This is a genomic window from Paenibacillus ihbetae, from assembly GCF_002741055.1.
Lineage (GTDB): Bacteria > Bacillota > Bacilli > Paenibacillales > Paenibacillaceae > Paenibacillus_AQ > Paenibacillus_AQ ihbetae.
In genome coordinates this window covers 2,437,573-2,495,243 of the sequence record NZ_CP016809.1, presented here as the reverse complement: position 1 = coordinate 2,495,243, position 57,671 = coordinate 2,437,573, and the positions used below count along the sequence as shown (strand labels likewise).

The window sequence follows — 57,671 nt, the reverse complement described above, 5'->3', positions numbered from 1 at the left end:
AGCCGGCAAGGTCGGCGGTGCTGCTGCCGAAGACGAAGCTTCCGAGGTTATGAACTACATCGTGGTTTATGCACTGGTTATCCTGTTCTTCTTCACGCTCATGGGGACCGGGAATATGATCGCTTCAGAGGTTACAACCGAGAAGAGCTCCCGTATTATGGAGATCCTCATTACCAGCGTGTCGCCGCTTAGCCAAATGTTTGGCAAAGTCATCGGAATGTTCCTGCTGGGATTGTCGCAAATCGCTGTGTTCGCTGTCGTGATTGCCGTGAACGTGATGCTGCCGCATAATATCGGCGCACTGCAGGATATGAACCTTGATGTCTCGGCCATTGATCCAATGCTGATCGTGTTCGGTCTGATCTTCTATATTTTCGGGTATTTCCTCTATGCGGTGCTGTATGCAGCAATCGGCTCCATCGTCAGCCGTACCGAGGATTTGGGCCAGGCCGTTATGCCGATCACGATGCTGTCGCTCGTCGCTTTCTACATCGCAATCTTTAGTCTAAGCACGCCGAACTCGATGCTGCTGAAGGTATCCAGCTACATTCCGTTCATCTCGCCGACAACGATCCTGATCCGAATCGGCCTTGGAGATATCCCGTTCTGGGAGATCCTGCTGTCGCTGGCGATTCTGTTCGTCGCAATCCTGATCTTTGGCTGGCTGGCCGCGAAAATCTACCGCACCGGCGTGCTGATGTACGGCAAGCGTCCGACCTTTAAAGAGCTTCGCAAAGCAATGAAGGCTTATAAGATGTAATGAAGCGAGACCAGACGACGTCGTCCATTCTTTTATAGCTTATTACTACTCTAGTATTAATGATCATAATCCCACTACTATACTAAGGAGAACCACACATGAAAAATTGGAAACGAATGCTCTTATCGCTTATCGTCTCAGCGGGAATTATCACTACAGCAGCTGCACCTGCAATGGCTGCTCCCAAGCAGCCGGCCGTTAAGGTGAATGATCAGACCGTAGCATATGCCGGAGGCACTCCGGTCATCGATCACGGAACAACGTATGTTCCGCTGAAAACGACGCTCCAGGCAATGGATGCGAAGCTTAAGAATGCCGCAGATGATACGATTCACGCGGTAGTGGACGGCAAGACGATAACGCTGAAAAGCAAGCTCAAGCGCATCAATGGCGTAACCTATGCCCCGATTCGGGTGGTCGGCGATGCGGCTGGATATGAGGTCCGTTGGGATGCCAAAACGCGCACGGTAGTGCTGGTTTCCAAAGCGACCGAAACCGCACAGACCGGCGGCCGTGGGTTTATGTGGGAAGTAGAAAGCAATGGCAACACGGTGTATCTGGTGGGCTCCATGCATATCGCGGATGACAGCTTCTACCCGCTGCGTCCGGAATTTGAGGAAGCTTTTGCCGAAGCGGACTATCTCGGTGTCGAGGTGGATGTCAGCAAGGCAGCCGACGAGGCTCAGCAGCAGCTGATCATGGATATGGGCATGTATAAGGATGGGACGACGCTCAAGGATCATGTATCCAGCGAGACGTACGCCAAGCTCGACAAAATCCTGACGGAGAGCGGCATGAAGCCGAATGCCTTGGATGCTTTCAAGCCTTGGGTCGTGGAATCCACGATCAGCAGCTTGAAAGCGGTGAAGGCTGGATACGAAGCCGCTCAAGGAATCGATCTGTATTTCGTCCAGAAAGCGATCGAACGCAAAATTCCGGTAATCGAGCTGGAATCCTATGAATTGCAGCTGAGCATGTTTAACGGCTTCTCCAAAGAGCTGCAGGAGAAAAATCTCAACCTTGTGTTGGACAATTTCGATGTACTGGATGACAGTGTTGAGCAATTGGGTAAAATGTGGAAGACGGGCAATGATGAGGCGCTGCTGGAGTTCACCAACAGCATGGCCGTTGATGAGGAATACAACAAAGCGATGCTGGTTGACCGAAACATCGGAATGGCCGAGAAAATCGACGGATATCTGAAAAACGGCAAAAACGAAGAGTACTTCATCGTGGTTGGCGCAGCCCACTATCTGGGTGAGCATGGGATCGTCAAGCTGCTGGAGGACAAAGGATACACTGTCGTTCGGAAGTAAGACCTGCATACGTTGAGGGCGAGACATCGGGTTTGGCAAGAATTTAGTAACTGAATGAACCATACTTTCGTAATAATTTGGATTATATTAGCCTAGTACGAGGGCGAACAAGAAGCCAAGAGCAGGGATATGCTCTTGGCTTCTTAGCAGTTCGCATGATGGAACCCACGAAAGAGGAAACAGGGTAGAAGCTGCACCGCTATCATATAAATTCTGTTTTTTTTGTTGAATATTTTCTTTAAATTTCTAATTTCAGGGACAAGGCTAGGATAAGCGAAACGGTGGAGGTATAATATAAGTAAATAAGTCTTATAAGGAGTGCGGGGGATGCCGAAAAAAATAGCACCTTCCTTTTATTTTATTGGGAACAACCTTGCATTGGATTTTATTAATACGAAGGTTGTAGCCGACCGAAAGCCCGTGGAGCTGCTTCGAGCGTCGGAAGACGTATGGAATTGGCTTCTTCTAACCGGATCCTTCACCGCTCAACAGGTTGATCCCGTGACCCAATGGAGAGAAGAGCCTACGTTAGTCAAGGAAGCCATCGAACTGCGCACAAGCCTGCATTCGATAGTCAGACAGAGGATGTTAAAGGCAGAAGTGTCAATGGAAGATCTTGAACGAATAAACTTGTTTCTTAAGAGTAAAGCCATAACCACTAGAATGTTCTCAAAGGAAGGGCAAATTGCTTCCGTGCGTCACATTGAACTTCAACAGCCGAGTGACCTGCTTTTTCCTGTCGCGGAAGCTGCGGTTGATTTGTTTACGAATTTCGATTTCGGACTGGTAAAAAAGTGCGGAAATCCAGATTGCGTATTGTATTTTTATGATAACAGCAAGAATAGTACGAGACGGTGGTGCAGTCAGAAGACATGCGGCAATCGAATGAAGGTAGCGGCCTTCATGGAACGACGAAAAAAAGAAGAAGCGGAAAAGTCAAAGAACCCTGGATGATGTTCCGGGTTTTTTTAATTCTAAATTTATTAATACTCTAAAAACATATTTACAGGTTAAAAACAGTAATATATAATACCTATAGATTCATTTAAACGGTTATAAAAAAAGGGGGGGTAACTATCGGTGGCGTTTATCATGCAGGAGAAATAGCGATTCAAGAGCTGGCCGGTGAACAGATTGTCGCGGAGAGGAACGGGGCAAGTATTAAGTCCGTCATAATGAAAGGTGCAACTAACTTTCTACGAACCCAATCGCTTATCATATGTTCCACGATCGATAATGATGGGAAGGCTTGGTGCTCGTTTCTGACTGGCGAACCTGGGTTTATCAATGTGATCTCCGAGAAAGAGTTGTCCGTGACCTCTCAACCCCCAACAAGTGATCCCATCTTTCGTCACTTACAAGATAAGCCCGATATCGGGCTTCTAGCGATCGACTTCTTCCGACGGATTCGCATGAGAATTAATGGAAAAGGCAGATTGGATGGGGAGAGGCTCTATGTAAACACCGAACAGGTATACGGAAATTGCCCTAAATATATACAGAAACGATCATTGCAACCAAGCGGCGGCTACTACCGAAAGGAACGAATATCGACCCAAGGTCATCATCTTAGTTCCAAACAACAAGAATGGATACGAAAGGCAGATACTTTCTTTATCGGAAGTGGCAATGAGGAAGGAAAAATGGACGCTTCCCATCGGGGAGGGCTTCCGGGATTTGTGGCAGTCGAGGATAACCGTACGCTGCTCTTCCCTGATTATTTCGGTAACTCCATGTATAACACACTTGGTAATATATACAGCAATCCGGCTACCGGGCTGTTGTTTATCGATTTTGACGGCGGACATTCGCTGCAGTTGAGCGGACGATCCGAAATTATCTGGGATAAAATGCAGATTTCCCGATTTCCGGGGGCGGAAAGGCTTGTCAGATACTATATTGAGGATGTGGTCTACATACAGAACGCCACGCCGATCATGTGGGAGTTTCTCGAATATTCCCCCACAAGCCCATCGTTTTCACAGGAAACTTAATCATAATATCTATCAGGAGGCTGATTTCAATGACAGTAGCTAGTAAATTTGTGATCATTATTCAAGCAAATCAACAGGATGTAGGGAAAGCGGTTCACGGTTTGCTGTACGGATACGAGCTTCACGAGGAAGGCTTTAAAGTGGAAATCCTCTTCGATGGAGCGGGGACAGCATGGCCTAATGAGCTTAGCAAGGCAGAGCATCCGTTCAACACATTGTATAAGCAAGTGATGAAGGCGGGCATCGTCAAGGGCGGCTGCCAAGCATGCTCGGGATTTTTCGATACAGCAGATGATATCCAGGATGCGGGCGTGCGGCTTGTCGGAAATGAAAACACGGGGGGACATATTCCATTCGCCCAATATATAAAAGACGGGTATTTTCCAATTGTGGTTTAATCAGAGAGTTCGATAGATCAATCAAATAAAAACGCATTGTTATGACAGTGCGTTTTTTCTTATTTGCTATGATCCTTGAGAAAAGTCACTTTCACTTATTTTTCGAATTAACGATTGAGATTTTTTCTAATATAAGCGAGTACATAAATTACAACATGTATCTGCCCGCCAGCCGTAATAAAAAAGGCTGCCTTCCAATCCATGATGTTGGGGCAGCCGGTCACTGTATATATTTATTCCGGTTTCACCTGGGCTGGCATTGGGACATTAGGCGCAGGGATCCTCGGAATATTCTTATATAATGAACCCGCATCGCCGGATTCGCATCACGGCCATGGTGGGTATCATCGCAACAAGCGTTGCGCTACGTTTGCCGCTAGATTGATGAGAATCCTTTTTGATTCCAACTAAAGAATTCCTCTCGTTTAATGGAACCTCATGATTTAAGTACTCGTCCATTTCTTTCGATATTGATGCGGCGTGATTCCCATTTGCGATTTGAACAATTTGCAAAAATATGAGCTATTCGTTAAACCGATCTCCTCCGCAATGAGCGAGATCGGTTTTTTCGTAGTCGCTAACAGCTGGATGGATTGATGAATCCTTCGGGCTGCAATGTATTCCGTGATACTGATCCCTGTCGCTTCTTTGAAGAGATGTGACAAATGGTAGGGAGACAGATGCAACGACTTGGCCATATCGTCCAATCGGAAAGGAACCTTATAGTTCGTTTCGATCCAGTTCAAAATGTGCTCCACCCGATGATTTTTACGGCGGGCTGGGTACGTTGTGCCTCGTTCTTTCCGCTTATCCCATATCTGTTTCAGGGAGCGAAACAGTGCGACAAGAAACAGCGAAATTTCTTCATATTTTTCCGTGCCGGTCAGTGTCGGGAATCGATCGTGCATGCTCTTGTATGCACTGTCCAGGTAAGGGGCATCGACTTCATAGAGACAAGGGAAGGGGAGATTGCCTAAGTATATAAAATTGTAAAATTCGTGGAGTGCGGGCCATTGTTTAAAATAGGATTCGTACACCGTCGGTTCGAAGATCGCAATCGATCGTTCGAAACACTGGTGATCGTCATATTCAAGCTTAAGGTGATGGAGCTGGCAAGGCTGAAAAATACAAAGCATGCCCGGCTTAATCTCATAGCTGATGTTATTTACGATCATGGTTCCTTTTCCTTGATGAATGAACAATACTTCAACGCCAAGGTGGGAATGGAAGGTCTCCTTATGCGCGTAGTTTTCGCTTTTACGTTTATACGCGAAGTACAAGGGAGAAATACTGTAATTCCCTGCAAACGACAAGTTGTTCGCCTCCTTCTTCCTCGTCTACGTGCTTGCATTGAATATACCATACAATCCGCAACGCAGCGTTATTTTTCCCCCATAACAAAATACATTTGCCAGGCTGAACCGGATACAATCATGAAATAAAAAGCAAAGTTGGGAGGCAAAAAACGTATGTTAAAGGTTGCAATTATAGGTACGGGGGCAATTTCACCAAGTCATATCGAAGCATATCTGCAGTTCGAGGAACGCTGTAAAATTGTTGCCTTATGCGATCTTTACCCCGAGAAGGCGGAAGCGAGGCGGGAACAGTACGGACTAGATGCCAAAATCGTACAAGATTATAAGGAACTGCTCCAAGACGGAATCGATCTCGTGTCCATCTGTATGCCTCCGTATGTTCATGCGCAGGTTACGGTCGATTTCTTGAACGCAGGAAGCCATGTCCTTGTAGAGAAGCCTATGGCAGCGTCGCTTAAGGAATGTGACGATATGATCGAAGCGGCACAGAATAGCGGTAAGCTGTTGTCCGTTATCGCCCAGAATCGATTCAGAAACCCGATTATGAAGCTGAAGCGCGTATTGGACAGCGGCGTGGCTGGCAGGATTTTGCATGCCCAAGTGGATTCTTTCTGGTGGCGGGGCCATTGTTATTACGACTTATGGTGGCGCGGCACTTGGGAGAAGGAGGGGGGAGGCCCCACGCTGAATCATGCCGTTCATCATATTGACGGGTTGCTGTGGATGCTTGGACGTCCAATCCAAGTACAAGCTTATATGAGCAACGTTGCTCATGACAACGCCGAGGTGGAGGATTTGTCCATAGCAATGATGAAATATCCGAATGGAGCCTTGGGGCAGCTTACCAGCTCGGTCGTCCACCACGGGGAAGAGCAGCAGTACGTTTTCCAGGGGCAGTTTGCCCGGATTTCCGCCCCTTGGCGGGTAACGGCCTCCACTTCCTTGCCGAACGGATTCCCGGAGCGCGATCTGGAACTGGAAGCGGAAATTCAGAAATACTATGACGAATTGCCGGATTTGCCGTACGAAGGCCATACCGGTCAGATCGACAATGTGCTGAGCGCGATCGAGCATGGAACGCCGGTGCTCATCGACGGAGAAAGCGGGCGCAGCACATTGGAGTTGATCATGAGCATCTATAAATCCGCAAGCACGGGTGAGAACGTGCAGCTCCCGCTGAGTACGGAGGATCCTTTCTATACACATAAGGGTGCTCAACAGAAAGTCCCCTATTTCCATCAAAAGGGCAAAAGCGTAGAAAATTTTACGGACGTGAAGATCACGACAGGAAGCAGTTACGGTGAAAAAAAATGATGATTGTGGGGCTTATGATTATGCAGAAAGCGACGGAATGAGCTACGCTCCAAAGGGGAAGCCCACTCCGGTGGTGAAGCCGGGTAATTTATCATCACCGCTATGCGCTCGATCACGGACAATCGAAGCAAAACTATTGATCTGATGCTGAGCGACCAAGGACACGATGACGAACCGCTCGAGCTGGAGATTCCGGTTGAAGGCTGGAGTCACTCGTGACTCTGGCTCATCGAATAGAAAGTAAACAAAGGGAACAGGCGGAAATCACTCCGCCTGTTTTTTTTGAATATGACCCAATAAGGGGAAATATCTGAATTCGACCGATCCAAGCTTCAAGGATGCTTGCGGATAATCGAATCATCCTCTTCCATGAACGGCCATGCCGGGTATTCGACCGGGAGCCTGCTCACCTCGTCGAGCCGGGCAAGCTCATCTTCTGTCAGCACGATGCCGCTGGCCTCCAAGTTGTCCTGCAGCTGATCCGGTCGCTTGGCGCCGACGATTACGCTGGTCACCGCAGGCTGGTTCAGCACCCAGGCGAGGGCGATGCGGGCCACCGTGGACCCGCGCTCCTTCGCGATGTCCTCCAGCACATCGATGATCCGGTAAGATTTGTCTACATCCACTGGCGGAAAAGCAAACTTGGTGTGCCGGTCATCCGCTTTTCCTGCGTTGCTCCGGGTGTATTTTCCCGATAGAAATCCGCCGGCCAGCGGGCTCCATACGAGTAGACCCATGTTCTGGTCCTTCAGGACGGGAATGATCTCTCTTTCAATTTCGCGACCGGCCAGCGAATAATACGACTGACTGCTTTTAAAGGCGTGCAAACCGAGTTCTCTGGAAATGCCCCGCGCTTTCATCAGCTCCCAGCCGGTCATATTGGAGGAGCCGATGTAGCGGACCTTGCCGCTGCGGACCAGGTCGTCCAGCGCGCGCAGCGTTTCCTCCCAATCGGTCAGCTGATCCGGATTGTGGATCTGGTACAGGTCGATATAATCCGTTCCGAGCCGTTTCAGGCTTTCTTCCACCTGACGCATGATATGCAGCCTTGACAATCCCAGATCGTTGGGACCGCTACCGGTTCGTCCCCGCACCTTCGTGGCGATAATAACGTCTTGCCGCTTCGTCCCAAGCGCTTTACCGAGAATTTCCTCCGAACGGCCGCCGGCGTAAATGTTGGACGTATCGAAGAAGTTGACGCCCGCTTCTAGCGCCTGCCCGACGAGTCTTGCAGCTTCCTGATCTCCCAGGCCGCCGAAGACTTCCCACTGGCCGCCGCCGCCAAACGACATCGCACCCAGTCCGATTTCTGACACCAGTACCCCTGTATTTCCAAGCAAATTGTATTTCATCTTTTATCCCTCCGAATTTTGTTTTATATTGATGGAGACGGAGAAGCTCAATCAAAGACGCAAAAACACGAAAATTTTTTTGAAAAAAAATTTTTCGAATAAACCCTGGAAGAATCAGAAGAAAGGAGACGATAGCGTGCAGGAAGAAAGACGGATCAAAAACTTGCCGGAACGGAAAACGAGAAGCGAAGCCGAACATTCCATACAGCCAACCGACTTGGCGGAAAGTATGGATAAGGCAGGATGGGGTCAAGCGGGAATTACGCCGGAAATGCTGTGGGATCAATACTATGAGTCGATTGCCGGTTTTGTCTTACGAAGGACGAATCGCCATCCCGATGCGGAAGATATCGTGCAGACGGTATTCATGAAGGCTTACCGGCATCTGCCGGAGCTGCAGGATCCGAGCCGTCTTCGAGCCTGGTTGTACCAGATTGCCCGGAATGCCGTGGCGGATCATTTCCGCAAGGAGAAGCGGCTGGATGAGCTGCCGGAGCAGATTCCAAGTGTAATGGAAGAGGAAGCCGATGATAACTTGCAGGAGGCGATATCCGGGATGAAAGGCGTCATGCCCTACCTGCCGGATAAGTATCGGGAGGCGGTTGAGCTCTCCGACCTGAAGGGGATGTCCCAGAAGGAGCTGAGCGAGCGGCTCGGCATCTCTTATTCGGGTGCCAAATCCCGGGTACAGCGGGGGCGGGAAATGGTGCGGGATTTGATGAACAGCTGCTGTACGATCCGAACAGACGGGTACGGCAACATTATCGATTACCGCGTGAACCTGGCGAAGCCGATCGTCTATGGTCGGGTCACCAAGAAGCCTTTGCGGCGAAGGTCGGCATCCTCAATGGAACGATGAGGAATAAGGGGAGTCGCCATCGAGCCCTCAATAACAGGGTAAGGCAATGACGATCGGTCATCGAAAAAGATGAATGCAAGCAAAAGAACAAGCGGGTAATGGATCCGCTTGTTCTTTTTTACCAAACTAGGAGAAACAGGGCCGGGATTGAGTCCGCGCCGGAAGCGACCTGAGGAATATCCGGTCCGATATGATTTGCTCAGCGCGATGGAATATAATGGATCCGAGAAGGATTGGATGATGTGATCAGCAGCATGGGCATGATAACTTGTTCATAGAAATAGCCCAAACAAATTTTTTTTAAAAAATAACGAATTCAGGAGTTGACACCAAAAGATTCATCGGATATATTTGTTACATACCAACCGAATGTATGAAAGGAGAGGGCAAGTGGCACGAAATAAATATCCCGAAGAAACAATCAACCAAATTCTAACCGTGGCGCTTAATCTGTTCATGCAAAAAGGATATGAGCAAACCTCCATTCAGGATATCATCAATGAACTGGGCGGGCTGACAAAAGGAGCGATTTATCATCACTTCAAGTCGAAGGAAGAGATCTGGCAGGCCGTCATCGATCATGCGTTCAAAGGCGTTGACGAGATGCTGTCCGGTATCCGGGATGATAAAGAGCTGAACGGACTGGAGAAGCTCCGCAAGATTTCCCAAGCCTCTCTCGACAATGCTGCCCGCAACGAACTGGCATCGGTGGGGCCGAACCTCTTGCGCAATCCGAAGCTGCTGGCGGCCCAGATCGAGAACATCCTCGACAAAGCCGTACCCGTCTATATCCAGCCCATTATCGAACAGGGAATGCGAGACGGCTCGATCCGAACCGAGTATCCAAGGGAGCTTAGCGAAGTCCTGGTGATTCTCACCAACATTTGGTTAAACCCGGAGGTCATTGAGGCTTCGCCCGAGATGATGCTGCATAAGGTAAGATTTTTCGATGAAATATTGAAGGGCCTGGGGCTTGATCTGTTCGATGAGCAAATGTATCAACGGTACGAAGAATTGTTCCGAGTGTCAGCGAGAGAAGTCAGCAAAGAAAACTAAACTGCCGAGAGGCAGCTTATTTTTACACCTATACATACCATCGGTTGGTATGAATAGGGTGATCCAGATTGAAAGTGATCGTTAAAAAACTAATTTATAAGGGAGATGTGAATATTTATGACTCAAATCAAAACCTCTAACTCGCAGGAACGGCAAGTAGTGACAAACTTTAACGCAAGCAATCTGGCGAAAAGCGACTTTGCAGGCGTTACGGCCCATAATGGACAGTTTAAAAGCAGCTCGCTCTCCGGTTCCGACTTTTCGGGCGCTGATTTGACCGGCAGTTCGTTTAAGAGCAGCGACGTACACGATGCCCATTTTGACGGCACGAATCTGACGGACTGCAACCTGTCCACCCTCGACCTGGCCCATGCAAGCTTCAATAAAACGGTCCTTGTGCGCACCGACTTCAGCAAGTCGAGGTTGGCCGGAGCAAAGTTCCTGAACGCCAAGCTGACCGACATCAATCTGACGATGACCGATCTTAGAAACACCGTCTTTGAAAATTGTATGTTCGACGGGGTAGACTTCACAAATAGCGATCTGACAGGGCTGGTGCTTGACGGCCAAACCTTCATCGGCGTCAAGTTTGACAAAGCAGGGTTGAACGGCGTTTCGTTCAAGGGCGCGGTAATCAAGAATTCGTCTTTCCAAGGATCTTTGTTGTCCAAGAAGTATTACCGTGCCATCAAAACCATCTGCTTTGACGGCGCCACGATGGATAAGCTGACCTATGCGGCGCTTAAAGGCCTGGAGGCCGATTTGTCCAAGGTTACGGTTATTTAAGACAAGGAAAACGCAAAGACGAGTGAAAGTGTGGTTTGAATTAATGGGATTTACAAAAAAACATTAAAGTGAGGGATATCTAATGAATAAGATTGCAATGGGACATAGCAACAAAGGATTCACTGAAAAAGGGCTGCGCAGAATGCGCGACGTGCTGGCAAGACATGTGGATTCCGGGAAGATACCAGGGCTTGTCGCCCTCGTCAGCCGGAACGGGGAGACGCACGTTGAAGCGATCGGCGCGATGCGCCATGATGGCGGCGCGCCGATGCGCCGGGACACGATCTTCCGGATGGCGTCCACCTCCAAGATGGTCGGGGCCGCGGCGGTGATGATCCTGCTCGACGATTGCAAGCTGCATCTGGATGACCCGGTAGATAAGTGGCTGCCCGAGCTCGCTAACCGGCAGGTGCTGAAACGGCCTGACGGCCCGCTGGACGAAACCGTGCCGGCACGGCGGCCGATCACCGTACGGGACCTGTTGACCTCTACGTTCGGACTCGGAATGGATATGACGCTGATGGGCTCCCCGATCATGAACGCGATCTTTGAAGCGGGGATATACGACACACCTGGTCTGGAGATGCCGGAGCCGGATGAATGGATGCGCCGCCTGGGCACACTCCCGCTATGCTACCAGCCCGGAGAACGGTGGCAGTACCACATGAGCAACGAAGTGCTCGGCGTACTCGTGGCCAGGGTTACCGGTCAGACATTCGAGACGTTCCTGCGCGAACGCATCTTTGATCCGCTGGGGATGAAGGATACCGGCTTCTACGTGCCTGAAAGCAAGATTGACCGGCTTCCGCCCGCCTACGTCCCCGATCCGCAGACCGGCGAGTTCATCGTGTGGGATGAGGCCGCAGGCGGGCGCTATAGTAAGCCTCCAGTATTCCAAGCAGGCGGCGGCGGACTGCTCTCAACTGTCGACGACTATGACGCATTTTTACGGATGCTGCTGAACCAAGGGATGCACGGGAACGAACGGATTCTTTCCCGGCCCGCCGTCGAGCTGATGACCACGAACCGCCTCACGCCCGAGCAGCAAGCATTCCGGGACGACTTGGCCAAAAACAACGTCCATTTGTCGCATGGCCAAGGACAGCACGGCGGCTGGGGCTTCGGGATGGCGGTACGCACCTACCGCGGCGACTATGCTTCCATCGGTCAGTTCGGCTGGGATGGCGGAAGCGGCACCACGGCGTACGCTGATCCGGCCAAACAGCTCACCGGAATCCTGCTCACCCAGGTCGGGATGTCGACCCCGGATTCGGCACATCTTATCCACGACTTCTGGACCATGGTCTATCAGGCAATCGAAGACTAACACCGAGCCCCCGGGCTGGTCAGTCCGCCGATAACTCACGGTGCCAACCGATAACGGCTTTTTGGAGAAAGTAGCTCTCTAACCTTGATTCTATACGAATGAATTCATATGTTTAGGACCTTTTTGACAGCACCTGTGTTAAAATTGAGGCAGCAGAATATGGTTGGATCGCAAGAAGATCGCCCTCCCTGATCTTGGAGTCAGGAGCCCGGCGATCTTTTTTTGCTCGAAATATAACCTTTCGCAAGACAAGCCCATCTAATCTTATAGAGGGCCCTCAAAAGGAGATGAATAAAATCGTGCAGAGCATGGAATCGGAGGTCAAGCGGGCACAGCGGGGAGATCGGGAAGCGTTTATTCGACTCCTCCGCCAGCTGGAACCCGAGCTGTACTGCTTGGCAAAGACCATTGTAAGACGCGATGAAGATTGTGCGGACGTCTTTCAGGAAACGACCCTGAAGGCATATAAAGCTTTGTCGACATTGCAGCAGCCGAAATATTTTAAAACCTGGGTGATCCGGATTTTGATCAATGAGTGCAACCAGCTGCTTCGCAGCCGGGAACGGACGGTTGCCATGGCGGAGGTTCCGGAAACGGCAAGCTCCGCGGATTATTACGGGGACAGCCACAAGCTGGACCTTCGTGAAGCCGTCGATCACCTGGATGAATCATTGCGAATCGTCATTCATTTGTTTTATTTTCAGGATTTACCCATTAAGCAGATCTCAAGCATACTGGAGATTTCGGAGGGGGCTGTCCGGGCACGCCTGCACCGGGCGCGAGGGATTCTAGCGGAACGGGTAAAGCAATCACGGGAAGGGAGGCTGGCGTATGAAGCCTTTTGACTTAGACCAGGAACTCCGGAAGACAGGAAAAGAAAAGCTGGCGGCCGGGGTGCCGGATATGATTCGGCAGCGTCAGGATGAAGTTTATGCATCGCTGGCCGACCTGCCGATGCAGACCAGAACCGGCCGGAAGCAGCGCCCGGGCAGGATCCGTACCTTCGCCATTGGCGCAGCGGCCGCAGCCTTTATCGGGGTGATGAGCAGCGCTTATGTATCGCCGATTATGGCGGAATCGCTCAAAAAGATCCCGCTGATCGGGAGCATCTTTCAGATGGTTAACGACCTGGGGCTGCAAACGGCGGAAGAACGCGGGCTGGTTACTCCGCTGAGCGTCAGCGCCGAGCAGGAAGGCATAACGCTCAGCATACCGGAGGTCGTCTATGACGGAACCCGTCTGTCGATGGCCGTTAAACGGGAGGGTGAAGGCTTGGAGGGCGGTATCCTGGAGCATACGGCCATTCAGGAAGGCAATAGGTCGAAAGACATTTATCCGAGAGGCGCGATTACCCGGGTCGAAATGCAAATCGACGGCACCTCGATTGATGACTATGACCTTGGAGCAAGACCAGGGCTATCGGGCAAGCCGACTTCGGACCCGAACGGCGCATTATTTGAATTGCTGAACATGTCCTTGGACGAGACCGGGATCCGTATGCCTGATGAGTTTCAATTGACGGTGAACATCACGCTGGAAGGGATTGCGAAGCCGTTCGTGATGGAAATTCCTGTCCGTAAAAGCACGGATCAGATCATCCTGCCTCTCAAAGAAACCAGGGAGTGGAACGGCATTCAATTAACGCTCGAGCAGCTTAAATTCACGCCAATCACGACCGGCATTCTGATGAACATTGAGCAGACGAATCCGGACAAAGCGCTCAGCGATGAGACCCTGCTATTCGAGGTGTGGGATGAGAAGGGCAGCGTTCTGGAAACGGTGGGCGGATTGGGGATATATTCGGAGGACAACCACCGGCAGGAACGGGAGGAGCTGCTGTTTGACCGCTTTGCGGAGGCTCCCCGAACGATCACCCTCAAAGTGTTTAAGCCCGAGCTTGTGGATCCTTCCCAAAAGAGCGGATCATTTAAAACCGACGAAAACGGGGACGTATTAAAGACGTACTTGGACGAGCTTGAAATCACGATTCCGGTCGATCAGGCCGGCTTGAAGCAGCTATATGAGGATACTCGGAAATAAAGATGATCCGGACGATAACAAACTTAATCAGGAGGAATCAATATGAAAAAGGTATATAAAGTGATGAGTTCCGTGGCTTTGGCCGGGATGATTATAAGCGGTGCGGCATGGGGGACGGCGCAGGCAGCCACCCAACCTTCCGCGAAAGCACAGTCTGCGGTATCCGAACGTGTAACCCAAGAGGGGGTAACCCTGAGCGTTGCCAAAGCGTTGTATGACGGGAACCATGTCCGTATTGAGCTTAAGCGCAGCGGGAAAGGATTTGACGGGAAGCTTGTCGGAGGGGAAATTGACGAGAAGACAGGCGATTACATGCGCGACAAGGGATCGATCAGCAATATCAAGATGGCCATCAACGGCAAATCGATTAACGAGTATGGCGGCGGCGACCACGCAAAAAGACCAACCCTCGTATGGGGACCAAAAGGAAATGATACGGCCGTCATCTACTTGACGGATGCCTCCCAGCTCGGAGGCAATCTCGAAGCATTCCCGGATAAGTTCCAGCTTACCGCCGAGGTTGATCTGGAAGGCTACAAAAAGCCGTTTAAGCTGAAGATTCCTGTCCAAAAAACAGCCGAGAAGCCGGTTGTTGTAAAGCCTAACGTGACCAAAACATCAGGCAACGTAACCCTCAAGCTGAACAAGGCTGCGCTCACGTCGACCTCGTCTAGATTGCAATTGATTATGGAGGGGTACAAGCAGCATCCGGAAGCAAATCAGGACATTCTCTTTGATTTTGTGGATGATCAAGGCCATATCATTGAACGTATCTCCGGATCCGGCACAGACGAAAACAACGCGAAAGGGGATATGTACTACGATTTCGTGTTAGAGGCTGTCGGAAAATCCGCCAAGTCCATTACGGTGAAGCCGTTTAAACCGGTAGTGATAGATGACGGCTCCGGTCGATTCAAGGTGGACGCGAACGGCGAGATTGTCAAACAGTATATCCAAGAGCTTGAAATGACCGTTTCCGTAAAGAAGTAAACGCCTTTGCAGGATCGCCGGGGACAAACCCGTTTATGAGTCAAGGCTCAAAACCTTACGATTACAAACAGCCAGTCGCCGGATGTTCGGCGACTGGCTGTTTCGTTAGTTATTTTAACTTGAGAGAATAGATTTGCCCTTTCGAGTTATAAATACCTTCTACGCTTTGTTTATTTTTCATAGTAAAATGGACGGTTCCCGGATGATCTTTATCCTTGGCAGCTTTGTACCCGGTCAAATCCAGATTCATGCTGCTCTTAGCCAACGGAATGGCAGCTTGAAGGAGCTTGTCCTCGCTCATATTCATTAGATTCTTGTACCCTTTGGTATATTCGGCTGCGGAATCCTGAAGACTTGATACTTCAAACATCGTAACTCCCTGTGACGCTTCGTCAATGTTTATAAAGATCGGCATATTAGGGGAAGTTCCCTGGAATGTCAGCTCGAGATGAGATTTGCCATTTTCGGTACCATAGGACGCCTTTGTCAGTTTGCCGAGGCTTATGCCTTGGAATCCTTTGATAGCATCGCTCGCTGCATCCCGTATGTCCTGAGATACCGATTCTACCGGTATGGTGGACATCACACGCTTCACTTTGCCGTCAAGCAGTGTAATGTAATGATTGTCTACGTGCGCAAACACTCCAACCTTGCCTGAATCGGCTTGCTTGCCGGAATAGTTGATAGTAAGGGTGGCTGATTCGGGCAGCGATGCCACCTCCAGATCCCTGAGCACCGATTGGATAGTCTCTTTGCTGGAGCTTTGCAGATCCGCCCATTTTTGTTCAAGCTGGATGGAGTCTATTTTATTGTTGGTAATGCTCACATAACTGTAGCGGGCACCCTTAATCGTAAGCGTCCAGCCGCTATCATTTCCAGTTTTCCAGCTTTCCACTTTGCTGAATGAATAGCTTTTACCGGTTGCATCTTTAAGCTTTTTCTGTGCCTCGGATATTAATTTGGGATCGATTTTTTTGAGGGTAGAGGCCGCGGCAGCAGAAGTATTCGCTTTGGCTGCGGCATGCGTAGTCAACAGCGGTGCGGAAGTCATTAAAAGGCCTGCAGCTGTCAGGATGGTCATTGCTTTTATCGATTTTTTCATGTTGGTCTCCTCCAGTAATTCGAAAATTTTTTTTAGTCTTTTCCCTCAATCGGTACAGTCAATTCCAGATCCCTGATGTATTCTTTCCTCCAGGCGTTAGGGGAGTCTCCATACACATAACGGAACGGTTTAATCGTGAATGACTGATGATCGGCAGGAAGGGGTTCGTACAGCATGTCCAAGCGACGGTAACCTTGTTTCACATCGTATGCGTAGAGGTCAATGATTTTTATCTCTGTGCCGTCTTGACCAACGACTTCAAAGTAAATGGTCCGTTCATCCGATGAAGTCTCTTCTAATACCAGTTCCATGCGAGTGGAGACTGGGGAACGCTCCATTTCTTCCAGCCTCCAGCTGATATCCCTCGATGATTTCTCCGCGTCCGGATATAAGATACGATTATCTGTATTTTGACGCATCGGAATTTGTAGGACGAACGGCTCCGGGATCATCTCGAGTCTAACCTCAAGCGTCAAATTAAACGTCTCCGGCAGCACAGGCCTGCGGGCAGCTTGGTCCGAAGGCGCTCCGGTAATCGTGACAATGGCGGATTCCGCATCGATGCCGGGGCCGATATCCCAAGTAATGCTTTCTTCTGTTCCATTGATGAAGGCCCTCATCACTTGAAAGGAACCCTTGCTTTTTAGTGATGAAGCTTCAGACTGGCTGCGAGCGAAAGGATCGAACAGGGAGGCGGGACGTCCTGCCTCGTCCAGTTGAAGCGCTATAGCTCCGCGCATGCCGTCGAACATAACCTGCGATGCCGTCAAAGTGTAGCCCTCATGGGTGTCATAGTAATCCGTCTCCGTGGCCAACCCTTTCTGCTCAGCTGCCTTTAATCCTAAATCGCCTGCTAGTTTAAACACATTATGCATCATTGGAATGCGGCTTAAGGTTTCGGCCATCACGGGGGAAATGAAGGCAGAGGAAACGATGACAATGACAATGAAAACAGCTGCCGTGCCGATCACAAAGGCATTCCGAATGATGCTGCGATTACGTGATTTTCGGGTTAACCGTTCTCTGTCGGAAATGCGCTCCTCGGTCGATTGTAATATGCTGTCATACAGATCCTGAGGGATATTCAGATGATCGGCCGCCTGATGCATGTGATCCTTCAAACGTTCTTCAATGGACAAAGCAATCACCTCCCTCTTCTAAATCCAGCTCTACAGAATGTTTGCGAAGCTCTTTCAAGGCTTGATGGTGCCTCGACTTCACGGTCCCGAGCGGAACCGCGAGCAGCTCGGAAATCTCGGTAAGGCTGTATTCGTGATAGTACCGGAGAACAACGACAATCCGAAGCTTGTAGGATAAATGATTTAGAAGCTCGAGCAACTCGCGGGTTGTCTCGTTCCATACAATGACCCGGTCCGTCCGTGGATGCTCGGGCTGGATTTCAAGCATTTTCTGGCGTTCGAACAGGCGAAATTTACGCCATTTTCTGCGCCTCCAGTCCTGAACCTGCCGGATCGCGATTCCGTGCAGCCAATTCCGAAAGGGACGATTGGGGTCATAATTGGGTAACGAGAGCCAAAGCTTAAAATAAATTTCATTCATGATATCCTCTATATCCTGCCGGCCGGATACAAGAAGAGCCACTGTTCGGTACACATTATCGACGGTTCGGTCATAAACATACCGGAATGCTTCCTTGTCCCCCTCCTTTAGTCGCTGCAGCCACGGCGTTAAGTCTGAACCTTGCAAGCTTGCTCCTCCTTTAATGTGACCTCACCTATATATTCGCTCCGAGTCGCCAAGAGGTTCGGTGAAAAATAATTACTCGTTCCAATTCCAAAGCCGTACTTCCCCGACACGCAGATCTTGCACCCAGGAAACCTCGCGCAGCGTCAGCAGCTCCTTGACAGGACCGGTAATGACGGCACCGTAGAGATGAATGCCATTCTCCTCTACGTAAGCCAATGAAGCGTCGACGTCAATGAACGGAGCCACCCGCTCGCTAATGAGTTTATACTCCTGCATAAGCCGCAGTGATTTGATGAAGTGTGCATTCCGCAGATCCCCGTCCCCGTAGGTGTCTAATGATGGATAATGTCCGCCGCTGGACACGATTTTGCCGAACCAGCCGCGCTTTTCTTCCTTATAAGAGGTTACTGTTAAATCATCATGATGCCAGACGGGGGATGCCGGAAAGCCGATAGGATCGGAAATCACATTGTCACTGCCGCCAAACCGGGCATCCGGTCCGGTATCCACGGCAAACCAGACGGGCTCCATGTTCCGTTTCTCGAATTGCTTCAGCAGCTCATCCGTAGTGAAGAAACGGTTAAACGATAAATATGCTTCGGCCACGGTGCCTTCGGGAAGCTTTTCGAGCCGGGACCAGTCACCGCTAGGGGGAGTTTCCTTTTCCTGTTCCTTTGGCTGCCCATTCGGATCATCATCTTGAGTTGCAGAAGAGGACTCCGAAGGGTCATCCGGCCGATAGAAAATCTGTGTTGAACCCGAACTGCGATCTTTCCAATCCACGTCAACGGACGGGAGCCCAAACAGGAAATTAACACTGTATTCGCCGATGATCACTCGTTCGCTCCCTACTTGCTTTTCCATATCTCCGTATATCTCTTGCATGAAATAGGTTTTGCCCTGGCTGTTCAGTGAAACGTTAATGTTAGGCATGGTGATCGAGATGGCCGAAGCAATGGCATCCCGATATTTATCATTTCGGCTCGGATCGCCGACACCGTAGAACAGTGCGGTACCGATCGAGCTAAGAAGGGTGATCACCAGGAATGCCGATATCACCGTCAACGTATTTGAGAGTCGGGCCTTCCATTTGGCCCTGCGAACAATTCGTTTTTCCTTCTTGGGTGAGAAATTGTTCTGAACGTCGGCCGGGCGCTTAGATCCAGCGTTGTCCGGTTCGTTATCCATCCATTCGTTTAAATAGGCCTGATATTCCTCCAGCTTCTCCATTTCCCGTTCGATTTCGTTTTTCTCCTCGTCAGTCAGCTTGCCGTCAGCATAATCTCTCAATCGTTGCTTGAAATCCTCGCTCATAACATTCCGTCCTTTCGTTTCATTTCCCGCAGCCGCTGCCTGGCTCGGAATAAGGTGATCTTGATATGGGATAAGGCGATGCCCATAATATCCGCAGCTTCCTAGTAGGTGAATTGGTGAACATCCACCAGGAGCACCGCCTGCCGCTGCTTCTCCGGAATAACGGCCAACATTCGTCCAATTTCCCGTTGGACTTCTTGCTGGAGCAGGGTGATCTCCGGCGTATCCCGGTCGACCATCCAAGCGAAAAAAACGGCATCCTTGACGATGCTGCGGCTTGCCTTGCGCTGATAATCCACGTAAGCGTTATGGGCAACGCGGAATAGCCATGGCTTGATTCGTTCATTCTTCCAATCCTCGAGGTACAGGTACGCCCGGTAAAAGGTTTCCTGCACCAGGTCTTCCGCCGTATGGTGATCATAAGAGAGGGAGTACAAGTAACGGTAAACGTCTTTGACGTAATATTGATAAATCGATTCCAGACTGTTCAGGTTCCTGCCCTCCTCTCTATGTAATTCACGTATAAGTGGCGCATAAAGTTACAGTTTTCGTCGCGAAAAAATGAAACAGGGCTTTGTTGCAATTCGAAAAGCTAAATATACCTGGAGAGCCGGTCTTCGAATATCTCCTTCACCACAGCTGCCCATAAATAAGCATTCAAAAATAAAAGCCCGCTCCCGGCGGGCTTTTATTAGCAGATGGCCATGATGCTTAAGGTGGGGAGCAGGCGGATACTCCGGGTTTAATCCGTTTCTTTTTTTCGATAATGATCCAGGCATAGCCCTGCAGCAAAGCAGAATACGAGAATGAAGCGAGCGCCGTAGGCTATGGTGAAAGGACTGCCGGGAGCTTCGTCCTGCATCATATGGATAGTCCAATCGAACGCATAACTGAGGCAGGAAAATAACAGGGCACATAACGACCCGATCAGTATGGATTTTACAAGAAGATGTTTCATCCGCATGGTTCCTCCTATTCAAACGTCGGGGGATGGATGGCTCGAAGCTTATCCGAGTCCCGCCCTCTTTGACTAGATCACAGCAGACCTCCGAGCGGCAGGTTTGATTATTTTTGCTAAATCCGTTCCTTAATTTCGTGACTGGAATATGAGGTAGCAGTTAAGCAATTTCTACTTCTTTTGAAATCTCCACAAGCGTTCCATCCTCTTGAATCAAGCGCAGTTTGGGGGGACGTCCGGAGCGCAGGGAAGAATTACAAATTCAATGAAAATGAGACATTTCTCGAACCGTTCGCTTGTTTTTATAATAACCAGCAAGAACGGAGCGAGGCTCTGTTTAAACTGTTCTAAGCCCAAATTCAATAAGAAAGGAGGCTAAAGAGGTAAGCTTGTAAACAAAGTGTACCTAAAAGCCGAGTGCGAGTCAGGAACGATATGAAGGAAAGGGGAACTTTAATGACTTTGGGAATCAAGCGATTGAAAAGACAGCTGCTTCTAATTACGGTCATGCTAGTAGGATTAGCGCTGCAGGGATCTCCTGCGCAAGCGAGTTCGCCAATTAACAAACAATTCGGTGAGCCGGTCTCCATGGGGGCTCCGATCCAGCAAATCGCGATTTTTGAAAGCGCTTATGGACAAGAGGACGGCCGGGACGTGATGTATACCACGGTCAACGGTAAGCCGGCGATGCTAAATGTCATCGATCTCGCAGACAATAAACTGCTTCGCACGTTCCCGCTTCCGGATGCAGACAGCTCTTGGGCAAAAGCCGTAGCCGAAGACGGAACGTTGTATATTGCAGGTCAATCCAAGGTTTACCGCTATTCCCCTCAAACGAAAGAGCTTGATGATCTTGGGGTCGCGATTCCGGGTGAAACTTCCATTTGGGGATTGATTACGGACGAGCAGGGAAATCTGTACGGCGGTACGTATCCAAACGCCAAAGTGTTTAAATTCGATCCTCGAACGGAGACGTTTACGGATTACGGCACGATGGTGGAGGGCCAAGGATATGTTCGTTCCATCGCTTATGCCGATGGCATCGTATATGCAGGAATCGGGACGGTTGGACATATCGTCAAGCTGAATCCGGTTACCGGCGAGAAGGAGGAGCTGCCGATTCGGGATATTCCGGGCGTTAGCAGTCTTCCGTTCGTATACGGTCTGGATGCAAGAGGTGATTATCTCTTCGCTTACTTAAACGGCAACGGAACAACCGCGTTGATTATATACGATATGGCACGGGGCGTGTGGCTGGATGAGGTTTACAACGGATACGGCGGCCTCGATGTATCGCCTGAACATGAAGGAAAAGTATATTTCGTTCAAAATCGGAAGGTCCAGGCTTTTGACATGACGACGCAGCAGGTAACGGATACGGGACTTGCCTACGGAACCGGCTTCCGCTCCAGCGGATGGGTTCGTTTTCCGAATGATCCGGAGCTTCCGGGGGAGACCTTGGTAACAATCCAATTCGGTGGGAAGGCGGCCTTGTTCAATTTTGAGTCGGGCATACAGAAGATGCTGCCTGCCGTCGCCGAAGGGCAGCCTACGCTGATCCAGGCTCTGGAGAAAGGGCCGGACGGCAAAATTTATACAAGCGGCATGACCTCCGCACTGGGAGGAGCATTCGATCCGATTACGCGCACCCATTCGACGTATCCGATGGGTCAAGCCGAAAGCATTGGCTCGCTCGGCAATGATCTGTACTTCGGCATATATCCGAAGGCGGAGATCCGCAAATTGGATACGACGAAGCCGATCCAGGCGGATCCGAGCAAGCCGAACCCGAATCCGGTATCCCTGTTCTACATGGGTGAAGATCAAGATCGCCCTTATGTCCAGACGTCCGGAGACGGCAAGGTATACTTCGGGACGATACCGTACTACGGGGAATTGGGCGGAGCCCTCGTTGCGTATGATCCGGCATTGAATACATTCGATGTACATCGCCAAGTCGTGCATAACCAGAGCATTGTGGGCTTGGCCTACAGGGACGGCAAGGTCTACGGTTCGACCAGCATCCGGGGAGGTCTCGGAATCGATCCGACCGAATCGGAAGCAAAGATGTTTGTATGGGATGCCGTAAGCGGGGTGAAGCTTAGCGAGTTTACGCCGGATATCCCGGGAGCGGTGAAGGCACCGATCATGATCAGCGGGCTGACCTTCGATCAAGACGGCCTCCTCTGGGCTGCCGCGGACGGCATACTGTTTGCGGTTGACCCCGAGACGCAGGAGGTCGTGAAGAGCAAGGTTATCTATCCGGGCGTCACGGATTACGGGATGTGGCGGCCGATCCATCTGAGATGGGGACAGGACGGTTTGCTCTACACCGATCTCTATGGCAAGCTGACGGTTCTGGATCCGGAGACGATGGAGCATGAGGCATTAGGGATTAATACGGCGCTCTTTACCCTAGGGAATGACGGAAACATATACTACGCGCAAGAAACACGGATGTACATGATCCCCGTTTCCGATGTTGGGGAAGAGGAGGATACCCAGCTTCCAACGACAGAGGCCACGGTCAGCCCGGAGCAGCCGGATGGACAGGAGGGGTGGCATGTCAGCCCTGTAACGGTAACGCTGTCGGCTTACGATGAAGGAAGCGGGATCGCTTCCACCGAATATTCGTGGGATGGCGGGCAAACCTGGATGTCCTATGCAGGTTCGCCTTTGCAAGTGAACGAGAGCGGACGCTATGAGCTCACCTATCGTTCCATCGACAAAGCCGGAAATGAAGAAGCGGCGAAATCGATCCAATGGCTGTTGGATCGCGAGGGGCCTATCATCGATTGGAAATCGGCGGTGCCTGAGGTGATCAGCAGCTCGGACGATCTTGAGATCGGCTTCGAGCTTCGGGATGAATGGTCAGGGGTTGCTTCGAACACCGCGTCGCTTACGCTGGACGGCGAGCCAATAAATTCGGATTCTTCCTCCCTTCCGTTGTTCCGTCTCCCGCTCGGCCAGCATACGCTGACGATCCGGGCAAGCGATGTGGCGGGAAATGAATCGGTGCATGATATTACGTTTACGATTGAAAACAGCTTCGAGAGTCTGGAGAAGCTGGTGCAACGCTTTGCGGAGCAGGGCTGGATCGATAATCACGGGATTGCGAACAGCCTGGCAACAAAGGCCGCTAAAGGCAGCGTTTCTGCATTCATTAATCAAGTCGAAGCGCAGGCAGGCAAGCATATTTCCACGGAAGCCGCAGCTTATTTGATTCAGGCGGCCTCGGCACTCCAATAAACGTATTTTAAGCTTCTTAAGGGCATCTGGAATGGACTTCGTAGACCAGATGCCCTTCCTTTTAAGGACTCATGAATTACAAGGGACCGGCGATCATCATGACACGCAGCAGTTTTTCTGTTTCCGACGATTTTATTATGCAGTGGAAGGAAGGTGCTGATTTTGATGAAGATGAGTGTAAAGATGGGACTTATGGTTATGCTTTCATGCGCTTGCGTGGCTTCCATTCACCTGGTTAACGTGACTTACGCCCAGGATTACGTTCAGGGCGGTGCCGTTCGCTTGGAGGATAAGGTATACGGGGAGCCGGAGCGTCTGGCGCAGCCGATTCGGGGGATCAGCATCTATGACGGCGCGGTTGGCGAACAGGACGGAAGAAAGGTGATGTTTACGACGGTTAAAGGTTCTCCCGCCCAGTTCAACGTGGTGGACATGACAACCAATACGGTGATCCATAAGACGATTATGCACGGAGGGGGCGGGGATGCTTGGCATCATGAAGTGACTCCGGACGGCAAGCATGTGTATGTAACCTCCCATAGAACATTGTGGATCTATTCGACGGAAACCCAGGAAATGAAGCTGGTGCATGACTTTGGTGAGGAGGGCCCGTGGTCCCTCGTAACCGACAGCCAAGGAAATGCATATATCGGCACATACCCGGGAGGAAAGGTGTTCAAGTACGATTTAGGAGCGGGGACCGTAACGAAGGATTATGGCAGAATGCTGGGCAACCAGGCTCAAGAATATGTCCGTTCGATTGCGCTGGATGAGGAAGGCGGGCATATTTACGCAGGGACCGCCCACGGCCAGATCATTCGGTTGGATTTGGAATCGGGAGCTAAAGTCAATATTGCCGAGCCGCTGATGAACAAACAAGAAACCGGCTTTGTCTACGATATGAACCTGGTGGATGACCGGTATATATTTGCAAGATATTCCGAGTCCAAAAATATGTACATTTATGACGTGAAAGCCTCTCGTTGGCTCGATGTCATATTGTCCAACGTAACGGGACTGCATGTAACCGACTCCTATCAAGACAAGGTGTACTTCGTGGCAGACAACACGCTGAAGTATTATAACCTGGCGACCGGCGAAATCGGAACCACCGGCATGAAGTATGGAAGCGGGCTCCGGGGAGCGGATTGGGTGGAGATTGCCAGCCATGACAATCCCGATTTGATCGGGATGAACCTTGTGACCATGCAGTTTGGAGGAGGGATTGTTTATTTCAACGTCACGCAGAACAAGCTGACGGCGACGCCTCCCGTCGTAGAGGGGACTCCCCTGAACATTCATGTCATTGAACAGGGCAAGGACAATCAATTGTTTATGAGTACGCTCGGTGCAGGTACAGGCGCTATTTACGATCCGGAGCAACAGCAAGTATCGCCGATCTCGCTCGGTCAGGCCGACAGCATGGTTTATCATGAGGATGCCATGTATATGGGGGTATATCCTAAGGCTAACGTTCACAAATATGATCAAAATAGGGAGCCGGGAAGCGGTAATCCCTCCCTGTTCCTCCAGATTGACCCGGAGGCTCATCAGGATCGCCTAATTGAAGCGACATCCGGAGGGGGACGCATTTATTTTGGCAGCGTATCCGCATACGGCGTGAACGGCGGTGCCGTGACGATTATTGATCCCAAGGCTTATGCCGAGAATAAGACCGGCGTTAAGGTGATCCGAAATGTAGTCCAAGATCAAAGCGTCGTCGGGCTGACGTATAAGGATGGGATTCTGTTCGGCTCAACCAATATCCATAACGGCCTCGGAAGCAACCCGACTGCTAATGAAGCTAAGCTGTTCACCATGGATGCCGTGACCGGACAGAAGCTCGACGAATGGTCCATTCAGCTTGAAGGTATTGATAAGCCTGAATTTATCGGTCGTTTAACGGTCGGACCACATGACGGACTTATTTGGGGAGCTGTTAACGGAACGATATTCGCGTTGGATCCGGCGACCAAGGAAATCGTTAAGCACAAGCAGGTTCACAGCGGTCCGTTCAACTACGGGGCATGGTCGTCCGTTCCTTTGAAGTGGGATGCCGACGGCATTCTGTATGCCCTCTTCGGCTCGAAACTGGTGGCAGTGGATCCGGTTACCATGGACTTCCGAACCGTAACAAATGCCTACGGCTTTACGATCGGCGATGACGGGTATCTGTATTATTCGGACGGCGAGGACCGTACGTTCTTATCGCGGATTCAGATTGGAACGCAGTCCGCAATGCCTGAAGACGTTGATGGCAGCGGGATCGTGGATCACCGGGATGTCAGACTGGTGGCCAGACATATCGGTAAAGAACCGGTGGGCGATTTGCGAAAGCTGGACGTGAACCGGGATGGTGTCATCAACGCGCTGGATGTCAGAAGCGTTACGGCGAAAATGAATGAGGAATCAAAGCAACCATAATTGATGGAGCGGCCGCCCGATTCGGGCGGCTGTTTATTAGGTTGGACTTCTTAAAAGGTAAGCAGGGCATGCACATCATTTCATGGAGTTATTTGGCCTGCTGCAAGGGTTTCGTACTATCCATCTCGAATATGAAATTCTAAAAGGTCTAAAATCTATGGAACTCTTTCTCTTATTCAGCTAGGTTCATTCATATGGAGGATGTAATGATAAACCCTAAAAAATTAGAAATGGCTTATAAAAGATATAGTAATAATTTTGTGGATGGGATCAAATTTGAAGATGTTAAAGATAAATATGATGCCAGCAAAAGCAAGATTGAGAAACTCGTAGAGCAAAATGACATCAAGAAAGATCACATCCTATTAATAAATCTAAATAAAATTTTCTCATATTACTTGTCACTATGGAAACAAGATGTATTGATCAGCGGTGAGAACAACCCAGAAGGATTAAAGAACATGCAAAAGGTCGTGTTTTATCAATGTATGGGGCAGGACCTTTATACAATCAGGTATCCGGAGATGATCTTGGGATATTCGTTTAGAGAAGTCGTCATTACCTTGGTACATTTCACTATGTATGGATGGGAGAAAGAAGAAAATATACTATATGATTTTGTAGTTCATCACTTCGGTGGACATTTAATATATGCCAATGAAGAGAACAGACATATTTGGTTTTTGCTTGAGCTGTACCTGCAGTATAGAAATAAAACCATCATGGGAACGAATAAACAATTGCATCTAGCCGTGAAAAATAGCTTTAAGGAAGCTGGACAGCGATGCGCATCCATCCCTGATGATCTAGACGTTTACGATGAAGTGCTTGAACGATGGTTCACAGGTGATTTGCAGGAAATAGAATCTCTGATTTCGACAATGTCCCTGTATCATTCTGCATTAGCTTCTGAAATTGGACAGCTGGGTGAGTTTGGTGACTTTCGGTATGGATTTTATCCATTTGAAATCCTATTCTTGCTCCATGTAAGAAGAAAACTGGGGTTGCCGGTTCCAACCCAGCCAGATGGATTGCTGATGAATAATCCGGAAGCGAAAATGGTGTTTGGAGACCCTGAGCCATACCCTAAATGGGACCCGGTGCTTCAAAAGATCGACCAATTCTATCGTGAAAACTATTCCGAATACATTCCTAACCGGCATGGGGAGCTATTTTAATAAAGGGGAGAAGAAGTATGCAGGATCAAGAGATAGCACAGCTCATATTCCCTGATAACAAGGATCTCGAACCGTTTTTGAGAGATGAAGGAAGTGATGACATCCATGAAGACCTATTAAAATTTGGACTAAAAACGAAACAATTTTTATACGTAGACTATAAAGGTGAGCAGGATCAAGAGATCGTCAATTTTATTATGGACTATGAATTTGCCCATCATGTTGAATTAGCAGCAAAAGAAGACCTTGAGCATTTAGAAGCGTATAACTATGAATTTTTACCTGATAAGATCAGGGAGGTTAACAAAATACTGTTACCAAAGGGGTATGGGCTATTTTCATATCCCACATCGGGCGATTTTTACGCACTATTCATTGCAAAATTAGAGAATATAACAACATTACTGCAAGAAGAATTGCTGCTTGATGAAAGAATCCCTTTTCAAGAAAGGTGTATCCAGTATTACAGGTAGCGCTATAGCGATTTATTAACTCAAAGTTTTGGTGGGGACTAATGGAGCTTGTTTTTTAAGGATAGAGATTAGGATGTGATTGTGTGGAAAAAATGAATTACAGTGATCTCTTTGTTGAGGACGATATACATACGGGTGAACATATCTTTTATTCTGACAAGAATAAAACAGTACCTTTTAATGGAACAGTAGTAGATTATAACAATGGGGTGCTTGTTTGGGAATTTGAGGTACATGATGGATTTAAAACCGGTATTGAGAGAATATACTATCCCACAGGTGAGTTGAAGGAAATAAATGAGACTGATCATAATACGACTAACGGCATAGCAAAAGAGTTTTATAGGAACGGTCAGTTAAGATCACAAAGTATTGTGATCAGAAATGTTCATATAAATACGATATTTTATGATGAAACAGGGAATATTGCGGAAATATGGGAAATAAGCGGGGAAGGTCCCAGCTATTATGTTGTTCGTGATCGATTAGCTGAGTACAGAAGCCGTTATAAGCTAGAACATTAAATGTAAGCAGAGCATTTTAGAAGAAAAGAGCCAACCCATTAAAAAATTTTAATCCGAGAGAATGGACACCGCCGAAGCAAGAGTCGTTTGGTACAACAAATCACGTATACTACACATCTCGGTTTACCCGTGAAAAGTAATACCATACATAACAAGGATGGGAACAATCCCATCCTTTGCTATTGGGTAAGCTTTAATCCCTTTCTGACGATCTGATCTGCTTGACGGGTGGTTTCCGGCAGGCGGAATGTGGGGGAGAGCTTTAAAATCCATTCGCATGCTGTCGCCAGGGAAATACGGTGGCCGATAGACACAAACACAGGCTTAACGCCGTCCTGGGTGCGCAATACATTCCCTATTACTTCATGTTGATCCATGAGCGGTGAATATGAGCCTCTCTGGATATCGGGTTCAACGTAACTTCCCGAGAGCTTTGTTTTTCCGCAGCCGATCGTTGGCATATCATAAAGAACCCCTAGATGGCAGGCCAGCCCGAAACGTCTCGGGTGTGCGAGCCCTTGACCGTCGCAAACGATTAACTGAGGCAAGATACTGATTTGCTCAAAAGCTTTCATGATCGGCGGAAGCTCCCGAAAGGAAAATAACCCCGGAATATACGGGAACGACACGCTCTCTTCAACCATAACGGTGTCAACGAGGGTTAAGGAGTCGGCCTCTAAAATCGCAACCGCAGCGATAAGCTTATCATTCTGCTCACTATAGGCGACGTCCACTCCTGCGACATAACGAACAGGCTCCAGCGCATCTTCCTTCATTACTTGCAAAGCCAATTGATGCTGTAACTCCATGGCTTCCTGCTCGTCTAAATCCCACCTGTGCGTAGTTTTTAATTCCATTACACGTGATCCTCCAATGGTTGATCGTAATATTTTATCAAATATCCTTATTCACATAAATACGCACCTGTTTGGTATTGACTGTGCAAGACGGTTGAGCGGGTATCTTGTGATCCAAGCAGGGATCCTTGTCATGCTATAATATGGAAGATCCGCTGATAGAATCAAGGATAGGGATCATGGAAGAAGGAACATGCGGTTTCGAACAAGAGACGAAGCAGGTTCTCTTCCCACTCCGTACAAACTAGCAGCGCTGAGCGGATTGTATTTTCTGCATAAGGAGATTTGGAACATGGACATACGCGACTATATCCAACGAGGCTTTGAGGCCTATTACGCAAAATACAGCCAGGTTACGGAGGACGGCTTCTGCAGGTGGATGCGCCCGCACGTTCCTGCAGAGATGAAGGCTACCGATACCGACGAGGAGTGGTCCATCTGGAAGCTGGTCCCTTCCGTTGTAAGTGAAGCTGATATTAGGGAACTGGAAGACGGGTACGGATTGACATTTCCCGAGTGGTATAAAGCATTTATCTCTACATATCATCATTACTTTGACGTCATCCCTGAGCAACCGGTGGACGAGCCGCTGGATAACGTCAGGGATATGTACAATCCCTTGTTGTGCCGGCTGGGCTATCTGCCTTTCACATGGGATTCCGAATACGGCAAGATATGGTGCATCGACGTAAATGAAGACGCTGGCGAAGGCTTCGGTGCCATCTATGAGATCGAGCATGAAATCTTATTTGATCTGGATGAGGAGCAAACGGACCGGACCGAGCTTAAACAATCGCTGGATTACCTATATCCGGACTTCAAGACGTATTTTGACCATACGTTCCTCAGAGGGTGATATAGTCAATAATTAGGAAGGGTAGGGAGAAGCCCAAATGCAACATGAACAGCTGCAGGATATTTTGATTCAATACGGCATCCGGGAACCGGAGATTACGTTTATCAGGCATAATGAGAATCGAACCTATAAAGTAAAAGGCCACGACGGAAGCCCATATCTGCTGCGCATTCATCAACCGGTCAAAGACGGGATGGCCGGTCTGCAGCATACCTATGACGGTCTGCTGGGTGAACTGCAGATGCTGGAGGCGATGTCAGACCGGGATCATCTTCTCGTCCAGAGGCCGCTGCGTAATCGAAAAGGTGACCTGATTACGATCATTGAGCTCGAGGGGAAGAGATGGAACAGCTCTGTGCTATCTTGGCTGGAGGGAAGGGATCTGCAGAAAGAAGACGTAAGCGACCCGATATTGGTCGAGAGGCTGGGGACTCGCATTGCAGAGCTGCACCAATTTTATAGCCAGTACGAGCAGGAGGGCTTGGACAAGCGTCCGAGTCAGGGGATTGGCTACAATCAATATATGATCGAGGTTATAAAGAAAGGGTTAGCGAGAGGAATATTCGCTTCCTCCGATGTTTCCCTTATTGAACAAACAGTATCGCTGGTAAATGCCCGGCTTGAAGCTGGCGGACAGCAAGATGCCTGGGGACTCATCCATGGCGATTTAAGCTTGGGGAACATCATCATGACCCCGGAAGGGGAGCTGGGTTTTATCGATTTTGGTTTTTTCGGGCCAGGGTATTATTACACGGATGTTGCTATGGGTGCCATGATGGTTCCATCGGAGCTTCGGGATCGTTTCTTGAAAGGCTATTATGGCAATGATTCTACGGGAACAGACGAACTCGTTCTGCTGGAAGGCTTCATGCTGCTGGCCATTATCGGATACTATGTCTTCCAGATGGAGAATGAATCCGTCCATGCATGGATGCGCGAGCGGATGCCGAAGCTGTGTGCCGAGTACTGTACACCTTATTTGTCGGGTGAACGTATATTTTATTCCGTTTAATTGCCCCCGCAGGAGCCCAACTATTTTACACTGATCGTTCCGTCCTGGCTGACTAGCTCTAAGGTATTCGATGCATCTCCAATCGTGCCCTCTGCGGATTGCTCCGTGCGCCGTGTTTCCTTAAAGCCGTCTAATCGGGCGCGGATATCCGATGAGCCGCTGTTCGCGGTAAGCTTTAATGATGCCGGGGGCGTTTTATAGGAGACAGCGATATCACCGGATTCTGTCTCAACGCGCAGCAGCCTTCCTTCTTCGGCCGCTTTGATCGATACTTCCCAATCATTTGAGGCTATTATCATCTCAGGGCGACGGACTCTTCCTCTGAGGGGACGGGGCTAGGAATGGCGATTGTCTACAAGCTGGTTCAGGCCCATAACGGTACCATTACAGTGGAGAGCGAGCTTTCGAAGGGGACAACGTTTGCGGTTCTGCTGCCGAAAAAGGGCTTGTCCTCTCCGGGCAGTGAGCATTAAGCGAATAATCATATGATCCGCCCGTCAAATCGTCCAGAGATTTGACGGGCTTTTTCATGGCATGGCTGATGGCTCCCTTGCGGTAAAACCGTATAGTTTCGCCGAAATAACGCATCCTACCCATATCTGCGCTTCTTGGGAAAACGAGGATAGGGCGAGGGCGGCTGCCCGGTTGCTGTTTGTTTAATGATTCGATTGCAGGTTTAAGAAACGTTTAATTACAAAGTTGAACTAAAGAATGTGGTAAAGAGGCAAGAGTGAGAAATGAGCGGCCGGAAGAACATTTCTCACGGCTGCCCTAACGCAAAGCATCGTTCAACTTAACTACATGAATGAGGTGATACCATGTCGAAGGATGCAGTAATCAACCAAGAAGCGGTCGAGACTGTTAAGGATATTATCAAAGACGTTGAAACCGCCATGCTGTCGACCATATCGGAGGGCGGCATCAATTCCCGGCCGATGCAGACGCAGGATATCGAATTTGACGGAGACCTGTGGTTCTTGACCAAGAAGGATACGAGCAAATACAAGGAAATCATGGAGAATCCGAACGTGAACGTCGCCTATGTCGGCAAGTCGTATGTGTCCATTCGCGGCACCGCGGAAATCGTGGATGATCTGAACAGGAAGAAAGAGCTTTGGAATAAGATGTACGAAAAATTTCTGGATACGACCTACGATGATCCGAACATCATCTTGATCAAAATCCGGACCGAGACGGCCGAATACTGGGAAACGGGAGACCGAATGAAGACCGTAAAAGCGTTCTTCCGGAAAATGACCGGCCAGCGCCAGGAAGAGGATTCCGAATTGAATAAAACCGTCGACCTACACAAGTAGGCAAGGTGATTGCAGCGGGTCACCATGGGAAAAGCACGGAACTTACGGATTCCGTGCTTTTTGTCGTTTATTTAGTTGACTATGTCAAATTATTAATTGACTTAGTCAAATTAAAATGTTAATTTTTTGCTATCCGAATAAGAAGAAAGGGGCTTACTGAACATGACAGATGCTACCATCATTCAGACGATCCGGCGCTTTAACCGTTTTTATACGAATGTGCTCGGACTTCTCGATCAACATTTGTTGAACAGCGATTTTTCTCTCTCCGAGGCGAGGGTGCTGTACGAAATTCAGAATACGGAGCATTGCACGGCCAAAATGCTGATCGACAAGCTGAGCATTGACGCCGGTTATTTAAGCCGCATTTTAAAGCGATTCGATAAGCTCGGGCTGACCTACCGCGTTCAATCCGATAAAGACGGCAGGTCCTACTACCATTACTTGTCCGATCAAGGCCGTGAGATGCTGCACAAGCTTGATGCGTTATCCGACGAGCAGATCCGCCGGTTGATTGAGGGACTGCCGGAGCACAGAAAGGGCCTGATTGCCAAGAGCATGACGGCCATTGAAAGCTCCCTCTCCGGCGAAGAGGATCGCGGCCCGGGCGTGGTCATCCGCACCGAGCTGCGCCCGGGGGACGTTGGCGTCCTGATCCACCTCCACGGGTGGCTGTACGCGGAGGAATGCGGTTATAACCATGGATTTGAGGGGTATGTTTGCAAGACCTTTCATGAATTCTTCCAACGTTATGACCGGGAGAAGGACCGCTTCTGGCTGGCGGAGGCAGACGGCCACATCGTCGGCGCTATCGCCATTGTCGGGCATACGCCGGACAAAGCGCAGCTCAGATGGTTCATCCTGCACCCCGATTTCAGAGGAAGGGGACTCGGCAAGACGTTATTGAACGAAGCCGTCAAGTTTTGCCGGGAAAAGGGCTATCGGAACGTGTTCCTGGAAACGACCGAGGATCAGAAAAATGCGATTCGGATGTACGAGAACGTCGGCTTCCGCAAGACCGGCGAGCGTCCGAACGAAGCTTGGGGCGTGAGCCATGTCGAGCAGGTCTTCGAGCTTCACTTGCCATAGCCTCCCTTCATTGACACCCCAAATCCGGGTTGCTACAATTTCTATATTGCTACCGGAATACACGGTATTGAAAAGGAGGGGGCGAGCTTGAACCGATCTTATGCCGCAGATCCATTCATACGGAATGAACGCGAGGCGAACATCGCGGAGCGGGCCGACCGGCTGGCCGCCATATTCGCAGAGAGAGCTCCCAAGCATGATCGGGAAGGATCGTTTCCGTACGAGAACTTTGAAGATCTCAAGGCGTCAGGCTATTTAAAATTAACCGTTCCCAAGCGATTTGGCGGAGAGGAGGCCTCCGTCTATGAAATGGTGCTGGCCCAGGAACGGCTGGCGCGCGGAGACGGCTCCACCGCACTGGCTGTCGGCTGGCATATCAGCCTCCTGCTTAAGCAGCGTCTGACCCGGGCTTGGCCCGAGGCATTGTTTGAGAGTCTGTGCGAGTCGATTGTCAAGGAAGGCATCGTGATCAATGAGCTGGCCAGCGAGCCGGCTACCGGAAGCCCGAGCCGGGGAGGGCGGCCGGAGACGACGGCGGTAAAGGTCGATGGAGGCTGGAGCATCACGGGGCGCAAAACCTTCAGCACGTTAAGCCCGATTCTGAAGGTGTTTGTCGTTACAGCGGGAATCGAAGGCAGCGACCGTAAGGGGGCGTTTCTCGTTCGGAGCGGTCCCGGCGTGATGGTAGAGGAGACATGGGATACGATGGGCATGCGTGCGACAGGAAGTCATGACGTCGTCCTGAAGGATGTATTCGTACCGGATTCGGAAGTGATTCGGGACGAGAATTACGAGACGCCGTCCTCTCCCATACCGACCGAAGGAATCTTGCTTCATATTCCGGCTTGTTATCTGGGGATCGCTTATGCGGCCCGGAATTTTGCGATAGATTTTGCGGCGCGGTACCGGCCCAATTCGCTGACGGTTCCGATTGCGGAGCTGCCGCATATCCAAAGGCAGATTGCTCTGATCGAGGCCGATTTGATTACGGCCAGGACGTATCTGTATCAGGTGGCCGACCGCTGGGACCGGGAGCCGGACAACCGGACCTCACTTAAGGCGGAGCTGGGGCTGGCTAAATATACGGCGACCAATGCGGCTGTCCGTATTGTGGATCAGGCGATGCGGATCGTCGGCGGAAGCAGCTTGTCCCGGAAGCTCCCGCTCGAACGGATGTACCGGGACGTGCGGGCAGGGCTTCATAATCCGCCGATGGACGATATGGTTCTGACGAATCTGGCCAAGCAGGCGATTCACGAGCGGGAGGAACGGCCGGATCAAGGATGATCCGGCCGACAATGGTCTTCTGAAGCCTATGGCGAAGCACATTTGGCACCACCGTACGAAGCTCCGGAGCGCGGCGCTTGGCGTGACATAACGCTATATAACCCTGAGGCCGAACGTGATACGACATTAGGATAAGATACAGCGCTAGAGGGGGATATCTCCTTCGGGCGCTTTTTTTGTAATGACATGCATGAGGGTATTGTTTGGGCATTATGATTGATAAAGCCGTTATTTCTCAGAGCCCGATTTCCGCTCAACCGATAAGGAACCCGAGGATGCGGTTAACGGGCCGGATTACAGGGTATAAATGGTAACGGATTTCGATAGGCTGAAGCGAAAAGATAAATGGACGGGAAGGGAGCTGACACAAGGATGGATGCTGTGCTCTACTTGATATTGGCCGCTCTGTATATGGCGCTGTTCGTGTATGGTCTGGTGCTGTTCAAGCGGGATCCATCGCCCGGGCTGCGTTACCTTCTGCTCGTGGTGACGGCGGGGCTGATTTGGGACAACGGGGTTATCGGACTTGGCAGGTGGATCGGAGAAGGGAGGCTGCTTGAGCAGCTGAATCTATCGCGCTACTGGTTGCATGCTTTGGCAACGCCTTTATTGGCGCTGGTATCATTCGATCTGATCCGGCGGTCGGGAAGCGCCTGGGCCCGGAAGCCGAGGGCCGCTTGGTGGGCTTGGCTCGTGACCGTCCTTCTCATCGTGCTGGAGATTGTCACGGTAACGCTAGATCTGTCGCTTGCCCCTTCGCATCAATACGGTGCGCTTCGATACGTATCCACCGAATCGCCCGGCCCCCCGCTGATGGTCATGATCATCCTTGTGCCGCTGCTGCTAGCAGGCGTGACCGTATGGCGTAGAGAACGGTCGCCCCTTCTATTTATCGGCACCATATTGATGGCGGCCGGATGCGCCGTTCCAATCCCGGTGGAAAGCTCTGCCGTAACGAACGTGTTCGAATTGCTATTGCTTCTTACCTTGTGGCTGACGGTTCGCAAAGTCATGAATGCTCGCACATGGTCCTTTCGTTAGGCTGGCAGATCCTGATCCCGCGGGATCAGGCTCTTTGCAATAGAGATCGGCTCCGTGATATGGAGATGGCGTACCCCATTGCTGCATTCAGCAAACCTTCAGCTTAGCCTAAGCCAGGCATAAGGCTGCTCTAAGCCCTGTTTCAGCTTCGCCCTCTATACTTCGGATTGTAAGCAAATCTAATCACCCAAAAGGAGAGATTGCAATGAATCCGATAAGCAAAAAAGTGCTGGTAAGCAGTGTGGCGGCAGTTCTAGTATTGGGAGGAGCGGGATACCTGCAAAGCAAGGTTTTCGCCGCAGCAAGCACGGATGCAGCGGCTTCCGCAGCAGATACTGGACAGGCAGGCACAAACGCCGGGACGGACACGGATGCCTTGAAGAGCAGCGATGGGAAGCGTTTAGGAATTCGGGGCGGCGGTCCGTTTGGCGGCCATCTGATTACAGAGGCGGCTGAGGTGCTTGGCATGACGGAAAGCAATATCCGGACAGCGCTCGAGGCTGGCAGTACACTAGCAGAAATTGCTGAAAATAACGGCATGTCCACATCCGATTTCGTACAGAAGCTGGTCGCGCTGGAATCCGCGAAGCTGGATGAGCGTGTAAGCGAGGACGGCATATCGGACACAAAGGCGGCGGAGCTGAAGGAAGGGCTGAACGAACGATTGACGCAAGCGGTTGAGGGGAGCGCGCAAGAGCTTCTGATGAAGGGGCATGGCAAAGGTGGCCGCGGTTTTGGAAAGTTCGGCAAGCCTGAGGAAATCGCAGCATTGCTCGGGATGACGGAGGACGAATTGAAGGCGGGCCTCGAGGGCGGACAATCGCTGGCCGAGCTGGCGGCCGCTAAAGGCATGACGGAGGAAGAGCTGCTTCAGAAGCTGAAGGAGCAATTGACGGAGCCTTTAAAGCAGTGGATCCATGAGAAGAGCACGGATTCGGATCCATCCGGAGCTTCGAAGGCGGATTCGAAAAGTTGAGTCGGCCGAGTAGTTAGGATGATTTAAGAAATGTACAAGCCGGGGGGACCGGATATACTGGAGACTGCAGGGGCGATGGGTCCCGCAGTCTTCTTTTTATGAATCGGGCGAATGTTTTGCAATGAGTCTGTTGACCTTAACGTTACGTTAAGGTGTAAGTTTAAGATGTCAGGAGGTGAAACCATGGAATATACCGTACAGAAGCTTGGACGGCTGGCTGGAATCAGCAACCGGACGCTTCGATATTATGATGAGATTGGCATTCTGAAGCCGGCCAGAATCAGCTCGTCAGGATATCGAATATACGGGGAGGAGGAAGTGAACCGGCTGCAGCAGATTTTGTTCTACCGGGAGCTTGGGCTTCAGCTGGAAGACATTAACACGATCATGGCCTCGCCGTCCTTTGACCGGGTCCGGGCGCTGAAGGAGCACCATGTGCAGCTTCTTGACAAGAGACGGCAGCTCGATCTGCTGATTGCGAATGTGGAGAAGTCGATTGCCTCCACTGAAGGGAGAATGACCATGAGCGATCAAGAGAAATTCGAAGGCTTTAAGCAGAAGATGATTGACGACAATGAGAACCAATACGGCAAGGAAATCCGTGAAAAATATGGTGACGAAACGGTAGACCGGTCCAACGCGAAATTGAAGGGCATGACGCAGGAGCAGTACGAGGAATTGACCCGTCTGGCTGACGATCTGTATGCAACGCTTGCCGAAGCGTTCACGCAGGGGGATCCGGCCGGGGAGCTGGCACAGCGTGCGGCGGATTTGCATAAGCAGTGGCTCACGTATTATTGGAGCGATTACAGCAAGGAGGCCCATGCGGGGCTTGCCCAGATGTATGTGGATGATGAGCGGTTTACGGCACATTATGATGCGAAGCAGCCGGGAACGGCGGCGTTTCTGCGCGACGCGATATTGATTTACACCGGCATGAAATCTTAAGGACCCATCGCCATGACACGAGGCTGATGTCATCAGCTTCAAGAGAAGCTCCCCTCTGCTTGCGGTTAACCCGCGGTTGAGGGGCTTTTTGTTATGTCCGGATATGCAGTCCCATAGGCTCCCATTCCCCGGATCCCCCGGCCCCCAAAGGTCCGGTCAATTTCCACAATCTGTTCCTTGTCACCCCCAGGCTAAAAATGGTTAGATGATCTTTGGACTATTTTTCACAAATCCTGCACCATCGGTGTTTATCTCATATATAACGGGGGGAATTATGGAGCTGTTTATTCAACATGCGGTGGACATCATCAATGATTTTCTGTGGTCCAAGCTGCTCATTGTGCTGCTTATTGCCGGGGGGCTGTATTTCACGTTCGGCACCAAGTTTTTGCAGTTCCGTTTGCTGGGTGAAATGCTCCGGGTAATCCGGGAATCCAAACCGAAAGCCAAAGGAAGCATCTCTCCCTTCCAAGCATTTGCCATCAGCATGGCGGCGCGGGTCGGAACCGGAAATATTACGGGGGTAGCGATCGCGATATCGCTTGGAGGGCCGGGCGCCGTGTTCTGGATGTGGATCATCGCCATTATCGGAGCGGCTTCCAGCTTTATTGAAAGCACTTTGGCGCAGATTTATAAGGTAAGGGACGGCGCAGGGGGCTTCCGCGGCGGTCCGGCGTACTACATTCAGCAAGGCCTGAAGAAGCGCTGGATGGGCGCATTGTTTGCCGTGCTGATCACATTATCCTTCGGACTGGTGTTCAATGCCGTTCAGTCGAATACGATCACGATCGCCTTTGAAAATTCATTCGGCTCGAGCCGTTTAACGGTGGGCCTTGTGATGGCTGCCATCTTCGCCGTTATTATTTTTGGCGGTGTGAAGAGAATTGCGAAAATGTCGGAGCTGATCGTCGTCGTGCTGGCCGTTCTGTATGTCGGTGCCGCACTGTATATCATTCTGGCCAACATTACGAAGCTGCCGGAGGTGCTCACATTGATTGTAAAAGGCGCGCTGGGATATGAGCAGATTGCCGGCGGAACCCTCGGTGCCGCCCTAATGAACGGCATCAAGAGAGGATTGTTCTCCAATGAAGCGGGGATGGGGAGCGCCCCGAACGCTGCCGCAACCGCAACGACGAGCCATCCTGCGAAGCAGGGACTCGTGCAATCACTTGGCGTGCTGATCGATACGCTTGTTATTTGCACAAGCACGGCATTCATCATTTTGTTTACCGGCGCATACCAACAGACCGGACTGGATGGCGTTGCACTGACGCAGGCGGCACTCGAGATGGAGATGGGGGCATGGGCGTCGGATTTTCTGGCGATCATGATTTTCCTGTTTGCGTTCAGCACGCTTCTGGGCAATTATTATTATGGCGAAACCAATATCGAATTTTTGAAATCGAATCGGGCCTGGATATGGCTTTATCGTGCCTGTGTGCTGGCCATGGTGATCTTTGGCTCCGTCACCAGCGTCAAGCTGGTGTGGGATCTTGCCGATTTGTTCATGGGACTCATGGCTATTGTGAACCTGATTGCGATAACGCTGCTTTCCAAGGTGGCTTTTGCCGCCTTGAAGGATTACTTGAAGCAGCGGCGGGAAGGGCTGGACCCGGTCTTTACCAAAGCGAGCATCAAGGGATTGGAAGATGTGGAGTGCTGGGATGGACAGCCCGGTTCGCCCTGAACGGATGTACTCATTTATATAAATACAGGATTAAATCGTTACGGTTTGCAGCGGGAAGCTGCAGCCGTAGCGATTTTTTTATGTTTTTTTGTAACATTAAGCGAGTATTCCCGTTGTCTATATGAGAAGAAGGAGGGAGGTCTAGCGCTTTATGAGCGATCATAGGGGAACCGACGGGGAAGAGCAGATGCTCTTTGTTGACGAGCAAGGACAGTCAAAGCCCGGAAAACGGATCGAGGGAATTCCGGCTGGGCCGCATCGAGGTATGGAACTGGGATTAACGAGCAACGGCAATATGAAGAAGAAGATAGCATGTTAATAAGAGAATCGAAGGGTCTGCCGCAAGAGCGTCTAATAGGACAGCGACAGCCCCTTTTTTCTGTCCCAGCATTCAGCGGAAGCATGAATCAGGAACTATTATGTCTTTGATATTACTTTGACACACATAGTAATGTGTGTTATATTAATCCCATTCTTTCCGTCAGAGGAGGCTTCGGAAACGTTGCTTGAATCATTACATAACAGCGATTTGATACGGGGAAACATCGACACGTTTATTCTTCGCGTGCTCATGGACGGAGATAATTACGGGTATCAAATCATTAAAGAAATTGCAAGGCGAAGCGGCCAACGATTTGAGCTTAAGGAGCCGACGCTGTACTCCAGTCTGCGAAGGCTAGAGAAGCAGGAGCTTATACGCTCGTATTGGGGGGAGGAGACCCAAGGAGGACGACGGAAATATTACCATCTTACACCGCAAGGGCGTGAGCGTTTTTTAAGAAACAGGAGTGAATGGAAGGCTGCGCGGGTCGTTATCGATGACTTGATCGGATATGGAGAGGAGCTGGATCATGATGTCGAATGAACATGAATTGGAGGTTTACGTTAATCGGTTATTTGCGAATCATCGGAAGACAAGGGAGACGCTGGAGCTGAAGCAGGAGATTCTTAGTAATCTGGAGGCAAAGGTTGCCGATGAAATGGCTCATGGAATGGACCGTCAAGCGGCAATCCGTTTAGCGATCGATGGCATCGAGGGAATCGATGACCTGCTCGATGACAACCCGAGAATGTATGTTACCCGTTATCGTTATGAGCTTCTGCAAAGTGCCTTGATCTATATTCTGCTGGCATGGATACTGACTCTGCCTGCACGGATTATGCCTAGCGGGGTGATGATTAATTCCCTGCTTCTGTGCTTGGCCGTCCTTGCCGGCATCATGTATTTGGTCGTGTCCTCGCATCTAAAACGAGATGACACGCAAACGGCTGTCGTCCATTCGGCCGGACGGTCGCACCGGCCCAAGACGGCGTGGGCGATCTGGGGGATATTCATGGTTGTCGTTACCGCGTATACGTTTATTTTGCAATTCGGCAGTGATATTTGGTTTGGCCGTCCCCTTAAGGTAGATGGACCCTATTCGCTGTATGTCATCGCAATGCAGCTCGCCCTTCCCTTGACATCGGTAGTCGTCCCGATGCTGGTTCATCGGGCCTCCAGATTAACCGACAAACATGAGGTAAAGGAAGCATGAGCAGAAAAAATAAATGGATCGTTGTACTGTTGATTATCGGCATCAGCGGCCTGATCGCGCTGGAAGGCTTCATCAAGCCCAGGGCGAATGCGCAGGCCGTTCGATACGAGGCTGAGCAAAACGATCCGTTAACGCATGACATCCGTCAATCGATACCGTATTCGAACAAGTATATGGGGAATGCGGGGAATTTCGCCAATCTGAACGCATCCCTGCCTTTTCGCAGCATCGGAAGAACCTTTCAGATGTACCCTGACCGGCTGACAGCCGAGATTCTGTATCAGGCAAGAGCAGGGGAGCTTGCCCCTGACAAGCTGAATGCATTTTTCATGTATAATTCAACGGCGAATTTTGCATTGATCGATAACCTCGAGGAGCTGATATTCACTTTTGAAGATCAAAGCTTTACGATTCGGCGGGATGAGGTTGAGACATGGTACCGGGAAGTAGGAAGCGTTGCGCTTCTGCGCGATGTCGATTTGTGGAGGACCCACGTCCAATCCCGCATAGCTGATGAAGACAAAGTTACCGACTTTGTCACAAGTGTTGTGAGACCAAGTTCGCAAAAGAAGGATAGATCATCGATATAGAAGTGTGTAAGACCTCAATTCACAGTGTCTGAACGTATGGAGGAATAACGATGAGTCAACAGGAGAGACGATTGAGTCTCGGTGCTTTTCTGATGAATTACGGTCATCATATCGCGGCATGGCGTCATCCGGAGTCGTCGAAAGTCCGGCCGATCGATTTAGCCTTTTACAAAGATTGCGCTCTTGTCGCTGAGCGCGGAAAATTCGATATGATATTCCTTGCGGACAACAACTCGATTCCTTTAATAGGGGATTTAAGAACCAATGTCAGCTTTCTTCAGCCTGAAGCCTTGACGATGCTGAGCGCTTTGGCGGGCGTGACCTCACATATCGGCCTGGCGGGGACCGCTTCAACCACCTTCAACGAGCCCTATAGCTTGGCCAGAAGGCTCTCAACGCTGGACCATATTAGCGGTGGCAGGGCAGCATGGAATGTTGTCACCTCCACCAAGGATGCGGAAGCGCGGAATTTCGGATCAGCTGCATTGCTGGAGCATGGGAAGCGGTATGAACGGGCGGAAGAATTTATGCGGGCGGTTACCGGCCTGTGGGACAGCTGGGAGGAAGATGCTGTAGTTGTGGATCGGGAAGGAGTCGTGTTTGCCGATACGGATAAAATCCACCGGGTTCATCACCAAGGGGAATATTTTCGCATCGAAGGGCCGTTGAACATGCCAAGGTCGCCGCAAGGCAGCCCCGTGATTATCGAGGCAGGCACCTCGGCCGCCGGACAACGGCTGGCTGCGCGAACGGCGGATGTTGTATTTACGGCATGCGAGGATAAGGCGGAGGCCATCAGGTACTATCAACGGTTTAAGAGGCTGCTGACTGAATATGGGCGTGAACCGGATGATGTAAAAGTAATGCCGGGCCTGCTCGTATTCCTCGGGGAGAGCGAGGAGGAAGCCTGCGAATCCAGGCAGATGTGGAGCGAGCTTATTTTGCCGGAGGCTGCGGTTAAATATCTGTCACAGCTATTGAATACGGATCTGAGCGGATACCCGGCCGAAGGGTTGTTACCGGATCTTCCCAAGGAAGGGAACAGCAGCCGGGCGGTCATGATTATAGAGACGGCTAAGCGAAGCGGAATGAGCATTCAGGAGCTGGGACGGCATTATGCTGTGGCACGAGGCCATATGACCGTTACCGGAAGTCCTGATCAGATCGCGGATATGATCGAGGACTGGTTCAGGAGCGGAGCCTGCGACGGCTTTAATGTTATGGCGCCTTTATTGCCAAGCGGGCTGGAGCGATTCGTGGATGCGGTGGTGCCTTTGCTGCAGCAAAGGGGAATATTTCGTTCAGAATATTCGGGGCGCACATTGAGAGAGCACCTAGGGATCGGACTTAGATAACCGGAAGACCGATCGGGTCGATCTGTATATCCTTATAAAAAAAGGGCATCCAGTACCGGAATGTTGGCGATTCCGGTGCCGATGCCCTTTTTCATTTATGACCTTAAATATTTATCGCGAATCAAATTCATATGGTGAATTTCGTGGCCGGCAATGATATAAGCGGCTGCTCTGGCGGAGAGTGGATAGTTGTTAAAGCTGCCTTGCGCAAGCATCCCTTTCTCCGTCAGACTTCCTACGAGCGTCAAGGTCGACATCCTGACTGCGGAGTAATCCCGCAGCACTTCCTTCAGCGGCAGGCTGGCAAAGGGAGAGTTCTGAACGAATGCCTCACGGTCATAACCGCAAAATTCCCGGGCATCCCCGCGGGCTATATGAAGAAGACGATAGCTCCATAGACGCTCCCCATCCGCAATATGGCCGACCACCTGCTTCAAGCTCCATTTTCCCTCTGCATACCGGTAAGCTGCTTGCTCCTCCGTTAGATCGCCCAGCGTCTTTAATGTATCGTCATGCAGCTCCTGCAGCACATCCACAATATTTCCGTCAGGCACCAAACGGATGTACTTCTCAGCCAAAGGCAAATATTCGGTTGGATCCGGTCTTGTATTCATAACGATTCCTCCGATTTAGAATGTAATGTCGCATCCTTAGACTCATATGCAGACAGAGCCGCCAGCATGATTCGTTAGGAAGGCTCAGATGTTGTGCTGAATCAGGCTCCTGCATATCAGGCTCCAGTATATTAGACAGACTCCTGCATATCAGGCTCCTGCAATCAGCTCGGCATTAGGTTGCTTGCGCCCAGATCAAGTGGACGATGCCGTTCCAGTAGCGCTCGGATTGTAGCACCTTCAGCGGTGAGTCCTTCACGATGCGAAGAATATCCCGGTTGAAGTGACAGCCGGATATCCGCCGGGCTGCAGGGTTGGCCAGATGCTGGGCGAAGCCGACCAGCCGGTTGGTGCTAACCCCATGCTCCAGCAGATAGATGCGGCCGCCGGGTTTGGCCCAGCTGTTCATGCGGCGCAATACCTTCAGGGGATCCTCGTAGCCGCATAGCGATAGCGTGGACACCACGCAGTCAAATGACCGCTCAGGAAGCTCAAGCGTCTCGATATCGCGTTCCAGAAATGTTGCCCGAATGCCAAGCTCTGCCGCAAATTGCCGCGCACGGCTCAGCATCTCCGGCGAGAAGTCGACCGCAGTTAGCTCGACCTTGTCCGGACGATAGAACGGAAGATTGGCACCGGCACCGACGGCGACCTCCAGCACCTGTCCCGAGACGTCCTGAAGCAGCCGCTGCCGCCATTTCCCGATATAGCGCTGCCGGGAGTTTCGCTCGTACATGGCGGCTTGCTTGTTGAACTTCCGGATCAGTGAGCCTTTATTCACGCGGAATTCTCCGTGCTACGCCGGTTTTGATCGCAGCCTTTACGACAAGCTCGCGAATGGCCTTCACGACGTTTTGGTTGAATACGCTCGGGATAATGTAGGAAGGGTTCCGTTCATCATCGGGCACAGCCGAAGCGATGGCCTCAGCCGCTGCAAGCTTCATTTCCTCGTTGATCGTGGTCGCTCTGCAGTCGAGGGCCGCGCGGAAAATTCCCGGAAAGCAGAGCACGTTGTTGATTTGGTTCGGATAATCCGAGCGTCCGGTCGCGATGACGCCAACGATGTCTTCCACCTCTTCCGGCCGGATCTCCGGCGTTGGGTTGGCCATGGCAAAGACGATCGGGTCGTTGGCCATCGCCAGTACGTCCTCGCGGCGGAGCAGGCCGCCTGCGGACAGCCCGATGAATACATCGGCGCCGCGAATGACTTCTTGCAGCGAGCCTTGCACCTTGTCCGGATTCGTATGCTCCGCGTACCACTGCCACATCGAATTGCTGTAGCTGCCGCCGGCAACCAATGCCCCTTCGCGGTCGACGCCAATGAGATTTTTGACTCCGGCCGAGAGGAGAATTTTACTGCAGGCAACCCCGGCGGCGCCGATTCCGCATACGACCACCTTGATCTGATCGATGGATTTTCCGACGATTTTCAAGGCATTGATGAGAGCTGCGTATAATACGACGGCTGTGCCGTGCTGATCGTCGTGGAAGACGGGGATATCCAGCTCATCCCGCAGCCGCTGCTCGATTTCAAAGCAGCGCGGAGACGAAATATCCTCCAGGTTGATCCCGCCGAAAGCGGGTGCCAATGCTTTGATGCAGGCAATGATCTCCTCGGTATCCTGGGTGTCCAGACAGATCGGGAACGAATCCACGCCTGCCAGCTGCTTGAACAGCATGGATTTGCCCTCCATGACCGGCATCGCCGCATACGGACCGATATTGCCGAGTCCCAGTACAGCGCTTCCATCGGAGATGACGGCGACCGTGTTTCTTTTGATCGTCAGGGTATAGGCCTTCTTGGGGTCTTCCTGTATGGCTGCGCAGACACGGGCGACATCAGGCGTATAGACTCGGGAGAGATCATCGCGGTTCTGGATTGGAACTTTGGGCTGTGTTTCGATCTTGCCGCCGAGATGCATAAGGAACGTGCGGTCGGATACATTGACGAGTTTAACGCCCTTCAAATTTTTCACGGTATGCGTGATCTTGCCGATGTCGACGCTGTCAGTAACCGTAATCGTAATATCGCGGACGGTGATATGGCCGCTGGACTGGATGACGTCGATGGCCACCATATCTCCCCCGGCTTCGAAAATCGCGGATGCAACCTGGCCGAATTTGATGTCCTGCGTGTTCATTTCCAGTCTGAGAATAATGCTCTTTCCTCCGAGTCCGTTTTTTTCCATTGCTACCTCCATGTGTGTTTAATCATTGACATGATTGTTAGTGGGTGTAACGGTGTATAATGTTAACAATAAGATCTTTCGCTAAACGCTGGTCAATTTCCTGTCTCCCGGATCGAACATTCCCGGATCCGTATCAAGAAATTAATGGCAGGGGCGGCGTTATACGGATTGGATCCACTCATTACACGGTGAAGGAGAGAAGACGATGAATGCCCGAATCGAGGAACTCGAGAAACGCCTGGAGAGCAAGCACCATAAAGACCTGTTTCTTCAGATGAAGCATACGCTTCAGGCCGTGGACGATCTGGCTGAAGAGCATCGAAGGTACCAAGCGGTTCAAGCGCTCAGCGGGGTGCGGATCGTCGGCGCCGAAGAGAGTGTCTATTTTGATACCCTTAACCAGGTGAAGGAGCTGATCGTGCACACGCTGGAGATGACGATCGAGGACCTGGAGCACAAGGGAGATAAGCGGTACGAGAAGCACTTCAAGGATGGCGTCGAGTGATCTCCTGAAGATGGCCGGCTCGTTTCCGGTACGGCAAGCTTTCAAGAGAACTGTTCCATAAGTAGATATTTCTACTGTGGGCAGTTCTTTTTTTGATTTATAACGCGAACAACGGCAGCCGGGATCGGGCGCTCTTGCTTGCCAACCTGTCAGCTATTGTCGTGGACGAGCTAAGATTGTCCGACGATTGATACAATATTATCCAATTCCCATTGGAATGTGTAAAAAATCGTTGTTTTCTATTATGGGATACCACGAGTCGATCCATTAAAATGATGATAGGGATGGTAAAGCTTGGACATTATAATGATTCTTCCAAGCTTGACAGAACTTAGGGAACGGCTCTGCGCTCGGAGCTACGGACAAAGGAGGGGTGCAAGAAAGAGGGGATCGACAATCGCTTGCGGCAGTTGATTGAATTTTACAATTAAAAGGAGGAACATTGTATGACATTAAGTTTACCGAACAAATCTTGGCTCAAGCATGTAATCATTGCAGGCTCCACGATGCTGTTGATGGCTTTATTCATGGTTTTATTTGCGGATAAGGCGTTTGCCCACGGATATGTTGAATCCCCGGCGAGCCGCGCGCTTCTGTGCAAGCAAGGGGTTAACTCCGATTGCGGCGCGATCGTTTATGAGCCGCAGAGCTTGGAAGCACCTAAAGGCTGGCCGGCAGCAGGTCCTGCTGACGGTAAGATTGCAAGTGCAGGCGGAGCATTCCCTAAGCTTGACGAGCAGTCCGCTACACGCTGGAGCAAAGTCAGCATTTCTCCAGGAACGACGACGTTCAAATGGCATTTGACAGCTCCGCATGTGTCGGCAAGCTGGAAGTACTACATTACGAAGGACGGCTGGGATCAGAATGCTCCGCTGAGCAGAGCTTCCTTCGACCTGACGCCGTTCTGCTCGATTAACTACGGAGGCGCAAAGCCGCCAACAGATTACACATCAACCTGTAACGTTCCGGCAAAATCCGGATACCATGTCATTCTGGCTGTATGGGAAGTAGCTGATACGGCAAATGCATTCTATAACGTCATTGATGTTGACTTTGGCGGCGGTAACGGTACTCCGAACCCGGGTGTGCCTGCCCCGACAGGTCTGACGTCTCCATCCCAAACCAGCAGCAGCGTTTCCCTGGCATGGGCAGCTTCCACTGGGGCTTCCAGCTACGAGGTTTATCGTAATGGAACCCTTGTGGGTACATCCGCAACAACCTCTTACAATGATACGGGGCTGACGGCTGGAACGTCTTACACGTACACCGTGGTTGCTGTCAGCAGCAACGGCAGCAAATCCGCCGCTTCTGCGCCGCTGGCGGTATCGACGTCCGGCAGCTCCGCGACCTACCCTGCTTGGAGCGCAAGCACCGTGTATCTGGGCGGCGACAAGGTTTCGTACAACGGCAAGAACTATGAAGCAAGATGGTGGACGCTTGGTGAAACACCGGGATCTGCCGATGTATGGAAGCTCCTCCCGTAAGCATCACCCTTCCATTTTCAAGGATTCTCGAATGTGAATGAATAGGAGCTGTCCCTAAGTAGATTTTTTCTACTGCGGGACAGTCTTTTTTTATGTATGGCGATGGATAGCGAAAGCGCGGACTCCAGGCGTACCATCTTCGATGGGAAGAACGATTCGATATGGTTGCGCAAGACATCGTCGCGGAGTTCCAGGCGGGTTATAACAAAACAAGAAGGGACCTCCGCAGGGAGCCCTTCTTGTTTTTTCATGGAGCGGTCAAGATAACTGTTGCCTTAAGTCTAACAGCCTTACGCCCGGTACACCGTGATGCCCCGTTCCTGGAACGGCCGAATATCGGCATCGGAAGCTTCGGTTCCGGTGACGAGGGTGTGGATCGCGCTGTTCGGCGCTACGGTATGCAGGGACAGCTTGCCGATCTTGGAATGGTCGGTAACCACGACGATTTCGCCTGCGGCGCGGATCATGCCCTGTTTGGCGGGGACAAGCAGCGCTTCCGGGTGCATCAGCCCGTGCTGCGGATGCAGGGCAGGCGTTCCGATGAAGGCCTTTTCCACATGCAGCGAACCAAGCACGTGATCGGTAAACATCCCGTTCAGCATATAACTGGAGGGGTACAGCTCCCCGCCGGTCAGAATGACCTTAATGCCGGGAGCATCCCGCAGCTCAACGGCTACGTTCATATCGTTGGTTATAACGGTAATGTCGGACCGGTGAATCAAATGGGTGGCGATATGCAGGGTGGTTGTACCCGAATCGATAATGATATTCTCCCCGTCTTCGACGAGGGAGGCCGCCAGTTGGCCAATTCGGATTTTCTCCTCACGGTGAACGTTGGCACGTTCATTAAAGGACGGCTCGTTCCGCGTCCACTGCTCCATGATGACCCCGCCATGAGTGCGCTTCAGGGCGCCTTCCTGTTCAATCTCCGCCAGATCCCGGCGGATGGTTGCAGTATGAACGCCGAATTCCTGCGCAAGCTGGGCGACCGTAGCCGTTCGATATTGCCTTACATAATCAATGATTCTTCGTTTTCTCTCATGTGCCAGCAACCGATCATATCTCCCTTCCTGACTCGAGCATAGGCTCATACGGCATTTTTATATTCAATGCGCATTGTTGCACTTTTATGCTCACCGTTCAGTTCCCTCTCATTGTACCCTTCTAACGTTAAGCGAATGTTAAAACTGCAGGCACGGCGCGAATTTACATAAACCGAACCCCAAGCTAACACTCTCCTAATAAAGCCGATCTACAATCGATTTGAGTAAAAATGAACAAAAATGATCATTATCTGCTCATTTGGTGCGTACAAATAAGCAGGGATTGAAAGGGATTTCATGAATGATGCTTTGTTCATTACGCTGTACAGCATGATCAGATTATTACACAGGTGAGGGGGATCGCATTTGGCATCCATTGAATTCGTGAAGGTTAGCAAACACTTCGACCGTCAGCCCGTCATACAGGATCTGGATCTCAAAATCGAAGACGGCACGTTCACCGTCCTCGTCGGCCCGTCCGGCTGCGGAAAGACTACGCTCCTGCGCATGATTGCAGGGATTGATCCGCAAACCTCGGGCACCGTGCTCATCGATGGCAAGGACGTAACGCGCATCGCTCCGGGCAAACGCGGCGTGGCGATGGTATTCCAGAATTATGCCATTTATCCGACGATGTCGGTTCGGGAGAACATTGAGTTCGGGTTGGTGAACAACAAGGTTCCGAAGGCGGAACGGACCCGGCTTGTCGAGACGATCGGAGAAACGGTCGGCCTCGCCGATTACCTGGACCGAAAGCCCTCCACGCTGTCCGGGGGACAGCGCCAGCGGGTCGCGCTTGCACGGGCGATGGTGAAAAATCCGTCCGTCTTTCTCATGGACGAACCGCTGTCGAATCTGGATGCGAAGCTGAGAGTGCAGATGCGCATTGAGCTGATCGAGCTGCACAAGAAGCTGGGCACCACCTTTGTCTATGTGACGCATGATCAGGTAGAAGCGATGTCCATGGCGGATACGATCGTGCTGATGAACAAGGGAGTCATTCAGCAGGAGGCGCCGCCGGAGGTGGTGTACCGGAAGCCGAGCAATCTGTTCGCCGCCCAGTTCATCGGCGTGCCGCCGATGAACATCGCTCCGCTTGGCGAAGACCGGAGCACATTCGGCTTCCGTCCGGAGAACGCCGTCCTTGCCGCCGAGCAGGGCTCGTTCCATTTTTCCGCCAAAGGGGAGATTGCCACGCGCGAAATGCTTGGCTCCGAGACCATCTACCAGGTGAAGACGGGGGATGGGCGGTCCTTTATGGTGAAGTGCCCGGACGATGTATTCCATGTCGATCAGGAGGTATACCTTGGCGTGCCGGCCGATAAGCTGTTCTTCTTCGGGGCGGATGGCAACCGCATCGAGGAGCGGGACGCGCGCTACCCGGATTTCCTGGAGCGGCTGCGGGGGCAAAGTCATGGATAAGAAGCGGATATGGGAAGGATTTCGTCCTTACGTTCTAATCGCGCCGGCGATGGCGGGCATCGGCCTGTTCGTTATGTATCCGGTGGGCTACCTGATCTATTTGAGCCTTTTCAAATACAACCTGCTTAACAAAGACAAGAGCCGATTCGTTGGACTGGATAATTTCACGCAGATCCTCGGCCGGGGCGATTTCTATAAGGCGCTGTGGAATACCACGATTTACACCGCCGGCGTCGTGGTGCTGACCATGCTGCTGTCGCTGCTGTTCGCCGTATGGCTGAATAAGAAGGGCCGCTTTAATTCCATCGTGCAGGCCGGAATTTTTACGCCCCATGTGGTCTCGATCGTTTCGATCTCGCTTGTGTGGCTGTGGCTAATGGAGCCGAATCAAGGGCTGCTCAATTATGTCCTCAAACTGGTCGGGCTCCCGCCTTCGGATTGGCTGCAAAGCTCCAAGACCGCCCTGATGTCGATCATCATCGTGTCCGTATGGCAGGCCATCGGTTACTATACGCTCATTATCGTGGCTGCTCTGCAGAGCATATCGCCCAGCATCTATGAAGCGGCTGCGCTGGATAACGCAAGCAAGTTCAAGGTGTTCTACAAAATCACGCTGCCCATGATTTCGCCGCAGCTGTTCTTCATCCTGATTATTATGACCATCGGCTCGTTCAAGGTGTTCGATACCGTTCAGGTCATGACGGGCGGGGGGCCCAACAATGCCACTACGACGCTGGTGTACTACATCTACGGCTTCCGTACGACCAATATCGGGTATGCGTCTGCCACGGGCGTGCTGTTGATGGCAGTTATCGGGCTTCTTACCTTCGTTTATTTCCGGCTGCTGGCCAAGAAGGTCCATTATCAATAATCTCCGCCGCGTTAAGGCAGAAAGGAGGAAGAGCTTGAAGACCCTGAAGACCCTGGAATGGAAGAGCATCGGGCAAGCACTGAGCATCTTGCTGAAGGCCGCCGTACTGATCCTGTTCATTTTTCCGTTTCTGTGGATGATCTCCACGTCGCTGCAGACGCTTCGCGAGACGATGGCGTTTCCCCCGACATGGATCCCTGCTTCGCCGCAGTGGGGCAACTTCGTCGAGGCGATGAATGCCGGGCCGTTTCTGACGTATTTCAAAAACTCCGTCGTCGTGACAGGCTCCATCCTTATTTTGCAGTTCCTTGTCATGATCCCGGCGGCTTATGCATTCGCCAAGTATAAATTCCCGGGGAAAACGGTCCTGTTCGGCATGATTCTGCTGGCGTTCATGATTCCCGGCCAGGTCACGTTCATTCCCGTCTACCTCATGATGGCGGAATGGGGACTCGTGAAGACGCTGCTGCCGCAGGTCATCCCGTTCGTTTCGAATGCCTTCGGCATTTTCCTGCTGCGGCAGTATTTCATGCAGATTCCGGAGGAAATCATCGAGGCGGCCCGGCTGGATAATGCCAGCGAGTTCAACATTATGCGGAAAATCATGATCCCGATGTCGGGGCCCGCGCTCGCAACCATTGCGCTGTTCAGCTTCGTCAGTCATTGGAACGATTATTTCTGGCCGCTCGTCATGACCGATTCGGCCGAGGTCCGGCCGCTGACGCTCGGAATTGCGATGCTGCGGGAAACCGAGGGCATCAGCAACTGGCATATCATCATGGCCGGCAACGTGATGCTGGTCGTACCGATCCTGCTGGTGTATCTATTCTGCTCGAAGCATATCGTGAAGGCGTTTGTGTATTCAGGAATTAAGTAAAACACTTCGTGATCAGAAGGCGACTTTTTGAACAATCTCTTAAATTTGACAGGAAACTACATGCAATTATCGAAACATAATGGAGGAATGAAAAAATGAAATCCAAGTGGTTTACGCTGTTGTCCATCATGGTGCTGTTCAGTTTGCTGGCCGCGTGCGGCGGAGGAGGCGGCAGCACTGCGAACACCGGCAATACCGGCAGTGCCGGCGAGAGTCCGGGAAACGGTGCTGCAGAAGCCCCGTCAGGCGGCGAAGGGGTCACGACCGTTCAATTTTGGCATTCGCTGGGCGGCAAGAACGGGGAGTATATGGATGCGCTCATCCAACGCTTCAATGAATCGCATGAAGATATTGAGGTCGTCGGCACCTTCCAGGGAAGCTATGACGAGACGGTAACCAAGCTGCAGCAGGCCATTGCTTCGGGCACGGGGCCGGACGTGAGCATGTTGGAGCGGGCTTACGTGCAGATGTTTGCCGATGCTGAGGTTTTGGAGGATCTGACCCCGTATCTCGAGCAGTCCGGGATCAGCGCCGATGACTTTACGCCGGGGCTGATGGGCCACTCGTATTTTAACGACAAGCTTGTCTCGCTGCCCTTAAATCGCTCCACCCCGATTTTGCATGTGAATAAGACCTTGCTCGATGAGCTCGGGCTCTCGGTTCCGACGACATGGGAGGAGATGAAGGAAGTCGCGAACGCGCTTGTGGTGAAGGAAGGGAACGAGTTTAAGCGGTACGGGGTCAGCATGCCTTATGACACTTGGTACCCGATCGCGATGATTTCGCAGGCCGGCGGCACCTTCTTCAATGAAGATAATACTTCGATCGGCTTTGGCGATAACGGGGCAGGAGAGAAGGTGTTCTCGTATCTGAAGGATCTGCAGAGCACGGGCGCGCTTTATTATCCGCCGGCCCAGGATTCCGGGAATATTGTGAACAGCATGTTCGTGGAGGGCAAGGTCGGGATGATCTTCCAATCCACAGGCTCGATCGGTGGTCTGGCCAGCACGGTGGATTTCGATTATGTGACGGCTTTCCTGCCGAAGGATGAAGTGCACGCGAATCCGACGGGAGGGGCGAATGTCACGCTGCTGTCTTCTTCCAAGAATAAGGATGCCGCATGGGAGTTTATCCGCTGGATGGAGATGGAGGAGGAAGGCGGGCTCGAGTTTATTTTGCAATCCGGGTATTTGCCGTTTACGAAGCAGATGGTGGAATCGGCGAAGATGCAGGAGCTGTGGGCGAAGGAGCCGAACCGCAAGGTCGCTTACGATCAGCTGGAGTTTGCCGTCGATACGAACAAGGATGTAGCATGGCCTGAAATTATGCATGAGTTTTTCTCGGCGATCGAAGCCATCATGTACGACAGTAAGGATATCCCGTCCACGCTGGACACGTTCAAGAAAGAAACGGAGCGGATTTTGGCTCAGTAATCGATAACAACAGGAAAAAAGGAGTGGCAGGACTTATGATCGAACGACTGCAGGAACAAGCCGGCATCATGGTGGCCGCACACCGCGGCTACAAAGCGGCCTATCCGGAAAATACGCTGGCGGCATTTCGCGAAGCGCTGGAGCTCGGCGTCGACATGCTGGAATTCGACCTTCGGCTGTCCAAGGACCGCCAGGTCGTCGTCATTCATGACGCAACCGTCGACCGGACGACCAATGGCACCGGCAAGGTAAGCGACTTTACGCTGGAGGAGCTGAAGGCGCTGGATGCGGGCGGCTGGTTCGGGCAGGCGTTCAAGGGCCACGTCATCCCGACCCTGGAGGAGCTGTGCGAGCTGCTGGCGGAATATCCCGAGGTGCTGTGCAACGTGGAGATTAAGCCAAGTCCGGATGCCAAGGAAGCTGCGGATCTGACGATCGCCATATTAGGCCGGCACGGTTACCTGGAGCGCTGCGTGTTTACCTGCTTCGATGCAGAGGTGCTTGCTTATATACACGATGCATACGGAATGAAGACCCAGGGCTTTCCCGGAGAGAAAATGTCGAATTTCATCCCGGGCGAAGACGGCACATATGCAAAAATGTGGGCGATCGGCATTGAAATGTCGCTTTTGTCTCCGGCAATCGTCGCGCGGTTTCAGGAGCAAGGGCTGCTCGTCTGGAGCTACTGCCCGGACGATGAGGAGGGGGTGCAAGCTTCGCTGAAATGCGGCGTAACCGGCATGACCTGCAACGATCCGCTTCCGGCGCTTGCTTTGACCCGAAAGAAGGGTGCCCAATGACGAACCCTTTGCCTTTGCTATCAAACATAAGGAAGCAGACCGCAGACTTGCCGGCGCAGCATCTCGCCAATCTCGATGAAGTCGAGACGATCCGGATTGAGTCCGGAGCTTTATCCGGCGTTGCCGGTTTCTTGGAGCAGAAAGGCTGGACCTCGGTCGTCTTGGTCGCTGATCGCAATACGTACGAGAAGGCCGGCAAATCATTGGAGGAGCTCCTCGTCCGTGCATCGCTTCAGGTGCGGGTGACGCTGCTTCGCCCTGATGCCAAAGATGATGTCATTGCCGATGAAGCCTCCCTGATCCAGGTTATTCTGGATATTCAGCAGAGCAGGGCCGGCGCCGTGCTTGCTGTCGGGGGAGGAACGATTCATGATATTAGCCGGTATGCGGCCTATACCGCCGGCCTTCCGTTTCTTTCGGTGCCGACGGCGGCATCCGTGGACGGCTTTACGTCCAAGGGAGCGCCGATTATCGTGCGGGGGGAAAAAAGAACGATCCCCGCCATCGGACCGAGCGCGATTTTTGCCGATGTCGACATTCTCATGCAGGCACCCGCACCGCTGACCGCTGCCGGGTTCGGGGATATGCTGGGGAAATACACCTCGCTCTTCGACTGGAAATTCGGCAGCCTGATCGGTGAAGAGCCTTACCTGGACCGATCCGCGGACATCACGGCGGCGGCACTTCGCAAATGCTTGGATGCGGCGGGGGCAATTGCCGGAGGTACCGAGGAGGGAATCCGGATCCTGATGGAGGCGCTGATCGAGTCCGGCCTTGCGATGCTGCTGTTCGGTCAGTCGCATCCCGCTTCGGGCTCGGAGCATCATCTGTCCCATTATTGGGAGATGGAGTTTATCCGGCTCGGCAAGAAACAGCTGCTCCACGGCGCCAAGGTGGGCGCAGCCTGCATTGAAATCTCGCGCCTGTACCATGAGATAAAGGAAGAAGGGCTTGAAATCCGCGCGGAGCGTTTCGGGAAAACGGGATCGAACGCGGAGCAGGAGGCGGACCGCATCCGTCATCGGGTATCCGAGCACTGGGGCGACATCCGGCTGCTTCTGGAACAAATCCCGAGTCCCGCCGAGCTTAGTGAACTAATGCGTTCGGTCGGCGGCCCGGCATCGGTGTCGGAGCTTCCGATATCCGGCGAGCTGCTCCAGCGGAGTCTTCGCGAAGCGCATCACGTTCGATCGAGCCGGAAGACCTTGCTTCATATCTATAACGAATATGCCCGATAAGCCGAAGCTTCTGCGGGCGTATGCCTTCAGGGCGACTACCTGTCTTTCTGACATCATGTCTTCAATGGCTTGACGGTGGTCGCCTGATGGCAGCCAACCGCACAAAAAAAGCTGTTCCCTTAGCGAATGAATCGCTGTGGTGAACAGCTTTTTTTGTGTCGTGATGAGGCTTAACTCATTGCCTGCTCCGGCCGTTCTTCGTCAGGTGATGGCCAGCCGCCCCACAGACTTACGTGATTGCCGTCCGGATCGGTGAAGCTGAAGCTGTATCCGCCGTCCTCAATATACCTCATTTCGCTGACGGTCACCCCGCTATTCTGCAGATGCCGGTACACCTCCTGAATCTCATCGACTTGAAGCTGGACGATCGGCTGAAGCTTGCCCTGCGAATCGGTAAATTGAAGTCTCGGGATATCCTCGGCCTGTACGAGACCAAATCCGACATCACCGATGCACAGCCAAGCGGCGGGATCTCCGGGCGTATAGGGAAAAGACAGCTGCACCCCCAACAGCTCCTGATACCATTTCAGCGATTTCTCTACGTCTTTGACCGGCCATTGAATAACGGCAACGCGGTGCGGTGTAATTGCCATGGTTATTTTCACGCTCCTTATACAATTGGTTAACTTGTTTCTCATCTACGCCTTCCCATAGGTGTGATCACTCTAAGAAACGGAAGACGATGCGGAAAAAGAAACGGGCTCTAAAAAAATTCTTGTCGTAAAGGCAAGCAAGTGTCCATCAGGATCCCGGAACGTAAAGGACAGCGCCTGTCCGGAACGCTGGACCTGATGCAGCGCGATGCGGTTTGCGCTGATCGACAGATAGGCATTGGCGATAGCGTACGGATTGGCCGTTTGAAAGCCGTGAATGAGTCCCTCGAACCATGCGGATGAGCCGGAAGGCTGACTCGGCTGGGAAGGCGGAAGAGATGTTTCGTTCTCCGCTTGCAGCTTGGCTAACCGTTTGCGGGCTCGCCTCAATGCTTCCTTCACGGCTCCTTCAGTGCTCTCGATAAGCTGGGCCGCCTCTTTGGCCGTAAACGAGAAGATGTCTACCAGAATGACCAGCACCGTCTGCTGGGCGGTAAGCCGGCCGGCAAGCAGTTCCATCGTTTCTCGGGTGAGGAAACCGTCCTCCTCGTATTCCCTTTCCGGCAAGCCGTCTCCGGAGAGCACGGCCTGACGGCGCTGCTTGCGATAGCTGTCGATCCAGACGCTGCGGGCGACCTGGTATAGGTATGCCTTGGTAATCGGGCGATCCTGAGATCGGGACAGCGATTGATGCAGCTTGATCAGGGACTCCTGCAGCAGATCCTCAGCATCCCACTTTGAGCCCGATGCAAGCTGTAGGCAGTAGCGTCGGAGAATCGGCATAAACGGGGTTATGAGGCTTGAAAATTGGAAATCGAAAGCCATATGTATCACTCCTAATCATCATGCCCTTAACATTCCATAGAGATGGGAACAAGTCCTGCCGAGCCGGCTTCACGTCTATAGATGATGTGATGAATAGACTATATTGGTCCTTTTTGCCTAAATCCACCAAATGCCCTTCGTATGCGAACGAAGAAGTCGAATTTTGTAAAAAGTGAAATGAATCTCTTAAATTCCTTTCCTAAGCTGCCGATAACAAATTAAGCGGAGTCTTACAGTCCAGCATATACCAATATTTTTTCGATACCGCTTGTTCGTTTTTATTTTGTAGTGAGCGCGGCTTAACACAAAAAGAGAGCATACGCAAAAATTTTGGACACAGGAATGAGTAGGACCCCGGAACCATTTTTGGGGAGGATTTTAGAGCCATGCTAAAGAGCCTTAAGCAAAAGATGATAACGATGATTTGTTTGATTCTGCTTGTCAGTCTCGGCACTGTCTTCGCGGTAACGTATAACAGCTCATCCAATTTGCTGGGAGACAGTCTGGACAAGGAAGCGCTCTTGAGCGCCGAGAATCTGGCGCTGCAAATCGACGATTTTCTGAACGCGGAAATTGCGAAGATCGAAACCGTCGGCAAGTTCATTACGGGGGACAAAGAGCAGGATTTGAAGTTGATTCAGAAAGCGCAGGAGCAGAATCCGGAATTCGAAACCTTCTTCTTCTCCTACGATTTGACAGGCAAGAACGTGATCAATTTCCTTGGGGAAATTACCGACGTATCCGACCGGGTTCATTACCAGGAGGCCGGAAAAGGCGAGGGCAAGATCGTC

General features: G+C 51.3%; 56 protein-coding genes and 1 pseudogene (2 of these 57 only partly in view). 42 read left to right on the top strand and 15 right to left on the bottom strand.

The annotated features are described in order from the left end of the window. The 5 genes from BBD41_RS11215 to BBD41_RS11195 all read left to right on the top strand — a co-directional run. A protein-coding gene (locus BBD41_RS11215) for an ABC transporter permease (RefSeq protein ID WP_099477639.1) crosses the window boundary here: on the top strand, nt 1-760 show its 3' portion. Its footprint begins 539 nt before the window's first position; 760 of the gene's 1,299 nt are visible here — the last part of the coding sequence; its start codon lies off the left edge, out of view; its stop codon occupies nt 758-760. 98 nt (nt 761-858) lie between these two features. Then, entirely contained in the window at nt 859-2,076 is a 1,218-nt protein-coding gene (locus BBD41_RS11210) for a TraB/GumN family protein (protein WP_099477638.1), read from the top strand. 327 nt (nt 2,077-2,403) lie between these two features. Beyond that, complete coding sequence (locus BBD41_RS11205; protein WP_077569900.1) at nt 2,404-3,030, top strand: CGNR zinc finger domain-containing protein; 627 nt, start codon at nt 2,404-2,406, stop codon at nt 3,028-3,030. 221 nt (nt 3,031-3,251) lie between these two features. Next, nucleotides 3,252-4,070, top strand: a complete 819-nt coding sequence (locus BBD41_RS11200) for a pyridoxamine 5'-phosphate oxidase family protein (RefSeq protein WP_099477637.1) — start codon at nt 3,252-3,254, stop codon at nt 4,068-4,070. 29 nt (nt 4,071-4,099) lie between these two features. Further along, the gene (locus BBD41_RS11195; protein WP_099477636.1) at nt 4,100-4,468 is read left to right on the top strand and encodes a hypothetical protein; all 369 of its coding nucleotides are present in this window, start codon (nt 4,100-4,102) and stop codon (nt 4,466-4,468) included. Nucleotides 4,469-4,911: 443 nt separating this feature from the next. Here the strand turns inward: BBD41_RS11195 and BBD41_RS11190 are convergent, their stop codons facing one another. Further along, nucleotides 4,912-5,781 (bottom strand): AraC family transcriptional regulator, encoded by an 870-nt coding sequence (locus BBD41_RS11190; protein WP_099477635.1) that lies wholly within the window; start codon nt 5,779-5,781, stop codon nt 4,912-4,914. A gap of 156 nt (nt 5,782-5,937) precedes the next feature. Between BBD41_RS11190 and BBD41_RS11185 the strand changes: the two genes are divergently transcribed. Continuing rightward, nucleotides 5,938-7,098 (top strand): Gfo/Idh/MocA family protein, encoded by a 1,161-nt coding sequence (locus tag BBD41_RS11185; protein ID WP_099477634.1) that lies wholly within the window; start codon nt 5,938-5,940, stop codon nt 7,096-7,098. A gap of 332 nt (nt 7,099-7,430) precedes the next feature. Here the strand turns inward: BBD41_RS11185 and BBD41_RS11180 are convergent, their stop codons facing one another. Beyond that, nucleotides 7,431-8,450: an aldo/keto reductase gene (locus tag BBD41_RS11180; RefSeq protein ID WP_099477633.1), complete on the bottom strand. Its 1,020-nt coding sequence runs from the start codon at nt 8,448-8,450 to the stop codon at nt 7,431-7,433. Nucleotides 8,451-8,586: 136 nt separating this feature from the next. Here BBD41_RS11180 and sigZ point away from each other — a divergent pair, with 136 nt between their 5' ends. The 7 genes from sigZ to BBD41_RS11145 all read left to right on the top strand — a co-directional run bounded on the left by sigZ (nt 8,587) and on the right by BBD41_RS11145 (nt 15,508). Beyond that, nucleotides 8,587-9,309 carry an RNA polymerase sigma factor SigZ gene (sigZ, locus tag BBD41_RS11175; RefSeq protein WP_237087058.1) on the top strand — a complete coding sequence of 241 codons (723 nt, stop codon included), beginning with the start codon at nt 8,587-8,589 and terminating at the stop codon, nt 9,307-9,309. A 390-nt stretch (nt 9,310-9,699) separates the two neighbouring features. Beyond that, entirely contained in the window at nt 9,700-10,365 is a 666-nt protein-coding gene (locus BBD41_RS11170) for a TetR/AcrR family transcriptional regulator (protein WP_077569894.1), read from the top strand. A gap of 117 nt (nt 10,366-10,482) precedes the next feature. Then, entirely contained in the window at nt 10,483-11,151 is a 669-nt protein-coding gene (locus BBD41_RS11165) for a pentapeptide repeat-containing protein (RefSeq protein WP_099477632.1), read from the top strand. Between the two features lie 97 nt (nt 11,152-11,248). Then, a complete protein-coding gene (locus BBD41_RS11160; protein ID WP_099480567.1) occupies nt 11,249-12,478 on the top strand; it encodes a serine hydrolase domain-containing protein in 1,230 nt (409 codons plus the stop codon). A gap of 308 nt (nt 12,479-12,786) precedes the next feature. Then, nucleotides 12,787-13,323, top strand: a complete 537-nt coding sequence (locus tag BBD41_RS11155; protein WP_237087099.1) for a sigma-70 family RNA polymerase sigma factor — start codon at nt 12,787-12,789, stop codon at nt 13,321-13,323. Continuing rightward, the gene (locus tag BBD41_RS11150; RefSeq protein WP_099477630.1) at nt 13,310-14,518 is read left to right on the top strand and encodes a DUF4179 domain-containing protein; all 1,209 of its coding nucleotides are present in this window, start codon (nt 13,310-13,312) and stop codon (nt 14,516-14,518) included. The genes BBD41_RS11155 and BBD41_RS11150 overlap by 14 nt, the downstream gene beginning before the upstream one ends. A gap of 42 nt (nt 14,519-14,560) precedes the next feature. Further along, nucleotides 14,561-15,508 carry a DUF5643 domain-containing protein gene (locus BBD41_RS11145; protein ID WP_099477629.1) on the top strand — a complete coding sequence of 316 codons (948 nt, stop codon included), beginning with the start codon at nt 14,561-14,563 and terminating at the stop codon, nt 15,506-15,508. 109 nt (nt 15,509-15,617) lie between these two features. Here BBD41_RS11145 and BBD41_RS11140 read toward each other — a convergent pair whose 3' ends face one another. From BBD41_RS11140 to BBD41_RS11120, 5 genes and pseudogenes are all read right to left on the bottom strand, one after another. Beyond that, nucleotides 15,618-16,610, bottom strand: a complete 993-nt coding sequence (locus BBD41_RS11140) for a hypothetical protein (protein ID WP_099477628.1) — start codon at nt 16,608-16,610, stop codon at nt 15,618-15,620. A gap of 32 nt (nt 16,611-16,642) precedes the next feature. Further along, nucleotides 16,643-17,749: a DUF4179 domain-containing protein gene (locus tag BBD41_RS11135; protein ID WP_099477627.1), complete on the bottom strand. Its 1,107-nt coding sequence runs from the start codon at nt 17,747-17,749 to the stop codon at nt 16,643-16,645. Then, complete coding sequence (locus tag BBD41_RS11130) at nt 17,739-18,317, bottom strand: sigma-70 family RNA polymerase sigma factor (RefSeq protein WP_077569887.1); 579 nt, start codon at nt 18,315-18,317, stop codon at nt 17,739-17,741. The genes BBD41_RS11135 and BBD41_RS11130 overlap by 11 nt, the downstream gene beginning before the upstream one ends. A 72-nt stretch (nt 18,318-18,389) precedes the next feature. Beyond that, on the bottom strand, nt 18,390-19,631 hold the full coding sequence (locus BBD41_RS11125) for an anti-sigma factor (RefSeq protein ID WP_099477626.1): 1,242 nt from the start codon (nt 19,629-19,631) through the stop codon (nt 18,390-18,392). Then, nucleotides 19,628-20,122, bottom strand: a pseudogene (locus BBD41_RS11120) (sigma-70 family RNA polymerase sigma factor). The gene BBD41_RS11125 and the pseudogene BBD41_RS11120 overlap by 4 nt, the downstream one beginning before the upstream one ends. 923 nt (nt 20,123-21,045) lie before the next feature. On the opposite strand from BBD41_RS11120, the gene BBD41_RS11110 reads away from it, so the two are divergent. The 5 genes from BBD41_RS11110 (at nt 21,046) to BBD41_RS11090 (ending at nt 28,437) form a co-directional block, all read left to right on the top strand. Next, nucleotides 21,046-23,838 (top strand): OmpL47-type beta-barrel domain-containing protein, encoded by a 2,793-nt coding sequence (locus BBD41_RS11110; RefSeq protein ID WP_099477624.1) that lies wholly within the window; start codon nt 21,046-21,048, stop codon nt 23,836-23,838. 165 nt (nt 23,839-24,003) lie between these two features. Next, nucleotides 24,004-26,262: a dockerin type I domain-containing protein gene (locus BBD41_RS11105; RefSeq protein WP_099477623.1), complete on the top strand. Its 2,259-nt coding sequence runs from the start codon at nt 24,004-24,006 to the stop codon at nt 26,260-26,262. Between the two features lie 206 nt (nt 26,263-26,468). Continuing rightward, a complete protein-coding gene (locus BBD41_RS11100) occupies nt 26,469-27,440 on the top strand; it encodes a hypothetical protein (RefSeq protein ID WP_099477622.1) in 972 nt (323 codons plus the stop codon). Between the two features lie 17 nt (nt 27,441-27,457). Continuing rightward, nucleotides 27,458-27,913, top strand: a complete 456-nt coding sequence (locus tag BBD41_RS11095) for a DUF6630 family protein (RefSeq protein WP_099477621.1) — start codon at nt 27,458-27,460, stop codon at nt 27,911-27,913. Between the two features lie 92 nt (nt 27,914-28,005). Then, nucleotides 28,006-28,437 (top strand): toxin-antitoxin system YwqK family antitoxin, encoded by a 432-nt coding sequence (locus tag BBD41_RS11090; protein WP_237087098.1) that lies wholly within the window; start codon nt 28,006-28,008, stop codon nt 28,435-28,437. Between the two features lie 179 nt (nt 28,438-28,616). Here the strand turns inward: BBD41_RS11090 and nfi are convergent, their stop codons facing one another. Then, nucleotides 28,617-29,294 (bottom strand): deoxyribonuclease V, encoded by a 678-nt coding sequence (nfi, locus tag BBD41_RS11085; RefSeq protein WP_099477619.1) that lies wholly within the window; start codon nt 29,292-29,294, stop codon nt 28,617-28,619. Nucleotides 29,295-29,586: 292 nt separating this feature from the next. Here nfi and BBD41_RS11080 point away from each other — a divergent pair, with 292 nt between their 5' ends. Both BBD41_RS11080 and BBD41_RS11075 read left to right on the top strand, forming a co-directional pair. Continuing rightward, complete coding sequence (locus BBD41_RS11080) at nt 29,587-30,150, top strand: SMI1/KNR4 family protein (RefSeq protein WP_099477618.1); 564 nt, start codon at nt 29,587-29,589, stop codon at nt 30,148-30,150. Between the two features lie 37 nt (nt 30,151-30,187). Beyond that, complete coding sequence (locus BBD41_RS11075; RefSeq protein WP_099477617.1) at nt 30,188-31,162, top strand: phosphotransferase enzyme family protein; 975 nt, start codon at nt 30,188-30,190, stop codon at nt 31,160-31,162. A gap of 20 nt (nt 31,163-31,182) precedes the next feature. Here the strand turns inward: BBD41_RS11075 and BBD41_RS11070 are convergent, their stop codons facing one another. Continuing rightward, nucleotides 31,183-31,461, bottom strand: a complete 279-nt coding sequence (locus BBD41_RS11070; RefSeq protein WP_237087057.1) for a DUF4097 family beta strand repeat-containing protein — start codon at nt 31,459-31,461, stop codon at nt 31,183-31,185. A gap of 42 nt (nt 31,462-31,503) precedes the next feature. Here BBD41_RS11070 and BBD41_RS11065 point away from each other — a divergent pair, with 42 nt between their 5' ends. From BBD41_RS11065 to BBD41_RS11010, 13 genes are all read left to right on the top strand, one after another. Next, nucleotides 31,504-31,635 carry an ATP-binding protein gene (locus BBD41_RS11065; RefSeq protein ID WP_418304245.1) on the top strand — a complete coding sequence of 44 codons (132 nt, stop codon included), beginning with the start codon at nt 31,504-31,506 and terminating at the stop codon, nt 31,633-31,635. A 345-nt stretch (nt 31,636-31,980) separates the two neighbouring features. Continuing rightward, nucleotides 31,981-32,478 (top strand): pyridoxamine 5'-phosphate oxidase family protein, encoded by a 498-nt coding sequence (locus BBD41_RS11060; protein WP_099477616.1) that lies wholly within the window; start codon nt 31,981-31,983, stop codon nt 32,476-32,478. A gap of 162 nt (nt 32,479-32,640) precedes the next feature. Continuing rightward, nucleotides 32,641-33,567 (top strand): bifunctional helix-turn-helix transcriptional regulator/GNAT family N-acetyltransferase, encoded by a 927-nt coding sequence (locus BBD41_RS11055; protein ID WP_077569874.1) that lies wholly within the window; start codon nt 32,641-32,643, stop codon nt 33,565-33,567. A gap of 87 nt (nt 33,568-33,654) precedes the next feature. Next, entirely contained in the window at nt 33,655-34,854 is a 1,200-nt protein-coding gene (locus BBD41_RS11050) for an acyl-CoA dehydrogenase family protein (protein WP_099477615.1), read from the top strand. Between the two features lie 372 nt (nt 34,855-35,226). After that, nucleotides 35,227-35,895 (top strand): hypothetical protein, encoded by a 669-nt coding sequence (locus tag BBD41_RS11045; RefSeq protein ID WP_099477614.1) that lies wholly within the window; start codon nt 35,227-35,229, stop codon nt 35,893-35,895. Between the two features lie 205 nt (nt 35,896-36,100). Further along, on the top strand, nt 36,101-36,871 hold the full coding sequence (locus tag BBD41_RS11040; protein WP_099477613.1) for a hypothetical protein: 771 nt from the start codon (nt 36,101-36,103) through the stop codon (nt 36,869-36,871). A gap of 183 nt (nt 36,872-37,054) precedes the next feature. After that, nucleotides 37,055-37,819, top strand: coding sequence for a MerR family transcriptional regulator (locus tag BBD41_RS11035; protein WP_099477612.1), 765 nt, complete (start codon nt 37,055-37,057; stop codon nt 37,817-37,819). A gap of 274 nt (nt 37,820-38,093) precedes the next feature. Continuing rightward, nucleotides 38,094-39,506, top strand: a complete 1,413-nt coding sequence (locus BBD41_RS11030; RefSeq protein ID WP_099477611.1) for an alanine/glycine:cation symporter family protein — start codon at nt 38,094-38,096, stop codon at nt 39,504-39,506. 151 nt (nt 39,507-39,657) lie between these two features. Beyond that, entirely contained in the window at nt 39,658-39,825 is a 168-nt protein-coding gene (locus BBD41_RS29785; RefSeq protein WP_157929289.1) for a hypothetical protein, read from the top strand. A gap of 183 nt (nt 39,826-40,008) precedes the next feature. Next, complete coding sequence (locus tag BBD41_RS11025) at nt 40,009-40,371, top strand: PadR family transcriptional regulator (protein WP_028407387.1); 363 nt, start codon at nt 40,009-40,011, stop codon at nt 40,369-40,371. Then, complete coding sequence (locus BBD41_RS11020) at nt 40,358-41,041, top strand: permease prefix domain 1-containing protein (protein WP_237087056.1); 684 nt, start codon at nt 40,358-40,360, stop codon at nt 41,039-41,041. Before BBD41_RS11025 ends, BBD41_RS11020 begins: the two co-directional genes overlap by 14 nt. Then, the gene (locus BBD41_RS11015; protein WP_077569867.1) at nt 41,038-41,631 is read left to right on the top strand and encodes a DUF4825 domain-containing protein; all 594 of its coding nucleotides are present in this window, start codon (nt 41,038-41,040) and stop codon (nt 41,629-41,631) included. Before BBD41_RS11020 ends, BBD41_RS11015 begins: the two co-directional genes overlap by 4 nt. A 50-nt stretch (nt 41,632-41,681) precedes the next feature. Continuing rightward, nucleotides 41,682-42,986 carry an LLM class flavin-dependent oxidoreductase gene (locus tag BBD41_RS11010; RefSeq protein WP_099477609.1) on the top strand — a complete coding sequence of 435 codons (1,305 nt, stop codon included), beginning with the start codon at nt 41,682-41,684 and terminating at the stop codon, nt 42,984-42,986. A gap of 95 nt (nt 42,987-43,081) precedes the next feature. Here the strand turns inward: BBD41_RS11010 and BBD41_RS11005 are convergent, their stop codons facing one another. The 3 genes from BBD41_RS11005 to BBD41_RS10995 form a co-directional block, all read right to left on the bottom strand. Beyond that, on the bottom strand, nt 43,082-43,600 hold the full coding sequence (locus tag BBD41_RS11005; RefSeq protein WP_099477608.1) for a DinB family protein: 519 nt from the start codon (nt 43,598-43,600) through the stop codon (nt 43,082-43,084). Between the two features lie 175 nt (nt 43,601-43,775). Continuing rightward, the gene (locus BBD41_RS11000) at nt 43,776-44,381 is read right to left on the bottom strand and encodes a class I SAM-dependent methyltransferase (protein WP_077569864.1); all 606 of its coding nucleotides are present in this window, start codon (nt 44,379-44,381) and stop codon (nt 43,776-43,778) included. Next, nucleotides 44,374-45,789, bottom strand: coding sequence for an NAD-dependent malic enzyme (locus BBD41_RS10995; RefSeq protein WP_077569863.1), 1,416 nt, complete (start codon nt 45,787-45,789; stop codon nt 44,374-44,376). The genes BBD41_RS11000 and BBD41_RS10995 overlap by 8 nt, the downstream gene beginning before the upstream one ends. A gap of 205 nt (nt 45,790-45,994) precedes the next feature. On the opposite strand from BBD41_RS10995, the gene BBD41_RS10990 reads away from it, so the two are divergent. Then, nucleotides 45,995-46,294 (top strand): hypothetical protein, encoded by a 300-nt coding sequence (locus BBD41_RS10990; protein ID WP_077569862.1) that lies wholly within the window; start codon nt 45,995-45,997, stop codon nt 46,292-46,294. Nucleotides 46,295-46,740: 446 nt separating this feature from the next. Next, nucleotides 46,741-47,778 carry a lytic polysaccharide monooxygenase gene (locus BBD41_RS10985; protein WP_099477607.1) on the top strand — a complete coding sequence of 346 codons (1,038 nt, stop codon included), beginning with the start codon at nt 46,741-46,743 and terminating at the stop codon, nt 47,776-47,778. 290 nt (nt 47,779-48,068) lie between these two features. Here the strand turns inward: BBD41_RS10985 and BBD41_RS10980 are convergent, their stop codons facing one another. Then, nucleotides 48,069-48,830, bottom strand: coding sequence for a DeoR/GlpR family DNA-binding transcription regulator (locus tag BBD41_RS10980; protein ID WP_007132472.1), 762 nt, complete (start codon nt 48,828-48,830; stop codon nt 48,069-48,071). Between the two features lie 357 nt (nt 48,831-49,187). Here BBD41_RS10980 and BBD41_RS10975 point away from each other — a divergent pair, with 357 nt between their 5' ends. The 6 genes from BBD41_RS10975 (at nt 49,188) to BBD41_RS10950 (ending at nt 55,462) form a co-directional block, all read left to right on the top strand. Further along, nucleotides 49,188-50,243: an ABC transporter ATP-binding protein gene (locus tag BBD41_RS10975; RefSeq protein WP_077569859.1), complete on the top strand. Its 1,056-nt coding sequence runs from the start codon at nt 49,188-49,190 to the stop codon at nt 50,241-50,243. Beyond that, complete coding sequence (locus BBD41_RS10970; protein WP_099477606.1) at nt 50,236-51,114, top strand: carbohydrate ABC transporter permease; 879 nt, start codon at nt 50,236-50,238, stop codon at nt 51,112-51,114. Before BBD41_RS10975 ends, BBD41_RS10970 begins: the two co-directional genes overlap by 8 nt. Before the next feature lie 136 nt (nt 51,115-51,250). Then, nucleotides 51,251-51,991 carry a carbohydrate ABC transporter permease gene (locus BBD41_RS10965; RefSeq protein ID WP_237087097.1) on the top strand — a complete coding sequence of 247 codons (741 nt, stop codon included), beginning with the start codon at nt 51,251-51,253 and terminating at the stop codon, nt 51,989-51,991. 95 nt (nt 51,992-52,086) lie between these two features. Continuing rightward, nucleotides 52,087-53,424, top strand: a complete 1,338-nt coding sequence (locus BBD41_RS10960) for an ABC transporter substrate-binding protein (RefSeq protein WP_099477605.1) — start codon at nt 52,087-52,089, stop codon at nt 53,422-53,424. A gap of 35 nt (nt 53,425-53,459) precedes the next feature. Continuing rightward, the gene (locus BBD41_RS10955) at nt 53,460-54,224 is read left to right on the top strand and encodes a glycerophosphodiester phosphodiesterase family protein (RefSeq protein ID WP_099477604.1); all 765 of its coding nucleotides are present in this window, start codon (nt 53,460-53,462) and stop codon (nt 54,222-54,224) included. After that, nucleotides 54,221-55,462 (top strand): sn-glycerol-1-phosphate dehydrogenase, encoded by a 1,242-nt coding sequence (locus BBD41_RS10950; RefSeq protein ID WP_099477603.1) that lies wholly within the window; start codon nt 54,221-54,223, stop codon nt 55,460-55,462. The genes BBD41_RS10955 and BBD41_RS10950 overlap by 4 nt, the downstream gene beginning before the upstream one ends. 170 nt (nt 55,463-55,632) lie before the next feature. On the opposite strand, the gene BBD41_RS10945 is transcribed toward BBD41_RS10950, so the two are convergent. Together BBD41_RS10945 and BBD41_RS10940 are read right to left on the bottom strand one after the other, a co-directional pair. Then, entirely contained in the window at nt 55,633-56,055 is a 423-nt protein-coding gene (locus tag BBD41_RS10945) for a VOC family protein (protein ID WP_077569854.1), read from the bottom strand. Between the two features lie 72 nt (nt 56,056-56,127). Beyond that, entirely contained in the window at nt 56,128-56,880 is a 753-nt protein-coding gene (locus BBD41_RS10940; RefSeq protein WP_099477602.1) for an RNA polymerase sigma factor, read from the bottom strand. Nucleotides 56,881-57,266: 386 nt separating this feature from the next. Here BBD41_RS10940 and BBD41_RS10935 point away from each other — a divergent pair, with 386 nt between their 5' ends. Continuing rightward, nucleotides 57,267-57,671: the 5' portion of a methyl-accepting chemotaxis protein gene (locus BBD41_RS10935; protein WP_077569852.1), read on the top strand. 1,560 nt of this gene lie beyond the right edge of the window; the window shows 405 of its 1,965 coding nt (coding positions 1-405); it begins with the start codon at nt 57,267-57,269; its stop codon lies off the right edge, out of view.

What these genes read in the sequence shown, in the direction of transcription:
- BBD41_RS11210 (WP_099477638.1), top strand. Translation starts at nt 859, where the DNA reads ATGAAAAATTGGAAACGAATGCTCTTATCGCTTATCGTCTCAGCGGGA.
- BBD41_RS11205 (WP_077569900.1), top strand. Translation starts at nt 2,404, where the DNA reads ATGCCGAAAAAAATAGCACCTTCCTTTTATTTTATTGGGAACAACCTT.
- BBD41_RS11200 (WP_099477637.1), top strand. Translation starts at nt 3,252, where the DNA reads ATGAAAGGTGCAACTAACTTTCTACGAACCCAATCGCTTATCATATGT.
- BBD41_RS11195 (WP_099477636.1), top strand. Translation starts at nt 4,100, where the DNA reads ATGACAGTAGCTAGTAAATTTGTGATCATTATTCAAGCAAATCAACAG.
- BBD41_RS11185 (WP_099477634.1), top strand. Translation starts at nt 5,938, where the DNA reads ATGTTAAAGGTTGCAATTATAGGTACGGGGGCAATTTCACCAAGTCAT.
- BBD41_RS11180 (WP_099477633.1), bottom strand. Translation starts at nt 8,450, where the DNA reads ATGAAATACAATTTGCTTGGAAATACAGGGGTACTGGTGTCAGAAATC.
- BBD41_RS11165 (WP_099477632.1), top strand. Translation starts at nt 10,483, where the DNA reads ATGACTCAAATCAAAACCTCTAACTCGCAGGAACGGCAAGTAGTGACA.
- BBD41_RS11160 (WP_099480567.1), top strand. Translation starts at nt 11,249, where the DNA reads ATGGGACATAGCAACAAAGGATTCACTGAAAAAGGGCTGCGCAGAATG.
- BBD41_RS11155 (WP_237087099.1), top strand. Translation starts at nt 12,787, where the DNA reads ATGGAATCGGAGGTCAAGCGGGCACAGCGGGGAGATCGGGAAGCGTTT.
- BBD41_RS11150 (WP_099477630.1), top strand. Translation starts at nt 13,310, where the DNA reads ATGAAGCCTTTTGACTTAGACCAGGAACTCCGGAAGACAGGAAAAGAA.
- BBD41_RS11145 (WP_099477629.1), top strand. Translation starts at nt 14,561, where the DNA reads ATGAAAAAGGTATATAAAGTGATGAGTTCCGTGGCTTTGGCCGGGATG.
- BBD41_RS11140 (WP_099477628.1), bottom strand. Translation starts at nt 16,610, where the DNA reads ATGAAAAAATCGATAAAAGCAATGACCATCCTGACAGCTGCAGGCCTT.
- BBD41_RS11125 (WP_099477626.1), bottom strand. Translation starts at nt 19,631, where the DNA reads ATGAGCGAGGATTTCAAGCAACGATTGAGAGATTATGCTGACGGCAAG.
- BBD41_RS11110 (WP_099477624.1), top strand. Translation starts at nt 21,046, where the DNA reads ATGACTTTGGGAATCAAGCGATTGAAAAGACAGCTGCTTCTAATTACG.
- BBD41_RS11105 (WP_099477623.1), top strand. Translation starts at nt 24,004, where the DNA reads ATGAAGATGAGTGTAAAGATGGGACTTATGGTTATGCTTTCATGCGCT.
- BBD41_RS11100 (WP_099477622.1), top strand. Translation starts at nt 26,469, where the DNA reads ATGATAAACCCTAAAAAATTAGAAATGGCTTATAAAAGATATAGTAAT.
- BBD41_RS11095 (WP_099477621.1), top strand. Translation starts at nt 27,458, where the DNA reads ATGCAGGATCAAGAGATAGCACAGCTCATATTCCCTGATAACAAGGAT.
- BBD41_RS11090 (WP_237087098.1), top strand. Translation starts at nt 28,006, where the DNA reads ATGAATTACAGTGATCTCTTTGTTGAGGACGATATACATACGGGTGAA.
- nfi (WP_099477619.1), bottom strand. Translation starts at nt 29,294, where the DNA reads ATGGAATTAAAAACTACGCACAGGTGGGATTTAGACGAGCAGGAAGCC.
- BBD41_RS11080 (WP_099477618.1), top strand. Translation starts at nt 29,587, where the DNA reads ATGGACATACGCGACTATATCCAACGAGGCTTTGAGGCCTATTACGCA.
- BBD41_RS11075 (WP_099477617.1), top strand. Translation starts at nt 30,188, where the DNA reads ATGCAACATGAACAGCTGCAGGATATTTTGATTCAATACGGCATCCGG.
- BBD41_RS11070 (WP_237087057.1), bottom strand. Translation starts at nt 31,461, where the DNA reads ATGATAATAGCCTCAAATGATTGGGAAGTATCGATCAAAGCGGCCGAA.
- BBD41_RS11065 (WP_418304245.1), top strand. Translation starts at nt 31,504, where the DNA reads ATGGCGATTGTCTACAAGCTGGTTCAGGCCCATAACGGTACCATTACA.
- BBD41_RS11060 (WP_099477616.1), top strand. Translation starts at nt 31,981, where the DNA reads ATGTCGAAGGATGCAGTAATCAACCAAGAAGCGGTCGAGACTGTTAAG.
- BBD41_RS11055 (WP_077569874.1), top strand. Translation starts at nt 32,641, where the DNA reads ATGACAGATGCTACCATCATTCAGACGATCCGGCGCTTTAACCGTTTT.
- BBD41_RS11045 (WP_099477614.1), top strand. Translation starts at nt 35,227, where the DNA reads ATGGATGCTGTGCTCTACTTGATATTGGCCGCTCTGTATATGGCGCTG.
- BBD41_RS11040 (WP_099477613.1), top strand. Translation starts at nt 36,101, where the DNA reads ATGAATCCGATAAGCAAAAAAGTGCTGGTAAGCAGTGTGGCGGCAGTT.
- BBD41_RS11035 (WP_099477612.1), top strand. Translation starts at nt 37,055, where the DNA reads ATGGAATATACCGTACAGAAGCTTGGACGGCTGGCTGGAATCAGCAAC.
- BBD41_RS11030 (WP_099477611.1), top strand. Translation starts at nt 38,094, where the DNA reads ATGGAGCTGTTTATTCAACATGCGGTGGACATCATCAATGATTTTCTG.
- BBD41_RS29785 (WP_157929289.1), top strand. Translation starts at nt 39,658, where the DNA reads ATGAGCGATCATAGGGGAACCGACGGGGAAGAGCAGATGCTCTTTGTT.
- BBD41_RS11020 (WP_237087056.1), top strand. Translation starts at nt 40,358, where the DNA reads ATGATGTCGAATGAACATGAATTGGAGGTTTACGTTAATCGGTTATTT.
- BBD41_RS11015 (WP_077569867.1), top strand. Translation starts at nt 41,038, where the DNA reads ATGAGCAGAAAAAATAAATGGATCGTTGTACTGTTGATTATCGGCATC.
- BBD41_RS11010 (WP_099477609.1), top strand. Translation starts at nt 41,682, where the DNA reads ATGAGTCAACAGGAGAGACGATTGAGTCTCGGTGCTTTTCTGATGAAT.
- BBD41_RS11005 (WP_099477608.1), bottom strand. Translation starts at nt 43,600, where the DNA reads ATGAATACAAGACCGGATCCAACCGAATATTTGCCTTTGGCTGAGAAG.
- BBD41_RS10995 (WP_077569863.1), bottom strand. Translation starts at nt 45,789, where the DNA reads ATGGAAAAAAACGGACTCGGAGGAAAGAGCATTATTCTCAGACTGGAA.
- BBD41_RS10990 (WP_077569862.1), top strand. Translation starts at nt 45,995, where the DNA reads ATGAATGCCCGAATCGAGGAACTCGAGAAACGCCTGGAGAGCAAGCAC.
- BBD41_RS10985 (WP_099477607.1), top strand. Translation starts at nt 46,741, where the DNA reads ATGACATTAAGTTTACCGAACAAATCTTGGCTCAAGCATGTAATCATT.
- BBD41_RS10970 (WP_099477606.1), top strand. Translation starts at nt 50,236, where the DNA reads ATGGATAAGAAGCGGATATGGGAAGGATTTCGTCCTTACGTTCTAATC.
- BBD41_RS10965 (WP_237087097.1), top strand. Translation starts at nt 51,251, where the DNA reads ATGATCTCCACGTCGCTGCAGACGCTTCGCGAGACGATGGCGTTTCCC.
- BBD41_RS10960 (WP_099477605.1), top strand. Translation starts at nt 52,087, where the DNA reads ATGAAATCCAAGTGGTTTACGCTGTTGTCCATCATGGTGCTGTTCAGT.
- BBD41_RS10955 (WP_099477604.1), top strand. Translation starts at nt 53,460, where the DNA reads ATGATCGAACGACTGCAGGAACAAGCCGGCATCATGGTGGCCGCACAC.
- BBD41_RS10950 (WP_099477603.1), top strand. Translation starts at nt 54,221, where the DNA reads ATGACGAACCCTTTGCCTTTGCTATCAAACATAAGGAAGCAGACCGCA.
- BBD41_RS10945 (WP_077569854.1), bottom strand. Translation starts at nt 56,055, where the DNA reads ATGGCAATTACACCGCACCGCGTTGCCGTTATTCAATGGCCGGTCAAA.
- BBD41_RS10940 (WP_099477602.1), bottom strand. Translation starts at nt 56,880, where the DNA reads ATGGCTTTCGATTTCCAATTTTCAAGCCTCATAACCCCGTTTATGCCG.